The 55,675-nt window shown below is 58.4% G+C and carries 59 protein-coding genes (1 of these 59 cut by a window edge); 6 read left to right on the top strand and 53 right to left on the bottom strand.

All coding sequences use genetic code 11. The features are described 5' to 3' along the window. From AC6I6H_RS13250 to AC6I6H_RS13185, 14 genes are all read right to left on the bottom strand, one after another. Positions 1 to 327, bottom strand: partial view of an NAD(P)H-dependent oxidoreductase gene (locus AC6I6H_RS13250; protein WP_497954330.1) — the 5' portion only. Its footprint begins 282 nt before the window's first position; only the first 327 of its 609 coding nucleotides appear in the window; the start codon lies at positions 325 to 327; its stop codon lies off the left edge, out of view. 88 nt (positions 328 to 415) lie between these two features. After that, positions 416 to 625 carry a 4-oxalocrotonate tautomerase DmpI gene (dmpI, locus tag AC6I6H_RS13245; RefSeq protein WP_497954329.1) on the bottom strand — a complete coding sequence of 70 codons (210 nt, stop codon included), beginning with the start codon at positions 623 to 625 and terminating at the stop codon, positions 416 to 418. A gap of 245 nt (positions 626 to 870) precedes the next feature. Next, on the bottom strand, positions 871 to 3,528 hold the full coding sequence (locus AC6I6H_RS13240) for a calcium-translocating P-type ATPase, SERCA-type (protein ID WP_497954328.1): 2,658 nt from the start codon (positions 3,526 to 3,528) through the stop codon (positions 871 to 873). Between the two features lie 178 nt (positions 3,529 to 3,706). Then, the gene (locus AC6I6H_RS13235; RefSeq protein WP_497954327.1) at positions 3,707 to 4,258 is read right to left on the bottom strand and encodes a hypothetical protein; all 552 of its coding nucleotides are present in this window, start codon (positions 4,256 to 4,258) and stop codon (positions 3,707 to 3,709) included. Further along, complete coding sequence (locus AC6I6H_RS13230) at positions 4,255 to 4,743, bottom strand: hypothetical protein (RefSeq protein ID WP_497954326.1); 489 nt, start codon at positions 4,741 to 4,743, stop codon at positions 4,255 to 4,257. Before AC6I6H_RS13230 ends, AC6I6H_RS13235 begins: the two co-directional genes overlap by 4 nt. Before the next feature lie 11 nt (positions 4,744 to 4,754). Beyond that, the gene (locus tag AC6I6H_RS13225) at positions 4,755 to 4,910 is read right to left on the bottom strand and encodes a hypothetical protein (protein WP_497954325.1); all 156 of its coding nucleotides are present in this window, start codon (positions 4,908 to 4,910) and stop codon (positions 4,755 to 4,757) included. A 2-nt stretch (positions 4,911 to 4,912) separates the two neighbouring features. Further along, the gene (locus tag AC6I6H_RS13220) at positions 4,913 to 5,089 is read right to left on the bottom strand and encodes a hypothetical protein (protein ID WP_497954324.1); all 177 of its coding nucleotides are present in this window, start codon (positions 5,087 to 5,089) and stop codon (positions 4,913 to 4,915) included. A gap of 85 nt (positions 5,090 to 5,174) precedes the next feature. Then, positions 5,175 to 5,315 (bottom strand): hypothetical protein, encoded by a 141-nt coding sequence (locus AC6I6H_RS13215; RefSeq protein WP_497954323.1) that lies wholly within the window; start codon positions 5,313 to 5,315, stop codon positions 5,175 to 5,177. 51 nt (positions 5,316 to 5,366) lie between these two features. Further along, positions 5,367 to 6,290: a hypothetical protein gene (locus AC6I6H_RS13210; RefSeq protein ID WP_497954322.1), complete on the bottom strand. Its 924-nt coding sequence runs from the start codon at positions 6,288 to 6,290 to the stop codon at positions 5,367 to 5,369. A 15-nt stretch (positions 6,291 to 6,305) separates the two neighbouring features. Then, complete coding sequence (locus AC6I6H_RS13205; protein ID WP_497954321.1) at positions 6,306 to 7,094, bottom strand: type II secretion system F family protein; 789 nt, start codon at positions 7,092 to 7,094, stop codon at positions 6,306 to 6,308. 178 nt (positions 7,095 to 7,272) lie between these two features. Continuing rightward, complete coding sequence (locus AC6I6H_RS13200; RefSeq protein ID WP_497954320.1) at positions 7,273 to 8,715, bottom strand: ATPase, T2SS/T4P/T4SS family; 1,443 nt, start codon at positions 8,713 to 8,715, stop codon at positions 7,273 to 7,275. 15 nt (positions 8,716 to 8,730) lie between these two features. Next, complete coding sequence (locus AC6I6H_RS13195) at positions 8,731 to 9,957, bottom strand: CpaE/TadZ family protein (RefSeq protein ID WP_497954319.1); 1,227 nt, start codon at positions 9,955 to 9,957, stop codon at positions 8,731 to 8,733. Next, positions 9,954 to 10,853 carry a CpaB family protein gene (locus AC6I6H_RS13190; protein ID WP_497954318.1) on the bottom strand — a complete coding sequence of 300 codons (900 nt, stop codon included), beginning with the start codon at positions 10,851 to 10,853 and terminating at the stop codon, positions 9,954 to 9,956. Before AC6I6H_RS13190 ends, AC6I6H_RS13195 begins: the two co-directional genes overlap by 4 nt. Positions 10,854 to 11,022: 169 nt before the next feature. Continuing rightward, positions 11,023 to 11,556: a GNAT family N-acetyltransferase gene (locus AC6I6H_RS13185; RefSeq protein WP_497954317.1), complete on the bottom strand. Its 534-nt coding sequence runs from the start codon at positions 11,554 to 11,556 to the stop codon at positions 11,023 to 11,025. A 120-nt stretch (positions 11,557 to 11,676) separates the two neighbouring features. Between AC6I6H_RS13185 and AC6I6H_RS13180 the strand changes: the two genes are divergently transcribed. Next, positions 11,677 to 12,300 (top strand): acetate uptake transporter, encoded by a 624-nt coding sequence (locus AC6I6H_RS13180; protein WP_497954362.1) that lies wholly within the window; start codon positions 11,677 to 11,679, stop codon positions 12,298 to 12,300. Between the two features lie 81 nt (positions 12,301 to 12,381). Here the strand turns inward: AC6I6H_RS13180 and AC6I6H_RS13175 are convergent, their stop codons facing one another. After that, positions 12,382 to 12,891, bottom strand: a complete 510-nt coding sequence (locus tag AC6I6H_RS13175) for a hypothetical protein (RefSeq protein WP_497954316.1) — start codon at positions 12,889 to 12,891, stop codon at positions 12,382 to 12,384. 168 nt (positions 12,892 to 13,059) lie between these two features. Continuing rightward, positions 13,060 to 13,344: a hypothetical protein gene (locus tag AC6I6H_RS13170; RefSeq protein ID WP_497954315.1), complete on the bottom strand. Its 285-nt coding sequence runs from the start codon at positions 13,342 to 13,344 to the stop codon at positions 13,060 to 13,062. A gap of 51 nt (positions 13,345 to 13,395) precedes the next feature. On the opposite strand from AC6I6H_RS13170, the gene AC6I6H_RS13165 reads away from it, so the two are divergent. After that, positions 13,396 to 13,641 (top strand): hypothetical protein, encoded by a 246-nt coding sequence (locus AC6I6H_RS13165; RefSeq protein WP_497954314.1) that lies wholly within the window; start codon positions 13,396 to 13,398, stop codon positions 13,639 to 13,641. 104 nt (positions 13,642 to 13,745) lie between these two features. Here AC6I6H_RS13165 and AC6I6H_RS13160 read toward each other — a convergent pair whose 3' ends face one another. The 4 genes from AC6I6H_RS13160 to AC6I6H_RS13145 form a co-directional block, all read right to left on the bottom strand. After that, positions 13,746 to 14,546 carry a dihydrodipicolinate synthase family protein gene (locus tag AC6I6H_RS13160; protein ID WP_497954313.1) on the bottom strand — a complete coding sequence of 267 codons (801 nt, stop codon included), beginning with the start codon at positions 14,544 to 14,546 and terminating at the stop codon, positions 13,746 to 13,748. A gap of 81 nt (positions 14,547 to 14,627) precedes the next feature. Next, a complete protein-coding gene (locus tag AC6I6H_RS13155; RefSeq protein WP_497954312.1) occupies positions 14,628 to 15,200 on the bottom strand; it encodes a DUF1694 domain-containing protein in 573 nt (190 codons plus the stop codon). A 103-nt stretch (positions 15,201 to 15,303) separates the two neighbouring features. After that, on the bottom strand, positions 15,304 to 17,784 hold the full coding sequence (gene hrpB / locus AC6I6H_RS13150) for an ATP-dependent helicase HrpB (protein WP_497954311.1): 2,481 nt from the start codon (positions 17,782 to 17,784) through the stop codon (positions 15,304 to 15,306). Between the two features lie 45 nt (positions 17,785 to 17,829). After that, complete coding sequence (locus AC6I6H_RS13145; protein ID WP_497954310.1) at positions 17,830 to 19,122, bottom strand: DUF2087 domain-containing protein; 1,293 nt, start codon at positions 19,120 to 19,122, stop codon at positions 17,830 to 17,832. Positions 19,123 to 19,370: 248 nt separating this feature from the next. On the opposite strand from AC6I6H_RS13145, the gene AC6I6H_RS13140 reads away from it, so the two are divergent. Continuing rightward, positions 19,371 to 19,628: a GlsB/YeaQ/YmgE family stress response membrane protein gene (locus tag AC6I6H_RS13140; RefSeq protein WP_497954309.1), complete on the top strand. Its 258-nt coding sequence runs from the start codon at positions 19,371 to 19,373 to the stop codon at positions 19,626 to 19,628. A gap of 96 nt (positions 19,629 to 19,724) precedes the next feature. Here AC6I6H_RS13140 and AC6I6H_RS13135 read toward each other — a convergent pair whose 3' ends face one another. Beyond that, positions 19,725 to 20,996: a CapA family protein gene (locus AC6I6H_RS13135; protein ID WP_497954308.1), complete on the bottom strand. Its 1,272-nt coding sequence runs from the start codon at positions 20,994 to 20,996 to the stop codon at positions 19,725 to 19,727. Between the two features lie 199 nt (positions 20,997 to 21,195). On the opposite strand from AC6I6H_RS13135, the gene xerS reads away from it, so the two are divergent. The 3 genes from xerS (at position 21,196) to AC6I6H_RS13120 (ending at position 24,959) form a co-directional block, all read left to right on the top strand. Continuing rightward, positions 21,196 to 22,275, top strand: coding sequence for a tyrosine recombinase XerS (xerS, locus tag AC6I6H_RS13130; protein WP_497954307.1), 1,080 nt, complete (start codon positions 21,196 to 21,198; stop codon positions 22,273 to 22,275). A gap of 128 nt (positions 22,276 to 22,403) precedes the next feature. Further along, on the top strand, positions 22,404 to 23,693 hold the full coding sequence (locus AC6I6H_RS13125; protein ID WP_497954306.1) for an MFS transporter: 1,290 nt from the start codon (positions 22,404 to 22,406) through the stop codon (positions 23,691 to 23,693). A gap of 318 nt (positions 23,694 to 24,011) precedes the next feature. Continuing rightward, complete coding sequence (locus tag AC6I6H_RS13120) at positions 24,012 to 24,959, top strand: DMT family transporter (RefSeq protein ID WP_497954305.1); 948 nt, start codon at positions 24,012 to 24,014, stop codon at positions 24,957 to 24,959. Here the strand turns inward: AC6I6H_RS13120 and AC6I6H_RS13115 are convergent. The 32 genes from AC6I6H_RS13115 to AC6I6H_RS12960 all read right to left on the bottom strand — a co-directional run bounded on the left by AC6I6H_RS13115 (position 24,956) and on the right by AC6I6H_RS12960 (position 55,439). Continuing rightward, positions 24,956 to 25,726 (bottom strand): FG-GAP repeat domain-containing protein, encoded by a 771-nt coding sequence (locus AC6I6H_RS13115; RefSeq protein ID WP_497954304.1) that lies wholly within the window; start codon positions 25,724 to 25,726, stop codon positions 24,956 to 24,958. The two genes, AC6I6H_RS13120 and AC6I6H_RS13115, sit on opposite strands and share 4 nt — an antisense overlap. A 172-nt stretch (positions 25,727 to 25,898) precedes the next feature. Continuing rightward, the gene (locus AC6I6H_RS13110; RefSeq protein ID WP_497954303.1) at positions 25,899 to 26,681 is read right to left on the bottom strand and encodes an ABC transporter permease; all 783 of its coding nucleotides are present in this window, start codon (positions 26,679 to 26,681) and stop codon (positions 25,899 to 25,901) included. Then, the gene (locus AC6I6H_RS13105; protein ID WP_497954302.1) at positions 26,678 to 27,604 is read right to left on the bottom strand and encodes an ABC transporter ATP-binding protein; all 927 of its coding nucleotides are present in this window, start codon (positions 27,602 to 27,604) and stop codon (positions 26,678 to 26,680) included. Before AC6I6H_RS13105 ends, AC6I6H_RS13110 begins: the two co-directional genes overlap by 4 nt. Beyond that, positions 27,604 to 27,819, bottom strand: coding sequence for a PLD nuclease N-terminal domain-containing protein (locus AC6I6H_RS13100; protein ID WP_497954301.1), 216 nt, complete (start codon positions 27,817 to 27,819; stop codon positions 27,604 to 27,606). Before AC6I6H_RS13100 ends, AC6I6H_RS13105 begins: the two co-directional genes overlap by 1 nt. A 1-nt stretch (position 27,820) precedes the next feature. Then, positions 27,821 to 28,063, bottom strand: coding sequence for a sigmaY antisigma factor component (locus AC6I6H_RS13095; RefSeq protein ID WP_497954300.1), 243 nt, complete (start codon positions 28,061 to 28,063; stop codon positions 27,821 to 27,823). Next, a complete protein-coding gene (locus tag AC6I6H_RS13090; RefSeq protein WP_497954299.1) occupies positions 28,060 to 28,440 on the bottom strand; it encodes a DUF5345 family protein in 381 nt (126 codons plus the stop codon). The genes AC6I6H_RS13095 and AC6I6H_RS13090 overlap by 4 nt, the downstream gene beginning before the upstream one ends. Then, positions 28,385 to 28,969 carry an RNA polymerase sigma factor SigY gene (gene sigY / locus AC6I6H_RS13085; protein ID WP_497954298.1) on the bottom strand — a complete coding sequence of 195 codons (585 nt, stop codon included), beginning with the start codon at positions 28,967 to 28,969 and terminating at the stop codon, positions 28,385 to 28,387. The genes AC6I6H_RS13090 and sigY overlap by 56 nt, the downstream gene beginning before the upstream one ends. Before the next feature lie 76 nt (positions 28,970 to 29,045). Then, entirely contained in the window at positions 29,046 to 29,837 is a 792-nt protein-coding gene (locus AC6I6H_RS13080; RefSeq protein WP_497954297.1) for a hypothetical protein, read from the bottom strand. 252 nt (positions 29,838 to 30,089) lie between these two features. After that, positions 30,090 to 30,467, bottom strand: a complete 378-nt coding sequence (locus AC6I6H_RS13075; protein WP_497954296.1) for a YlbF/YmcA family competence regulator — start codon at positions 30,465 to 30,467, stop codon at positions 30,090 to 30,092. Further along, on the bottom strand, positions 30,460 to 32,076 hold the full coding sequence (miaB, locus tag AC6I6H_RS13070) for a tRNA (N6-isopentenyl adenosine(37)-C2)-methylthiotransferase MiaB (protein ID WP_497954295.1): 1,617 nt from the start codon (positions 32,074 to 32,076) through the stop codon (positions 30,460 to 30,462). Before miaB ends, AC6I6H_RS13075 begins: the two co-directional genes overlap by 8 nt. A 165-nt stretch (positions 32,077 to 32,241) precedes the next feature. Continuing rightward, positions 32,242 to 32,814: a phosphate propanoyltransferase gene (gene pduL / locus AC6I6H_RS13065; protein WP_497954361.1), complete on the bottom strand. Its 573-nt coding sequence runs from the start codon at positions 32,812 to 32,814 to the stop codon at positions 32,242 to 32,244. Between the two features lie 148 nt (positions 32,815 to 32,962). Beyond that, a complete protein-coding gene (locus AC6I6H_RS13060; RefSeq protein ID WP_497954294.1) occupies positions 32,963 to 33,919 on the bottom strand; it encodes a dipeptidase in 957 nt (318 codons plus the stop codon). Positions 33,920 to 34,010: 91 nt separating this feature from the next. Then, positions 34,011 to 34,271, bottom strand: a complete 261-nt coding sequence (locus AC6I6H_RS13055; protein ID WP_006286829.1) for a stage V sporulation protein S — start codon at positions 34,269 to 34,271, stop codon at positions 34,011 to 34,013. A 140-nt stretch (positions 34,272 to 34,411) separates the two neighbouring features. Further along, positions 34,412 to 35,206, bottom strand: coding sequence for a TIGR00282 family metallophosphoesterase (locus AC6I6H_RS13050; protein WP_497954293.1), 795 nt, complete (start codon positions 35,204 to 35,206; stop codon positions 34,412 to 34,414). A 74-nt stretch (positions 35,207 to 35,280) separates the two neighbouring features. Beyond that, on the bottom strand, positions 35,281 to 36,831 hold the full coding sequence (gene rny / locus AC6I6H_RS13045; RefSeq protein WP_497954292.1) for a ribonuclease Y: 1,551 nt from the start codon (positions 36,829 to 36,831) through the stop codon (positions 35,281 to 35,283). Positions 36,832 to 37,147: 316 nt separating this feature from the next. Then, on the bottom strand, positions 37,148 to 37,849 hold the full coding sequence (locus tag AC6I6H_RS13040) for a RecX family transcriptional regulator (protein ID WP_497954291.1): 702 nt from the start codon (positions 37,847 to 37,849) through the stop codon (positions 37,148 to 37,150). Between the two features lie 87 nt (positions 37,850 to 37,936). Then, positions 37,937 to 38,980: a recombinase RecA gene (gene recA, locus AC6I6H_RS13035; RefSeq protein ID WP_497954290.1), complete on the bottom strand. Its 1,044-nt coding sequence runs from the start codon at positions 38,978 to 38,980 to the stop codon at positions 37,937 to 37,939. A 399-nt stretch (positions 38,981 to 39,379) separates the two neighbouring features. Next, entirely contained in the window at positions 39,380 to 40,657 is a 1,278-nt protein-coding gene (locus tag AC6I6H_RS13030) for a competence/damage-inducible protein A (RefSeq protein ID WP_497954288.1), read from the bottom strand. Between the two features lie 144 nt (positions 40,658 to 40,801). Further along, positions 40,802 to 41,383, bottom strand: coding sequence for a CDP-diacylglycerol--glycerol-3-phosphate 3-phosphatidyltransferase (pgsA, locus tag AC6I6H_RS13025; RefSeq protein WP_497954287.1), 582 nt, complete (start codon positions 41,381 to 41,383; stop codon positions 40,802 to 40,804). Beyond that, the gene (gene rimO, locus AC6I6H_RS13020) at positions 41,380 to 42,708 is read right to left on the bottom strand and encodes a 30S ribosomal protein S12 methylthiotransferase RimO (RefSeq protein ID WP_497954285.1); all 1,329 of its coding nucleotides are present in this window, start codon (positions 42,706 to 42,708) and stop codon (positions 41,380 to 41,382) included. The genes pgsA and rimO overlap by 4 nt, the downstream gene beginning before the upstream one ends. Positions 42,709 to 42,881: 173 nt before the next feature. Next, positions 42,882 to 43,373 carry a YajQ family cyclic di-GMP-binding protein gene (locus AC6I6H_RS13015; protein WP_497954283.1) on the bottom strand — a complete coding sequence of 164 codons (492 nt, stop codon included), beginning with the start codon at positions 43,371 to 43,373 and terminating at the stop codon, positions 42,882 to 42,884. A gap of 12 nt (positions 43,374 to 43,385) precedes the next feature. After that, complete coding sequence (locus AC6I6H_RS13010) at positions 43,386 to 44,291, bottom strand: helix-turn-helix domain-containing protein (protein ID WP_497954281.1); 906 nt, start codon at positions 44,289 to 44,291, stop codon at positions 43,386 to 43,388. A 14-nt stretch (positions 44,292 to 44,305) separates the two neighbouring features. Next, on the bottom strand, positions 44,306 to 45,070 hold the full coding sequence (locus AC6I6H_RS13005) for a DUF3388 domain-containing protein (protein WP_497954280.1): 765 nt from the start codon (positions 45,068 to 45,070) through the stop codon (positions 44,306 to 44,308). A gap of 119 nt (positions 45,071 to 45,189) precedes the next feature. Beyond that, on the bottom strand, positions 45,190 to 45,435 hold the full coding sequence (locus AC6I6H_RS13000; protein WP_497954279.1) for a DUF3243 domain-containing protein: 246 nt from the start codon (positions 45,433 to 45,435) through the stop codon (positions 45,190 to 45,192). Between the two features lie 92 nt (positions 45,436 to 45,527). Further along, complete coding sequence (gene ymfI, locus AC6I6H_RS12995; RefSeq protein WP_497954277.1) at positions 45,528 to 46,277, bottom strand: elongation factor P 5-aminopentanone reductase; 750 nt, start codon at positions 46,275 to 46,277, stop codon at positions 45,528 to 45,530. Then, on the bottom strand, positions 46,274 to 47,560 hold the full coding sequence (yfmH, locus tag AC6I6H_RS12990) for an EF-P 5-aminopentanol modification-associated protein YfmH (RefSeq protein WP_497954276.1): 1,287 nt from the start codon (positions 47,558 to 47,560) through the stop codon (positions 46,274 to 46,276). The genes ymfI and yfmH overlap by 4 nt, the downstream gene beginning before the upstream one ends. Continuing rightward, on the bottom strand, positions 47,557 to 48,849 hold the full coding sequence (yfmF, locus tag AC6I6H_RS12985) for an EF-P 5-aminopentanol modification-associated protein YfmF (RefSeq protein ID WP_497954275.1): 1,293 nt from the start codon (positions 48,847 to 48,849) through the stop codon (positions 47,557 to 47,559). The genes yfmH and yfmF overlap by 4 nt, the downstream gene beginning before the upstream one ends. A 154-nt stretch (positions 48,850 to 49,003) precedes the next feature. Next, positions 49,004 to 49,759, bottom strand: coding sequence for a spore cortex-lytic enzyme (sleB, locus tag AC6I6H_RS12980; protein ID WP_497954274.1), 756 nt, complete (start codon positions 49,757 to 49,759; stop codon positions 49,004 to 49,006). 153 nt (positions 49,760 to 49,912) lie between these two features. Beyond that, on the bottom strand, positions 49,913 to 52,435 hold the full coding sequence (locus AC6I6H_RS12975) for an FtsK/SpoIIIE family DNA translocase (RefSeq protein ID WP_497954273.1): 2,523 nt from the start codon (positions 52,433 to 52,435) through the stop codon (positions 49,913 to 49,915). A gap of 175 nt (positions 52,436 to 52,610) precedes the next feature. Beyond that, positions 52,611 to 52,835: a YlzJ-like family protein gene (locus tag AC6I6H_RS12970; protein WP_497954272.1), complete on the bottom strand. Its 225-nt coding sequence runs from the start codon at positions 52,833 to 52,835 to the stop codon at positions 52,611 to 52,613. After that, complete coding sequence (locus AC6I6H_RS12965; protein ID WP_497954271.1) at positions 52,832 to 53,569, bottom strand: ClpP family protease; 738 nt, start codon at positions 53,567 to 53,569, stop codon at positions 52,832 to 52,834. Before AC6I6H_RS12965 ends, AC6I6H_RS12970 begins: the two co-directional genes overlap by 4 nt. A 190-nt stretch (positions 53,570 to 53,759) precedes the next feature. Next, the gene (locus tag AC6I6H_RS12960) at positions 53,760 to 55,439 is read right to left on the bottom strand and encodes a ribonuclease J (RefSeq protein ID WP_497954360.1); all 1,680 of its coding nucleotides are present in this window, start codon (positions 55,437 to 55,439) and stop codon (positions 53,760 to 53,762) included. Positions 55,440 to 55,675: the final 236 nt, after the last annotated feature.

Below are 55,675 nucleotides of genomic sequence, written 5' to 3'. Positions count from 1 at the left end.
CGCTTCGAAGCCGTAGGCTACCTGGGGACGAAGCACCCGGTCGACCCAGCCCTTCAGGATCGCCGGAGGCTGGCCCCACCAGTTGGGGTGAATGATCACGATGCCCTCCGCTTCCGCGATTTCCCGGCAATGCTGTTCCACCAGCGGATCGCCGGAAACATCCGTCGCCAGCTCCTGCCCGGTCATTACGGGATCGAAGCCCTCCACATATAGATCGTGCGCCCTCACGTCGTGCCCGCCCCGGATCAATGCGCCAACGACCGTGTCCGCGAGCGCATGATTAAAGCTTTGGGGATAGGGATGGCCCAAAATTACTGAAACAATCATCCTGGTTTCCTCCTTGCTGATTTTCTCTCTATACGCGAACCGGGCTGGCAGGTTTCGGAAGAAAGCCAAGAAGCTGCTGTGCCGCCGCTTAACGCGATGTTTGGTCCATCTTGGCAAAGCGGTCGGAAAGCAATTCCGTCCCGTTGCCGACATTGTCGTACTCGTTCTCCTTGATCAGGGTAACAATGGCCTGCTGGGGCACCTGAAGAATGGCACTTGCCGTCTGCACCAGTTCTTTAACGAGCTGCGCTTTCTGTTCCTTGCTTAGCTTGCCGGCTTCAACTGTAATTACGGGCATTTTTCCCGCTCCCTTCGGTTGGTTTCTCCCATTCTATAAGTACGGGCAGCCCGGCGGCTATTAACTTGCTCACGTTAAAGCCGTTTGTTGAGGCATACAGTCGGAACTCTGCAAACGGCGGCAAAAAAGAGGGTGTTCCGGAAGCCGTCGCAGATGACGGAGGAACACCCTCTCGGGGTTGGGAACGGACGGCCGCAGCGGTTTTCCGCCGACGGCTGCCCCCGGCATTAAGCGGAAAAAGTTCTTCAGCCCGGCTTGCGGGCGGATCCCATTTTCTGCACCAGCTTCACCATTTCCACCAAAATGATGATCAGCAGAGCCGCTCCGATTACGATTCCCCACTGGGCGGAATCGAGCGGAGTCAAGCTGAACACCTCTTGCAGGAACGGGACCAGCAGAACGACAAGAAGCAGAAGAGACGAAGCCAAAGCGGCGAGCAGCAGCATCCGGTTGCTGAACAGTCCGATCGAGAAAATGGAATCGGTTCTCGACCGGACGTTAAACGCGTGCGTAACCTGGATGAAGCCAAGCGTTGCAAAGGCCATGGTGATCGCTTCCGGAGCCGTGTACCGGTCCAGCGCGAAGAAGAAAACGGCGAGCACGATCGCGGCTTCCAAAATGCCCTGGTAGACGATCGACCAGCCGACGCCTTCGGAAAAGACGCTGTTTTTTGCCGGCCGCGGCGGCCGTTTCATAACCCCCTTCTCCGCCTTTTCCACGCCGAGCGCAAGAGCCGGCAGCGTATCGGTAACCAGGTTGACCCACAGGATGTGGATCGGATAAAGAATGGTGGCCCCCATCAGCGTGGCGATAAACAAAGTCAGCACCTCGCCGATATTGGCGGAGAGCAGGTACTGGATCGCTTTGCGGATGTTGCTGTAAACCTTCCGGCCTTCCTCAACGGCCACGACAATGGTTGAGAAATTGTCGTCCGAAAGGACCATCTCGGAGACTCCTTTGGACACGTCGGTGCCGGTAATCCCCATGCCGACGCCGATGTCGGCCGCTTTAAGCGCCGGGGCATCGTTCACGCCGTCGCCCGTCATGGCGACGATCTTGCCCTTTGCTTTCCAAGCTTTGACGATCTTGACCTTGTGCTCCGGGGAGACACGTGCGTAAACCGAGAAATTGCCGACCTTGCGGGCAAACTCCTCTTCGCTCATTTTGTCCAGATCCCTCCCGGTGATCGCCTCGTTCTCATGGCGCAGGATGCCCAGCTCCCGGGCGATTGCCGAAGCGGTTTCTTTGTGGTCGCCGGTAATCATGACCGGGCGGATGCCCGCCTGCCGGCAAACCTCGACCGCGGCCTTCACCTCTTCGCGCGGCGGGTCGATCATGCCGACCAAACCGGCGAATATCAGCTCGCGCTCCCACTCCTCCGGGCTCGGATTTTCGGGCAGCCGGTCGATGTCCCGATAGGCCAGCGCAAGAACGCGCAGCGCCCGTCCGCCCATCTCGCCATTGGCGGCTTGAATGCTCGCCCGCTGCTCCGCGTCCATCGGCACGCTCGTTCCGTTCAACGCCACCCGGGTGCAGCGTTCAATAAGCACATCGGGAGCTCCTTTGGTGAGAATCCGGTATCGGCCGGGCTCCATCTCGTGGATGGTCGTCATCAGCTTGCGGTCGCTGTCAAACGGAATCTCCGACCGGCGCGGGAATTTCGCTTCCCAGTCGGTTTTGGCGACCCCCTGGGCGCCGCCGAAATCCACCAGCGCCGTTTCGGTCGGGTCGCCGATGATTTTTGCCTGGCCGGTCTTCGTCTTGTCGTCGGAAACCCGCGAATCGTTGCACAGCACCATGATTTGCAGGAACAATTCGGACTCGGGCCGGCTTTCCAGCTGCTCCTCCGCTCCGGCCGAGCGGCCGTTCAAAAAAACCTGCTTGACGGTCATCTTGTTCTGGGTCAGCGTGCCGGTCTTGTCGGAGCAAATGATCTCCGTACTGCCCAACGTTTCCACGGCGGGCAGCTTCCGGATGATCGCGTTTTGCCGGGCCATTTTTTGCACGCCCAAAGCAAGGACAATCGTCACGATAGCCGGGAGTCCTTCGGGAATTGCGGCGACAGCCAGACTGACGGCCGTGAGGAACATTTCCAGCATGTTCCGTCCTTGCAGGAGCCCGACGACGAAGATAATCGCCGCGATGATCAGAACGCCGACCGTCAGAAATTTGCCCAGCTCCGTAAGCTTCCGCTGCAGCGGCGTGACCTCCTGGCCGCTGTCCGTCAAATAGCCGGCAATTTTGCCAACCTCGGTTTCCATTCCGGTGGCCGTCACCACACCTGTGCCGCGTCCATAGGTCACGCTGCTGCCAAGGTAAGCCATATTGACCCGGTCTCCGATCACCAGATCTTCCTTGTCCAGCACGCCGTCGTTTTTATCGGCCGGAACCGATTCGCCGGTGAGCGCGGCTTCCTCGATTTTCAGACTTGCCGTCTCCAGAAGCCGCATATCCGCCGGAACAAAATCGCCGGCCTCCACCAAAACGATATCGCCTGGGACGAGCTCGTCGGAATGGATTTTTTCCACCTGGCCGTTCCGCCTGACCTTTGAATAAGGCGACGACATCTGCTTCAAGGCGTCCAGCGCTTTCTCGGCTTTGGCTTCCTGAATCACACCCAGGACGGCGTTCAGGATGACGACCAAAAAGATGATGACCGCGTCGGCCACCTCGCCAAGCACCCCGGAAACGATCGCCGCCGCCAGCAGCACCAGCACCATGAAGTCCTTGAACTGCTCCAGAAGCTTTTGCGCCAGGTTTTTCTTTTTGCCTTCCTTCAGTTCGTTTTTACCGAACTTCGCCAGCCGCTCCTGCGCGTCTCCCGAATCGAGACCCGTTTCGCGGCTGTCCAAGCTTTGAAGAACCGCATCCTTCTTCTGTGTATGGTAACTGACTTTGCTCATATTCGACCTCCCGGTTCAGCGGCGGAAGCCGCCTGCAATGGACCCGTTCATTATGTACGCCAACCGGCAGCAGGGCAGCAACCCGCCGCGCGGCCGTGAACGGACGCTTCCGTTATTATTAACCAAAACCGGGCGGCGGTAATAAGGCAATTCGGCAAAAGCCGGTTGACCCGGAGCATCAGCGAAACCGGATGGTTGCGACGCTGCTTAAAACGACCGGCTCGCGGCGGCCGGAACCGATGCCGCCCAAGCGAAGCTCCACAACAGCAAGCACGGAAGGGCCATAGATCGTGGCTTCCACCGTTCGCACGATATCGCCGCGCGAATTTCCCGCAGGTACGGTTACGCTTCTGCGAAGCGTGGCCGGGTAAGCGGAAGCGCGGACAGGTTCAAACAGATGCACGACGGGCTTGTTGGCCAAAAGACTGCCTTTTCCGGGCGTACCGTCTTCTTCAAGACGGAAATTCAGCTTCAGGTAACGGTCGAAATCCGCGCGGCCCTCGGCCTCCATCCAAACGAGCCGGCCGTACGCCGCCTCCGCCGGGTCGATGTTCAGAGACGCGGCCCGCGCCGCTTCATCAAGCAGCGGCTTGGCTTTGTTGATCCCCAGAGTATAAAGCCCCCAATTCACCGACGCCAATCCGACCGCCGTCAAAAGCATAATAGCCAGAAGAGCGAGCAGCAGAACCTGTACACCGCCCCTTTCGTTGCGCCGCAAGCCGCCTGTCATTCGTACGCCTCGCTTTTTCCGTACAAGGTTACCTGATAAAACCCTACTGTTTCCGCGTCTCCCGCCGTTCCGCCAACCGCCGGCAGCATCCGCAAAAGGGCGGGAGCCGGGTAGCGCAGCCGCACGGTAATCACGGGATCGGCCGAATCGCGAAACACCTTCTCGTCCGTGCTCCCGTCAAAGCTGGGGTAGCGATTTCCTTTGACCAGAACCTCTCCCAGGCCGAGTTTGTCCATACGGGCGGCGGCTGCGGCCATGATGGCCGGACTCACATATCCGACCGCCTCGGCTTCTTTCAGCGTATGATTGGCGATTGTATTCAAATGATCCAGTTTCATGGTGTATACGAAAAAAGGCACGATGATCATGCTCAAAAAAAGCAGAACCGGCATTACCAGGAGCGTGACCAGCAAATTGGACATGCCTCTTTCATCGGAAGCAAACCGGCGGCCGTTCCGGAACACGCGGTGCAGGGCGGCTTTCATCCCTCTCCTCCTCAATCCGTTACATAATCAAAGCTTTGTACGGTTTGCGTTATGGTTTCATGTCCGTCCCGGACGGTTTTCTCCAGTCCGTCCGGGCGTCCGAACACATAAGCCGCTACGCCGAAAATCAACACCGTCAGCAGCAGCGTGGTGACGAGTTTGCTCATGATCAGGGAGCCGTCATGGTCACATCGCCGTTTGCCGTGTTGACCGTTGTTGTAGTAAGCGTCGTGTTGAGCTTGGTTGCTTTGGCTGTAAGGCCGGGAGCGACTTGCTTTCCTCCCACCACAAGGGCGGCTCCTGCCAGAAGCACGGCGAGGCAAACGGTAACGATTAATTTGGTCATAGCGCATCTCCTTTAAGAAAATTTGATTGATTTTATTAATGTCTTTAAATATAAAGCGTATTAAATTCAAACCGGCGGCATGACCTTAGCGAAAGGCTTGCTCGATTTGCGATTCCGTGCTGCGGCCAGCCGTCCGGGCTGCGGGGACCAGCCCATTCCCGACCACGGCCAGCACCGCGCCGGCCAACAGGACCGTTAACAGGACACTGACAACCAGTTTGCTCATCATGCACACCCCCTTTCATGCGCCGCTTCCCCAGGTTGGCAGGCCGCTTCTTCAAGAAACGGAGAAGCTGGTCAACAATTGGCTCTGAATCGTCACAAGCCAGGGATAAAGAAAGAGCAAAACCACGCAGCTAAAAGGAAGCATGATGTAAAAGCTGATCCACACCGGAGCGTTTTCGATTTTCCGGTTGATGTCCGACTCCAGTGTGGCGTCAATGCTTTTGGTCTGTTCGTGCAGCACTTTGACGACATCCTTCGCTTCCGCCTGGCTGATGGCATACAGCGCGTTCACAAGGGGAAAGACCTCGGAAATCCCTACCGCTTCCTTGAACCGCCAGATCGCTTCCTGCTGGTTTTTGCCCCACATGGCCGCAAGCTCCCGGATATGCGGCTTCAAGAGAACGAGCGTCCGGCTGGCCCGGAGAAGAATGTCGCGGGTGTCCGCCTTGTCCGTAACGCAGAGAGCAAGCCGTTCGGACAGCTTGGCGATCTCAAGCAGGAAACGCGAGCGCATATGCGCGGCCTGCGCGGCGAGCAGCCAGACGGGAAGCCACCACCCCAGGAGTCCGGCGAGCGACCATTGGGCAGCGCCTGCGGCCCAGGCACGCGCATTGAGACGGCTGAAGGGCAGCCCGCTCCCCGATTCCCAAACAAGAAAACCGAACACCGCTAAAACCAAGCATACTGTAAGCCGGATTAACCGAAAGCGCCGGAAGGTCCACTCCTCGCCCACGCCGGCAAGGCGCGCCCGCTCCAGATAGCGCCGCTCCTTGACGCCCGGCGTTGCAGCCGCTTCCCTTCCGGAAGCGGCGCCCGCCGCCAGCGTTTGCCGGTATTTTCCGGCCAGAAGAGCGGCCCGGCTCATCCGGCTGAACCGAATGCGTGACGCAAGCGGGAGCCAGAACAAAGCGCTTCCGGCCGCAAACAGAGCGATCAGCCCGTAGGAAAGCGCGAATCGGCTGAAGACGACAAGCATTGCTTCCCCGCCTTTCTAGAAAGGTTTTTTCCCAGACCGGACCACCATCAGGAGCGAAGCGAACATAACTCCGATAGACACGGACAATAGCGTTTTGCCCCCGGACTCGAGGAAATAATGACGGTAATTCGCCCCGTCCGCGTAAATATTGAACAGAACCACAAAAAACGCGAACCCGATCATGACAAGCGTTCCGATCCGGTAGACGGTCACCATCGCCATCCGCTTCTCTTCGTTGCGTTTGGCCGTCTGCATGCCGGAAACGAGCTTGTGCAGCGCTTCCGTTATGTCGATGCCGTACTGGGAGCCCATGACAAGGATGTCGGAAAGGTCTTCCGCCCAGCGGTTGTCGATCCGGCGGGCAAATTCCTGCAGTGATGCCTCGAGCGTCTGCATATGCAGGCTGAGCACCAGCCGCCGCCATTCGCTGTGCACATCCTCCGGCATGGTGGCCGACGCCTTGGCCAGCACCTCTGTCATGGTAAGCGCCGGATTGTAGTGGCCGATCAGGTTTTGTACCAGCACGATCATCTTGAGCGCAATCCGGTGCCGCTTCGCCTGTACCCGGAATTTGGCAACAAATACGGGCAGCCCGGCCAAGAGTATGCCGACAAACAAGCTCAAAAGCAGCGGATTGGCGCTGATGAGCCGGTCGCTGCCGGCGGCGAACTGCCTGTGGAGCACCTGCACCGCTGCGTTTGCGCCAAAAACGCCGACAAGGAAAAGCATCACCATAAAAGAAAGCAGCACTTCTACCGCCAGTCGGCTTTCGGCAATATCAAGCTCCTGCTGCAAGGCTTTCACGGAACGGATACGCCTCAGCCCCCGCCCGTTCCGGTCCCGGACCGGCTCGAAAAACCGGCGGATTCGGCTTCTCCGCCGAAAAGCGCGGCTTATTCCCCGCAGAATATAGAAGACAGGTACGGCCGATCCAATCACCCAAAGCGAAAAGAGCAAGCCTTTTGCCGCGCCGGCCAACACCTCAGCAGGCATCCAACCTGTGACCCCCATCCGGCCATACCCCCATCCCGGCAAAATCGCGCGGATCGGCACCGTTTGCAATCAGGTGGTTCATCAAAGGACGGCTCAGCGTCTCTCCAGTCATCCTCCATCTGCTCTCCTCAAAAGACCATTCCATGAGGGGGTGAATCCGCGCCTGCTCCTTGTCGTCGACGTATAGCTCCGTAATTTCCGTAACGACACGCCTCATTCTGCCCTTCTCGCCGATAAGCCGCAGGAATACGACAATATTAAAGGCGCGGGCAATCCGTTTGACCGTATCCTCATGGTGGTGAATCCGGCCATCCTGCTTGAGCATGTCCTCCACGTCGGACAGAAACGATTCCCGGTATTTCGTATGCATGGTCGCCATCACATCATGACCCCGCAGCGCACCCTGAACCGCTTGCGCCACCTCGGCCCCTTTCGCTTCCCCCAAAATCACCCAGTGGGGCGACATGACTAGCAGCGGCTTGTAGGCTTCTTCCATCGGGAGATGGACCTCTTCCGCCTCCCGGGCGGCGAGGATGTTCCGGTTCCCCTTCAGGCGTTCGCGCAGCGCGATTTCAAAATCCTTTTCCAGCGTCCGCAGCCGTTCGTGTTCGCCGGTTTCCTGGGCGAGAGCAAACAGAAGCGTCGTCTTGCCCGTATTGGTGGAGCCGCCGATCAAAAAGCTGGCGTGATGCCGCACTAGCAGCTTTAACAGGCGCGCGGATGTATGGTCGAGCGTTCCCAGCCCGACCAGCTTGTCCAGCGTTACGTCACGGACTATAAAATTCCGGATATGAATGCTGGGCACATCCGTATACGGCTCGCGGGTCATCACAAGACGCGAGCGGTTCCACAGATACGTTTGCAGAAACGGCTGCCGTTCGTGAATGGGCTTCTTGCCGCACAAGGCGAGGCGTTCCTGCAGCAGCCGCACCTCGGACAGCGAGGCAAACTTCCGGTGATGCATGCTCTGTTCCCCTCCCCGGATTAAAAAGATGTCGCAGCCGATCACTTGAATTTCCTCCACGTCGGGCAGCTCCAGCAAATCGTCGATCAGACCGGCACCGCAGGTTTCCGCATAAACGCATTCGGTCGGCGTGCGCCCGTCAATCAGCGTCGCCGGGTCGATGTCAATCCGATATTCCATCAGCAGCGTGTCGATCACCGCTTTCATCCGGTCGCGGGCAAAAGGTTCGCCAAGCCCCGCCTGCAAAATATCTCGGTGCAGACCGGCGTCCTTGCCGGCCCGCCGGGTTACGTGCTCGTGCACCAGACGGGCGGCGTCGGTCAGCGCCATCCGTCTCCACTGCTTGTTCGACGCCGCCGAAGGCAAGCGTTCGCTTCTGCTGCGCGCATCCGCCTGTTTAACATCTTCCAGATAACGGTGCGGCTCAAACCGGCAGCGCGGCTTCATCCGCAAAGGCTTCGATTCCATCCGAGACCTCCTTTCCTATGAAAAGACGGAGGCAATCCGCCCCCAAAACGGGCTCTTATGCCGAATCGGCAAGCTGAGCTCAACCCCGACTTCACCCGCAAGCCCCGCCGCCAGGACGTCTATGCTCTCCGCATACTGCGCGGCGGCCGATTGCAGGTAGAGCGGAATACCTTCGTCTGCCGCCTTACGTCCCAGGCCGTCAGGAGCTTCGGGCAGCTCGGCCGCAAGCGGCATGTCCAAATAAGCTGCCGCCAAAGCCGCTTCTTTCTTTCCGCTCGACCGGTTCATCACCAGCCGGATCGCTTTCGGCTCAATCCCGCAGTATTTCCAGTAGCAGTCGTACCATTCGCTCCAGCCTGTCCGGTACGAATCAAAACGCGGCCGCGCGACCAGATACCTCATGTCGGCTCCGCGCACCCCGCAAATCGTCGCCGCGTTATCGGGGTAGCTGTTCAGGTCCAGCAGCGTCAAGTCAAAGGTTTGGCGGGCGACACGCAGCAAATGGTCGATCATCTCCGGAGTCATATCCGAAGCGGTTTCCCGCCGGGGCGTTCCCGGAAGCACATAAAGCCTCTTCTGCTTGCGAAACGCCAGGCAGGCCTGAAGCAGCTCCGAGGAGGTCAGGGAGTGGGTTTGCAGGCGCGGCCGGATGCGCACATTCGACAGCTCACGGACGTGCAGATTGAGATTGGAGCGAAGCGACGGACTTTTCAGGTTGAGATCCAGCAGTCCGATGCGCATTCCGCTGTGCGCGGCGAGGGCAAGCGCCGTATTCGCCGAAACCGAGGAAGCGCCGTCCCGGCTTCCGGCGGACCAAAAAGCCGCCACCTTGCCTTCGCGTCCCGCTTCAGGCTCCCGTCCGATGCCAAGCAGCCGGAACAGGCTTTCCTCCAGTCTGGCCGCACCATCCTCCTCTCCACACGACAGGGGAGCGACAAGAAAGCCCCATTCTCCGGCCAGGCGAATCATAAGCTCCAGCAGCAGGGAATCGTATACCGTTTCATCGGGAATGAGCAGGATTTTCTCATTTCCTCTCACGCGGGCCTTCAAATCCCGGATCATATCCCATGGATAAACGTCGGCGAAAAGCGACGTATCCACCGCCACCGCCTGAAACCCTTCCTCCATCCGCAGCAGAAGCTGCTCCCGCGTCTGCACCGTTTGAACCGACAGCGGCTCGGAGCGGAGCTCGTTCAGCCGGCTGTACGCTTCCGCGTTCCGGGCGCCGATCAACAGCCTCATCCGTTATTTCCCTCCTTCTGATATGAACCGGCTGCCGGGTCCGGCTCCCCGCCGGCCGGCGCAAAAACCGGAATGGTCCGTTCCGGACTCGCTTCTGAACCCCCGCCGGCTCCCGTCTCTCCGCCTCCCCCGGCCGACTTTCCGTTTGCCCGCAGCCAAGCTGCAAAGGCTTCGGTCACACCTGCTTCGGCGTCCGAAGCTTCCGCCAGATTGGGAAGCGCGAGACGGATCGCGCCAAAGCCGCTTGCAGCCGCATAAGCTTCATAAATCTCGTCCGTCATAATGTAAGTGTTCCGCTCCGGGGCCGCGCCCGGACGCCCGCGCTGGCTGCCCAGCCGCTCCGCGTCGCCCTCAAGGGCGTTTTCGATGCCCGCGCGGTCCGTCACCTCGACGCCTTCGGCGGATTTAACGCCTGCCACCTGAAGCCCCTCGATCACTTTGACCGAAACGGCGGGAAGCTTGCGGCCGTCCGGCGCGGAGCCCTCCTTGACTTCCAGCCAAACATCGACGCGGTCGCCTTTGCGCACCATGTTGTTGACATTGGCCGCCGTATCGGTTTTAAAGCTGTAATACCGCTCATTCGGGCGCGGCACAATCCGCTTGTCGCTGAGCTTCCAAAGCGCGATTTCCTCCTCCGCTCCGACCGGAACGACAACCGTCTTCCCGAGCAGGGCTTCGGCCCGCACCGGCGCTCCGGGCTCGTGCGCGGCTTCCGCGATTACGACGCTCCGAAGCATGGACAAGTCGATCACTTCGCCGCTCAGCAGCGTCCGGACCGGCTTCAAGGTGGTGATGGTGTTCCGGTCCGCCTCGACCCGGCTCATAAAACGCAGGTAACCGTAGACCGAGGCGGACATCAAAAGCAACCCGATCAGGGCAACAATCGTTTTCCGCATGGCAAACCTCCTTCAGACAAAATAAAAAAGCACCCGAACGTCCGGATTCAAATCCGGCTCTGTTCAGGTGCTTCCTGAGTAAAAGCGCAATGGATGGCGTTTTGTCAACCGCCGATGTCGTTATTATAGCGAAACGGGTCCCTACTGTAAACAAAATATTTTACAAGTATTACCTGACCCCCGAAGCCAGTACCTTTTCGAAACAGTAAAACGGGTAATCACGGCCGGGAAACCGAAGCTCGCCCGTCTTCCGCTCATATCCGAGCCGGTTGTAAAGGGCGATGGCTCTCGCGTTCAGCGCGTAGGTGTCGAGGCGGATACTGGTGCAGCCGTTCGCGCGGGCATATTCCTCGGCCCATCCGACCAGGCGGGCGGCGGCTCCTTTCCCCTGCATAATCGGCGAGATTGCCAGCCGGTGCATCAAAAGCGGCGTGCCGCCCGCATCGGACCAGTCCATGCTTTCGTAACCTTCGTTCTGCTCGCCGTCCAGCGTAATCGCTCCCGCCAGCGCTCCGTTTTCGAACAATCCGAAAAGCGTGCCGGCCTCGAAATCCCGCACCGCGTGGCTCTCGTTCGGATAGTCCTCGTTCCATTGGTCGCTGCCGCCTTCCCGCATGGCAAGCATGCAGGCCCGGTACAGAGCCCCAACATGCGGGACCTCTTTTTTTGTTACCTTTCGCATGATAATTTGACCTGCTTCCATTCACGCTTCTCCCCTTGTCGAAATAAAAAAATAGCTGTTCTTTCCTTATCGAATTTTGTAATATAAAGACGGTTCTTATTCAATCATAGAGGGGCAAAAAACGTGAATCAAGCAAAACCGATTCCGCCAAGCGCGGAACCCACCGTGAGCGTCAAAACGGCCGACCCGTCGGCACTCGGGCTGTTCGGGCTGGCCATCGTTACTCTGGTCGCGTCCAGCCAGAAACTGGAATGGACCTCCGGCACGCCCGGCGTCATTCCGTGGGCTATTTTTCTCGGAGCCTTCGCCCAGCTCTTCGCCTGTCTCGGAGACGCCAAGCGGAACAACACGTTCGGAACGACGGCGTTCGGCGCATTCGCCTTTTTCTGGTTGGGCGTCGCGATGAGCTGGATGGTCAAGCTCGGCGTGTTCGGAGCCGCCATGGCGGAGCAGTTCGATCCGAAGCAGCTCGGCTTCGCTTTCCTCGGCTATTTGATTTTTTCGGTATTTATGACCGTAGGGGCCATGGAAGCAAGCAAAATCCTGTTCGTGATTTTCCTGTTCATCGACTTCCTGTTCCTGGGGCTCACGCTGAACGCTTTCGACATTTGGGCGGAAGGCGCACACAAGCTGGCGGCGGTGGCCGAATTACTGATTGCCATAGCCTCCTTCTACGGGTCCGCCGCGGCGGTCCTGAACACGCATTTCGGGCGGGTTTTTCTCCCTGCGGGCAAACCGTTCGGCATTTTCAAAAAGCAAGGTTGACAAGCATGGCAGGCCCGGCGGACGCCGGGCTTTTTCTATTGCGGAACAAGTGAGCTTGAAAAACACGCCAGTTTGTCCTGCTCATAGGCGCCGCAGCATAAGCACGCCATGGTACCCAGGGCCGTAACAGTCCGGATAAAGGCCATGCGGCGTGAAGCCTTGTCCAACCAGCCAATCAAATTCCGGCCGATCGACGGATTGAAGGGACGCAAGCGATTCGGCCGGAACCCTAATCGGACAGAGATGCAAATTGAGCCCTCTTGAGCCCATCACAAAAGCAACGTTCGCGAACCCGTTTTCTACGCCGTACTCTGTGCATACGTTCAGCAGCCTGTTCAGTTCGTCGTTCAGATCCAGTTCTCCGCCGCGTTCGACGCCCATCGTTTCGATAAGCAGCAGCCTGTATTCCGGTTGTTCCTTGACCAGAAGCCATGCCACCGGACGGCCGCTCTTCCTGCGCACTCCATACCAGCCGGTGCCGCCGGACAACTGCTGCACAGCGCCTTCCCTGCTCCAAAATTCGGGCTTGATCGCGTGCATCAATTCCGCAACGTCTCTCTCAATCTCTTTATTAATGGGATATATCTCCATATTCACTCCTCCTCAATTAAAACAGCACAATCCAGGTCGGCAGGATAGGATACCGCGGGACTAAAAGAAGAAAACGCCTGATCGCCATTTTCTGCAGTTTACAGCATGCCTACAAAAAAAGGGCACAGGAACCCAGCGGTCCCTGCACCCGTTTCCATTTGTAATCTGTCAGCTGGCCGTGCCTGCGGAATGAAGCAGCTTTCCCGAGATAATCGACCAGGCTTCCCGTCCGTAGGCCTGCGATTCGCTTCCCAGCGTTTGCAGCCGGATGTATTCTTCTTCGGTTATTTCCAAGCAGGATGATTGGGGCAAGGTAACGGAGGTGCCTCGGGCTTCCTGGAACAGTTCCATCTCGGTTTCGGTCGTCCGGTTCGGCTGGCCGGCAACACCGCGCACATATAATTGTTGATAATCTTCATCATACATATCCGCGTTAATATAATACTGTCTCATGATTTTTCCCTCCCTGTTTTATATTGTATGGCTTTATGGGAGGCGGCGTAAATGAACCATGTCACGAAGCGCCGAAAATCCGCTTTTTGGAAAAAGCCGCATGGGAAGCGTCTTTTTTGTAATCGCTATCAATTCTATTTTTATGTCGGGACGGGAACGATTCGATTTTGTGAAAACGGTCACAATGTTGTGGATAGGCCAATGTTGCGGTTTCTCCGGGATCAGCCGGTTGTTGAACCGAATGAATCTCTTTTGAAGTCAGCCGCAGCAGAGAAAAACAGGGCAAAGAGACGATAAACCTCCAACTGTTTCACACTGTACTACTACTTTTCCCAACCTGTTTCATTTTTTATATCCAAAAACAGGAAAACAGGCAGCACGGCCGCCCGTTTTCCTCCGGTTCACAAACCGAGCGGAGAGCGGCATATCCCCGCATCGATTCCCATTCGCCTGTAATGCCTTTTGATCGTTGCGATGGCCTGGCCTTCTGTCGCCTGCATAATGAGCCGGTTTACTTCCGCTTCGCCCACTGGCCGTTTTTGCAGGAGGTCTTCAACCGCCTTTTGGATTTCTTGGGGATAAACGTTTGCGGCCATGCTGGAAAGTCCGTTGCTTGCGCCGCTCAAAAATTTGGAAACAAAATTCGCATCCCCTGCCGCAAACCGGATAAACGTGTCCGGAAAGACGAACGACCGGTGGCGGCCCGCATCGCCCGCTTCTTTGAAGCCGACAATAGCGGCCTGTCTGGAAAGCAGCTCCTGCAGCGTTTCCGGGAGGAGATCGAACCCCGTCCGGGCCGGATTGTTGTAAAGCGCAATTTCCTTGCCGGTATGCTGAAGCAGCTCCTCCACATAGGCGGCAGCCTGCTTCTGGGACGGCCGTATGTAAGGCGGGAAGCCGATCATAACCCCATTAAAAACGGATTGCTCCACCGCCTGAATCAGCCGCACCGCATCCTTTGTCCGGGTGGCGGAAACACCGAAGATCAATTCGATATTTTGGAAGGACTGTTCATTAAAGTATTCAATAATCCGCAGCCTCTCATCAATGCTCATGGAATGCTGTTCGCCGGTTGAACCGGACACGAGGAGCGATTCGATTCCATTCGCTGCAAGATAGCGAACGATGGGGGCAAAGCCCTCTTCATTCAAGCTCTCGTCTTCAAAAAAAGGAGTCGGGATTGCGACGTTCAGCTTTTTCATAACGGCTTCCTTTCCTCCGGCCTCATGCGTGCCGAACCGAGTGGTGCAGCGCCTTCGCAGAACTTGCCGTCGCCGTCCCCGCTACTTCCCGGTGTGTCCGGGGCAGCGCGCGCCCATCAGTTTATCCCAGCGGGTAAACGGATGATACCGGTCCTTTTCCTCCGGCGCTTTCTCCAGAATCAGATTGTAGCAGGCCCGACACACCTTGCGGCCGGCGGCGTGAATCAGGGCTTCCGGGATTCCTTTGGTCCGGAGCAGCTCTTCCCGGCTTTTGACCTCGATGTCTTCGTCGCTGAAGTCCACCGCCCGGTCGCTGGCCACCACCAGCCCGATGTCCCCCTTAAAGTCCGCCTCCCGCCGGGTTGTGCTTGGCTTGCCAAGGCTTGCCGCCAGCTTTTCATACTTGTCGTTATGCCGGTCCGGCACCGTTCCGTTGATCACCAGTAGCGCCGACCGAGGGTCCTGAAGCGCCTCGATAATCGGCTGGGCGATTTCGGTTTCCATCATCTGTTTTTTGGTCAGCACCTTCATGACACGCTCGCGGAATTCACCGAGGTAGTAAGCTTTTTCTTCCTTGCGAAGCTCCGGCGCGCCGTGGATGCCGACGGCCAGCGTCATCTCCAGGGCGCTTTTGCTTTGTTCCTGTTCGTTCATTGCCTTTCCTCCCTGCCGCTTCTCTTTCCGCTCTATTCTCTTCTATACGGAAGTCCGGGCAAAAGGTCCCAGCCGGCCCGCGCCAGCGAACGGAGGCTTTCGGTCAGGACTTCGGCCGAACCCGGTTCGTCGGAACCGCCTCCAGCGGATTGTCGGGCCAGTAATGCTTCGGGTAACGTCCCTTCAAGTCTTTCCGCACTTCAAAATAGCCTTCCCGCCAAAAGCTGGCCAAATCCCGCGTGACCTGCACGGGGCGCTGGGCCGGCGACAAGAGGCGCAGCGTCAGAGGCACGCGGCCGCCGGCAATCCGCGGGGTGTCGGTCAGGCCGAACATTTCCTGCAAGCGGACGGCCAAGGACGGGTTTCCGGGGTCGGAATAATCGACCGGAATCCGCGATCCGCTGGGCACGGCGATGTGGGTCGGCGCCCATTCCTTTACTTTCTCCCGCTCCGTCCAGGAAAGCGACGCCTCCAGAATCGCCGCCAGGTGCAGCTTCTCCACATCGGCCAGGCTCCGGCTGCCGTACAGATGCGGTCCCAGCCATTCGGACAGCCCGGCGATGAGGCCGTCTCCGGACCAATCGGGCCAGGACGGATCGAACCGGCGCAGGAAGACCACGCGCTCCTGCAGCTGCCGGGCGGCTTTGGTCCAGGGCAGGGCGTCCAGCCCTTCGGCGGCCAAGCCCGCAAGAAGCGCCTCCCGGACCGCCTCCGGGTCCGGGGCCGGCAGCGGCGACTCCTGCAGCAGCAGGGCGCCGAGCCGCTTGCGACGCCGAGCCCGCACCGCCTTGGCGGCCGGGTCCCACTCGACGGCCGTCTCCTCGCGGATCAGCGCGGGCGCGTGCCGCTCGACGTCGGCCGGATCGACCGGCGCGGCGAGCAAAATGCGGCTGTCCGCGCCGCGGTCGTCGAGCTCCGCCGCGACGAGGTAGTGCGCGGCGGACAGTGCCTGCGCGCTGCCCAGCGCGGCTCCGCGGCCGCCGGCCAGCAGGAAGCGGCCGTCCTCGCGCCGCTCGGCGATGCGGTCCGGGTAGGCGAAGGCGAGCAGCAGGCCGCTCGCCTCCTCCCCGGCCGCTTCCGCCCCGCCGGCCGGCACGCCGAGCGCGCGCTTCCAGCGGGCGGCCTCGGCCGCGATGCGGCCAAGCGGCCCGCCGCCGCCGTGCGCGTAGGCCCGGCGGAGCGCCGCCACCCGGACGCGCAGGTCGGCGTCCGGGGCCGCGCCGCCGACGCGCAGCGGGTCGCGCTCGCCGAGCAGCGCCGCGAGCTCGCAGGCGAGGCCGCCGAGGCCGATGCGGCGCGCCTCGAGCAGCATCCGCGCAAGCCGCGGATGCAGGCCGAGCGCGGCCATGCGCCGGCCGTCCGGCGTGATGCCGCCGGCGGCATCGAGCGCGCCGAGCCGGGCGAGCAGCTCGCGCGCCTGGGCGAGCGCCGCGGCGGGCGGCGCGTCGAGCCACGCCAGCTCGGCGGCGTCGCGGACGCCCCAGGCGGCGAGCTCCAGCGCGAGCGGCGCGAGGTCCGCCTCGAGCAGCTCGGGCGTGCCGCGCGGAGCAAGCCGGGCGTCGTCGTGCTCCGCCCAGAGGCGGTAGCAGACGCCCGGCGCCTCCCGGCCGGCGCGGCCCCTCCGCTGGTCGGCGGACGGCCGCGAGACGGCGGTCGTCTCCAGCCGGGTCATGCCGGTCCGCGGCGAAAAACGCGGCACCCGCATCAACCCGCCGTCCACCACGATGCGGACGCCGCGCACCGTCAGGCTCGACTCGGCGATGGAGGTCGCGAGCACGACCTTGCGCTCTCCGTCGGCCGACGGCAGAATCGCCCGGTCCTGCTCCTCCGCCGACAAATCGCCGTACAAAGGGGCGATCCGGACAGGACGGCCCCGCAGCGCCTCGGCGAGCAGCATCTCCGCCCGGCGGATTTCGCCCGCTCCCGGAAGAAAGGCGAGCACATCGCCTTCCTCTTGTTCAAGCGCAGCCAGCACCGTCCGGGCGACCGCCTCCTCCACCCGGCCCTCCGGCCGGCGGGCCGTATACCGGGTTTCCACCGGATAAGCCCGGCCTTCGCTGGCGAGAATCCGCGCTCCGCCCAAAAGGGCGGCTACCGGCTCCGCATCCAGCGTCGCCGACATAACGACCAGCCGAAGGTCGTCGCGCAGAAGCTCCTGCGCTTGCAGCGCCAGAGCCAGGCCCAGGTCGGCCTGGAGGCTGCGCTCATGAAATTCGTCAAACAGGATAACGCCCACGCCGCCGAGGCCCGGGTCTTCCTGCAGCATGCGGGTCAGCACGCCTTCGGTCACCACTTCGATGCGGGTCGCCGGCCCGGCTTGCGTGTCCGAACGGACGCGATAGCCGACCGTTTGCCCGACCCGTTCCCCCAAGGAAGAGGCCATATAGCGGGCCGCCGTCCGGGCGGCCAGCCTTCTCGGCTCCAGCATGACGATTTTGCGGCCGCCGAGCCACGGCTCATCCAGAAGCGCGAGCGGCACGCGCGTCGTCTTCCCGGCGCCCGGCGGCGCGGTGAGAACCAGATTCCGTTCGGTTTGCAGCGTTTCCTTCAGCGGTCCCAGTATTTCTTCAACAGGCAGTCCCATGCTCGATCCTCTCGACCAGGCCGCCGAGCGTTCAAGCGGCCGTTTCTATCTTTCGTTTCTGCTTCGCATTTTTTTATTGTACCCTTTCTCCCCGTAGGGCTCCAGTCTTTCCAGCCAAAGGCGTTCCAGAACCTCCAGCTCTTCCTTGTATTTGACCAGATCCGCCGGGTCGCCCGTCGCTTCCTCCTCGGGCTTGATCCGGTCCAGCACTTCAAACGCAAAGCCCTCTTCGCCGTACCGGTTCCAATCCGCCTGAAGCTCCTTGTTGGTATGCGTGCCAAGACCAAGCGTAAACCGGTCCTTATTAAAGGTTCCGTCCAGGTTCAGGCTGCTGCCGACCAAAAGCTTGCCGTTTGCCGTGTTGCGGATTTGATAAATCCCCATCGGGCGGTGGCTGTGCACATAGGAATATGCCAGCTCCTTGCGTTTTTCTTTTTCGTTCATCTTCTCCCCGTCCTCCTTTAAGTTCCCGTTCTGCTTATTCGCCCTCGCCGCCGCTTTTTTCATTTCCTTCGGGGGCTGTTCCTTTGATTCTCCGCTCGGGTCTTTTGCGGCACCGCCGCCGGCCGGCCCAGCCGCCCAATAACGGCTTCCGTCGGGCTCGCGCAGCAGAAAACGGGAATCGACCAGCGCCCGCCGCAGCGTCACAAAGTCGGGATGCCGCAGGCTCAAAATCGCGTTGACCTCTTTCTCGCTGTACGCCCGGCCCGGCTCGAAATCGTCCGCCAGGTGATCGAGCACAATCAGCCGGCGCTTCTCTTTGGCCGGGAGCTCCGCAAGCGGGCCGTTTTTTCCGTCGGGAAAATACCGGCCGAGAACCTCCAGCCGTTCCATGCGCAGTTTGGCGGGAGAAGGCGGAGCAGAGGCCGTGCCGGTACGGGGCCCGGTTCCTTTGCGCGGCGCGCGCTTCCGCTCCTCCCGCTCCATCAGCTCCATGGCCGCAAGGAAAAGCTTCGCCTGCTTCATTCGCTCGCGCAGCGCAAAACGGTGATTGCGGATGGTCGAGGCGCTGCCTGCGCCCAGCTCGGCCACGATTTCCCCGTCGGATTTCCCTTCCGCCGCTAGCCGGATGAGCCGCTTTTGCAGATCGGTCAGGCCGCTGCGCTTTTTATCCAGGGAAAGCAGAACCTCGAGCATGGAGCCGTGGGCTTCCGCCATGTGGCGTTTGGCATATGCGGAAGCGTCGTAGAAGCGGTCCTCCGCCGGATATATACGGCCTTGCTCGAAGGCTTCGCCGCAAACTAGACAGCGGTATGCTTGCTCTTCGGAATGAAAAACTATCCCTTCTTTCAAGTGTTCCAAGGATACGCCGGACAAAACTTCCTCATCCAGAATCATTTTGTATAATCACCCATTATGTCTATGAATTTGTTAGACACTTTATCATATCGTTTGGTTTTTGTAAATCACCCGGTTTTAAATCCGGTTTGCTTCTCCTCTTATTAAATGGCTTTTCATGGAACGGATTGGGATATAAATCCTTTTGAAAGGGGGCTGTTTCTACTCCAAACAAAGCGTTTAAGTAGTGTCATAGCAACAAGCAACACACACTAAACCAAAAGGCAACAAGAGAGGAGATGTCGAAAATGGGGATCATCTGGACGCTGATTGTTGGAGGTATTATCGGATGGTTGGCAGGCCTTATCATGGGTAGGGATATCCCGGGCGGCATCATCGGGAACATCATCGCCGGCTTTATCGGTTCCTGGCTGGGTACCGCCATTCTTGGCGAATTCGGTCCGGAAACAGGCGGTTTCTACTTCATCCCTGCGCTTATCGGTGCTGTCGTGCTTGTCTTTATCGTCAGCCTGATCCTGCGCTCCATCGGACGCAACCGGGCTTAATATCGGGCCAGACAGATAAAAACCGGCCTGATGCAAAAACCCTCTTCTTCCCGACCAACCGGGACGAAGAGGGTTTTTCATTTTTTCGCGGACGGATCAGGAATTCGAGGCGAGCATTTGCAGTTCGGGGTTATCCCTTTTCAGCAAAGCGGCCGTTTTCTCCCGGTACGCGGCGACGTCGGGAAGAACGGCATCCGTAATCCGGTCAAAAGGGCGGACCGCGTAATTCCGCCAATTGCGGAATTGAATGTAAGTCGGCAAAAAGCCGGGGCTGGCGATTTCGACCCGGGTTCCGTCCGGTCCTTCATGCTTAACAATGTCGACCCGCGCAATCCCGCCGATCTGACGCCATGGGTCGGATTGTTCCTGGGCAGCTATAAAATTGCCAAGCGAATAAAACACTAGCGTCCGTCCTCCGTCCGGCCTTGTCAGCCATTCGGACGTTTGCAGAACATGCGGGTGGTGCCCGAGAATCAGGTCCGCACCCGCGTCCGCAGCCAGCTTCACCCAGTTTCGCTGCTCGTCGTTCGGTTCCTGCATGTATTCCACGCCAAAATGCATGCTGACGACGACCGCATCGGCATGCGCCTTGGCGTCCGCGATGTCGGCCTTGAGCCGGGTTTCGTCCAGCAGATTCACCAGATACGGCTTATCCGCCGGAACCGGAATGCCGTTTGTTCCATAGGTATAGGCCAAAAAGGCGACTTTGATGCCGTTCTTGTCCAGAATGCGCAAGCTTTGCCGCTTCTCCTCGCTATCGTTGGCCCCCACGGACACAATCCCGAGACTGTCCCACTTGCGGATGGCCGAATAGATGCCTTCCGCCCGCGCGTCCATGGAGTGGTTGTTGGCCATGGAAACGACGTCTACCCCGCAGTCATGCAGCGCATCCGCCACTTCGTGCGGACTGTTGAATACGGGATAGTCGCTTAACCCGAGCTCTTCTCCCCCCACCATGCTCTCCGAGTTGGCAAACGTGATATCCGCCGAACGGAGGTCCTCCCGGACTTCCTTGAACATCGGGCGAAAATCGTAGCCGCCTCCTTCCAGCGCGGCATCCTTCCAAACCGAACGGTGGATCAGCACATCCCCGATGGCCGCAAGCGACAGCTTGCTGGTTTTTGCCGGCGCGCTGTCCGAAGCGGACGGCGCCGGGGTTGCGGTCGCTTCCCCGCCGGTCTGCGCCGGACGCTCCGTTTCTTTGACGCCGCCGGGGGTTGGCTTCTCCGTCTCCTGCCGGGCTTCATGCCGAAACGGCTCCAGCGACCATCCCGTCAGCCATCCCCCGATCAAAAACACCGTAATGACGGCCAAAAGCAGTAAAATGGCATTTCCACGTCTGATCCCCAATTTTTTTCTCTGTTTCAAGCTGATCCTCTCCTGGCTCCCTTTTTGTTTACATAACATATGTTCTGTAAACTCTAGGAAATATCTTACTGTTAAATACTTGGCGTCGCCGATCCGGCCCTTCTTTGAATGGACGGATTCAGGTACAATAAGGTTGCAGATTACCGAACGCATGTCCGGTCCCCGCGGATTGGAAGATTCGGCAAGTGGAGTGAAATTCATGAATATAATCAAAGCCAAAGACCGGGAAGAGCTGGAGAAAAGGCTGCCTCTCATGCCCTGGTACGTCGAAAAATTCATCAACTACAAGCTGCCCGACCTGTCGCCTTCGTCCCTATTGGAATACGTAAGAGATTACGAGACGTTTCTTTCCTGGCTGCTGGCGGAGGGAATCGCCCCGGGCGAGAAAATCGCGGACGTGCCGATCGAAACGCTGGAGCGGCTTCACATGGACAGCATCGACGCCTTCCGGATGCACCTCGCCTCCAAAAAAGACGGCGCCAACACCAAAACGACGATTTCCCGCAAGCTCTCCTCCCTTCGCTCCTTGTTTCATTACCTGAGCCAGATTGCGGAGGACGACAATTTCTATCCGCTGCTGAAGCGAAATATTATGGCGAAGGTAGAGATCAAGCGGACGCACAAGCCCAAGGATACGGCCGCCAAGCTGGAGGGCAAGCTGCTCCAGGAGGCCGAGATCGCCGAATTCGTCCACTATGTTCAGGAAGGGTACCGCGCGGATGTGGCTTCCAACAAACAGGCTCTATACGCCTATGAGAACAACCGGCTGCGGGATACTTGCATTGTCAGCCTGATTCTGAACTCCGGGCTGCGGGTCTCCGAGGTGGTCAACCTTAATCTCGACGACCTGGATCTGAAAAAGAAACTCGCGCACGTCTACCGGAAGGGCAAAAACGACGACACCTTCAAAACGCCGGTCTATTTCCGCCAGGACGCCATCGAGGCGCTTCAGGACTATCTGGACCGCCGGCAGACGGACTACCGTCCGCCCAAAAAGGAAAAGGCGCTGTTTCTGGCAATCCCGAACGGGCAAAAAGAAGGAAAGCGGATGACGCGGCGGGCCATTCAGGAAATGGTGATCAAATACGCCAAGCGCTTCGGCAAACCCTATCTGACGGTGCACAAGCTGCGCCATTCTTTTGCGACCGACTATTACCTGCAAAACGACCTGTACCGGACGCAGGATCAGCTGGGACACGCGTCGCCGGACACCACCCAAATTTACGCCCATCTGACCGACAAAACGATGTCCGAGGCCATTGACCGAAGGAAGGAGTAAGCGGACGGCCCGGCGCTCCCGGGCATAGCGAATTGGCAGCGAACTTCTTCTGGCAAGCGGGCCGGAATTGCTATACAATGAGTTGTCGTCGTTTTCTTCCTCCAAATTTACAGCAGAGAGGCTGAATCATGGATCCCGCATACCGGCATCTCCGAAAAAACGTGCGCAGCAACCTGGCGATGGGCATCGCTTCGGCGGTGGGCGTTAACTGTACCACCCCGTTTTTTGCCGTGGTGGCCGCCAAATACGGCGCCACCAATACCGACTACGCCCTGTTAAACTCCGTTCCGGCGCTGATGACCATCATCGCAACGCTTCCCGTCTCGGCCATCATCGACCGGTTTCCGAACCAGAAGAAGATTGCGGTCGGCATCATGCTCGTGAGCCGGATTACCTTTTTCCTGATGGCGCTGCTGCCGTTTCTGCCGTTCGGCCAGGTGAAGACACTGATTTTTCTCGTCGGCCTGTACACCGCCGCAAGCTCGATCGCCGGCGTAAGCTGGCAGGCTATTCTTGGGGAAATCGTGCCGATTCAGTACCGGAACAAAGTCATGGCGCAGCGTAACGTCTGGTCGAGCCTGACCGGCATCATTGTCGTGCTGGTGGCCGGCTGGTACATCGACCGGCTGGCCTTTCCGTACGGCTACCAGACGGCCTTCCTTCTGGGCACGGCGGGAGCGCTTCTGGAATGCTGGTATTTTCTTAAATTCAAAGTGCCGAGCGAAGAAGCCAAGCGCAATATTCGCAAAAAGGTTGGGGAAATCGTCCGTCACGTATCGATCGGGGAGCGGGTCAAGGAATTCGCGGGCCGCTTCCGCTTTCAGGCCGGACCGGAATTTTACCTGTTTTGCGGCGCGGCGCTTGTGTTCATCTTTGCCTGGATGGCGGCCTGGCCGGTGTTTACCAAGCTCAAGGTGGATGTTCTGCACGCCACCAATATGCAGATCAGCATCGACACAGTCGCCGGCGCCATCGGCTCCCTGCTCGGCTTCCGCTTCTGGCTCCGGGTCGCCGACCGAAAGGGAAACGGCATGACGCTTTTTTACGCCACCATGGGCGTCGCCTTTAATCCGATCATGTGGCTGTTCGCCCATTCGATGACCACGGTGTACATCGTGGACCTCGTCGGCGCTTTCATGACCGCGGGCTATACGCAGGCGCTTTTCAACCGCCAGCTGGAAATCGTGCCGCCCGCTTCCCGGCAAAAAGCAATCGCCTTCTACACCAGCCTTTCGCAGATCTCCGCCGTGCTTGCCCCTATGGCGGGCATGCGCATTTACGAGCTGCTTTCCTTCAACGGCACCATGTGGCTGTCAACTGCCGGACGCGTAATCGGTTCGGTTTGCTTTCTGGCCATTTTGTCGCCGTGGGTTCGCCGCAGGCTGCTTCCTCCCCGCTCCCGGAATACGGGCGTATAGGGAAAGCTCCCTTCAAAGTGTCAAAAGCGCATGCCGGCCCAGCCGGCATGCGCTTTTTTTAAACCCCCGAACCGGCGGCGCCAATCCTCACCCATTTTGCCGTTCGGTTTGCCTTTTTGTCGGAACGGGCGGTTTGGCCGGCGGAAAGCTCCGTCGAGCCGATGCCGAATTCCCCGAAACCTGCGGTTCCCCGGGAAATACAAAGCGGGAAATCGCGGCGTCCGCTGCCGCCGGAACGGTGGACATGCCGGCCCGGAGGAGTATAATGAAACAGTTGCGCCTGCTCCAAGCCAGGTCCGAAAGGAGTTTGTTTTCCTTATGTCCGCTTCATCGCTTGCCCCGCAAACCGAAACACGTGCGGCTGCTTACCCGCTTCTGCTTCTGCTGGGGGTTGTCGCCGTTTCCTTCTCTTCGATTTTTATCCGCTGGTCCGCCGCTCCCGCCCCTGTCGTGGGCATGCAGCGTCTTCTGCTGACCTGTCTGCTTCTGCTGCCCGTACTCCTGCTCCGGTACCGCGGCGAGATCGCCCGGCTGAAGCCGCGCAATTGGCTGCTGCTGGCCGCATCCGGCTTCGCGCTCGGTCTTCACTTTTTGTTCTGGATGAGCTCGCTGCATTATACGTCGGTAGCCAGCTCAACGGCCATCCTGGCCCTGGAGCCGATTGCCGTTACCATCGGATCGGTGCTTTTGTTCCGCCAGAAGTATCCTCCGCTCGCCCTCGCGGGCATGCTCCTGTCGATAGTCGGGGCCATCTGTATCGGCTGGGGCGACTTTGGCTTGTCGGCAGCGAACCTGTACGGCGATTTCCTCTCCTTTGCCGGCACTCTGACCGGTGCGGTTCATCTGCTGCTCGGACAGCGGATGCGGGCTGAGGTTTCCTCCGTTGTCTACAGCTTTTTCGTCTTTCTGTTCGGCGCTCTCCTGCTGGGTGTTTACAATCTGCTGGCCGGAAACGAAATGTGGGGGTACCCGCCCCGGGAATGGGGCATTTTCCTGCTGCTCGCCCTTGTCCCGACGCTGATCGGCCACTATCTGTTCAATTGGCTGCTGAAGCATATGAAGGCCTCCACGATTGCCGTTTCGATTCTGGGAGAGCCGCTGATTTCCACTCTGCTCGCCTATTTCTTTCTCCGAGAGTCCGTAAGCGCCCTGCAAGGGTTCGCGGGCCTTCTTCTCCTGGCCGGCGTTTGGCTGTTTATGCGCGAAGGCCGCCGCGAGCGGAACGCCGAAGCACAACAAACGGCGGAACGCGCGTCCGGCCTTTAGCGGGCGGACGGCTCCCAGGCGGCAAGATCCGCCGCAACGGGCGGGCCCGTTTCAAACCGGCCCCCGTTCCAGCGGTGTTCCGTCTGCCGGTACTCCCCTTTTTCCATGTCGTAATAAACATTGCGGAACGAGTCCGTTCCCGTTTTCGGATAACGCAGCCACTCCTCCGTACTTGCCGTATAAAGGTTTCGGGCCAATACCTCCACCTTCTCCGGTTTCAGGCTGAGGATGGCATAAACGCCTCCGTTTGAGCCGGTTTTTTGACCCGCCGCCAAATCAGGCAAACCGTCGCCATTGTAATCATCGAACCGAAGCGTTCCCGGCGCGCCTTTGTCACGGAAGAGCAGGGCGGCTTCCCCGAAGGCGTCGTTTAACCGGTATCGCATGATTTCTTTGCCTGACTCGTCGGCAATTACAAGATCGAACTTCCCCGTCCAGTACGTCCCTTCATAAGCGCCGGGCTCTTCATCGGTTTCTTTCCGGCCTTCCGCAAGCCGGACCGTGATCTCTTCGGGCGTTCCGTCGGAGTCGATATCCGCACTTCCTTCCGCCACAATACCCGGTTGGCCGGCCTCTTCATACGGGGAGGAAACCGGGACCGCCGATCCTACTGTCACTGGCGGCTGAACTGCTTTCGCCGGCTTTTCCGGGGGGCTGGAAAAGCCGGCATTCAGGCCGCTTTCGGCGTTTTCGGCACATCCCGCCGCCAGCAGGGCCGCGCCCAGCAGCAGCGTGATCGTTCGGATCGGGTATGCTTTTTCGCTCATTTCAACTGCTCCCTTGGCATACGATTTGATATGAAATAGGACGATGCGGCCCGATGCCGGGTTGCATACCAAAAGCCGGTCCCTCTCCCTATCACAAGAGGAACCGGCTTTCCGCGGATCGGCTTCTGCGATCCGTTAAGCACGCTGCTGCGATATGATGAGCAAACCGCTCTTAATCCGCTTTAACCGGTTTTCGGGCAAAGACCGCAACGGCCGCCGCCAGGGCCGCCGCTGTCAGCAAGAGCGCCGCCGCCAGCGCAAGCCCCCAATAATCGGGCGCTTGACCGCCCACCAGCCATTCCCCGGCCTGGCTGGTAAGCCGTGCCGGGTTGATTTTCATTCCCGCGCCCGGCAGGCCGCCAAGCAGGGACAGCACAATCGCGGCGGTCAGAGACACGGCGGCGGCGCCGCCTCCGCTGTTCAGCCAAGCGCTCATCAGAAGCGTGACGGTCAAAATCAGCGAAAACCAGGCGCCGTAAAGCAGGAACGCCGAAAGGGCGGGACCTGCCTGGACGGGTCCGATCAGCAGCTCGGTGTAGTACCAGGCGCCGGCATAGCCGAGGAGGAGCGAACCCCAGCAGAGGACCAGCGACACCGCCCACTTGGAGGACAAATAAGCAAACCGGGGAACCGGCTTGGCCAAAAGCATTCCCGTGATGCCCCGCTGTCTTTCGGCCGAGATGCTTCCCATAAAGGCGAGCACCAGGACGAGCAAGCCAAGGGTTCCGAAATTACTGAGCGTCCCCGCCATCGTTTCGCCCGGCTTGGGAAGGGGGATCTGCAAAACCGCGCCTTCCGGCAGGTTGCCGGCCGATTCCAGAAGCTCCGGCATCAAATAATACGTCACCGGCTGGGAAATGCCCGTGAGCAGAAAGATCAGCGGCACCCACAGCCATTTGTAGCTTCGTTTCAGCTCCAGCCATTCCTTTGCAACCAATACCCGCCATGCGTTCATGCCCCCACCGCCTCCATAAACAAGTTCTCCAGCGAGGTGTACGCCGCTTCAAAGCGAATAACCGGCACCGCTCGGGCGGCAAGATCGGACAGCAAGCGGCTCCGGGCCGCTTCCATGTCGCTCACCTTCAGACGGGCTGTCGTTCCCTCAACGGAAGCCTCCAGCACAAACGGTTCCTGCCGGACATGGGCCGCCCATTCCTCCAGCCTCGTTTCCGCCTCCACGACGATGACCGGCTTCCGGTGCGCCCGCCTCAAGTCTTCCAGCCGGCCGGCCAAGGCAATCTTTCCTTTGTTCATCATGATAATATCGTCGCATAAATCTTCCGCGTCATGCAGCACATGCGTCGAAAACAAGATCGTGGTCTGGTTTTTCATTCCGCGAAGCAGCTCCAGCAGCTCCCTCCGCCCCGCCGGATCAAGCGCCGACACCGGTTCGTCGAGGATCAAAAGCTCCGGCCGGTGCACCATCGCCTGCGCGAACCCGAGGCGCTGCTTCATCCCGCCCGAATACCCGCCGATCCGCCGCTTGGCGGCATCCTTGAGTCCCATGCGCTCCAGCAGCTCTTTTCCCCTTCGGTCCGCTTCCCGTCCGTCGACGCCGCACAGCTTGGCGGCAAACCGGAGGTATTCCAATCCGGTCATCCAGTTAAAAAAGGCCGGAAACTGCGGCAGATAGCCGATCCGTTTGCGGATATCCCCGTTCTCCGCTCCCTGAAAGCGAATGCTTCCGGAGGTCGGTTCGACGAGCCCGCAGAGCATGTTCAGCGTCGTGGTTTTGCCGGCGCCGTTCGGTCCGAGAAGGGCCGTGCAGCGGCCCCGGCCGATGGCAAAATCGAGCCCGTTTACGGCCGTCACGCTGCCGAATGTCTTGACCAATTCCTTTCCTTCAAGCAAAATGGCGTCCGCGGTCCCGGCGCTCATCAATCATTCCTCCTGCCGAGCACGAAATACGCGACCGGCCCGATCATTTGCCCCAGTACAATGACGGCCGCCCAGACCGCTTTCCGGCCCCGGACGCGATCCTTTTCCTGCCGGATCAGGTCCGTCAGCGCAACAATCATCAGAATCACCTGCAGCGCAACCACAGGCAAAAGCAGCTTCCAGTCAAATCCGAGCTGTTCGGTCCATTCGTTCATCTTAACGCCCCCGTTTTCTCCGCAGCGATTCCCGCAATACGCTCCATCCCCCGCGAACGACCAGCAGATAGACGACCAAAACCGACGGCACATTGATGCAGCCGATAATCCCCCAAAACCATGGATTCACGTCGCGCTTGCGCGCGTCCAGAAAGAGCCAGGTGCCTTGCGCCAGCAGCAGGCCGACAATCAGCATCCAGGCCCATACCGGAAGATCCTCCGGGTTCATCTGATGGCTTTTCATGGCTCCACCCGCCTTTTTTCGCGCGGCCGCCTGAACGCCCCCGCCGCAGCCGCAACGAGAGCGGCTGCCGTTCCCGCTTGCAGCAGCAGATAAGCGAACGGCGCTTTCAGGACCAGCACAAGCGAAACGGTCAGGACGGAGAGCGCCGCGGCCAGAAAACCGGCCAGCTCGCGTCTCCGCTTGCGGCGGAGGGCGAGGCGCCCCGCGGCGAGCGCCGCTTCCAAACGGCCAAGATCGGGCGGTTCCACCGGGTAGGCGTCGTCCAGCTGCCCGAGCGCCTGCCGGAGCAACTCCGCGGCTTTTGCCTCGCCGTCTCCTTCCTCAACCATTGGTTGGAACGGCAGCTTCGGCAGGTTCTCGCCGGTGTTCCGTTTCATGGTCCGTCAGCTCCTTTCTGAGTGCTTGCAGGGCTCCGTGAATGCGCGATTTAACCGTACCTTCCGGCACCCCGGTCATGCGGGCGATTTCTTTTTGGCTGTAGCCGTAATAATGCTTGAGCACAACGGCGATCCGGGCTTCCTCCGTCAAACCGCCGAGCGCTTCCAGAACGTCCGGCCAGTCCGTGCCGGAAGCCTCCAGCTTCCAGCGCAGCGCCCGGCCGTTTTGTCCGCGGGCTTCGGCCTCCAGCAGCCGCCGTTCTTTCTCTCTTCGCCGCCGGCTGTCGATAAAAAGCCGGGTGGCGATGGAGATCAGCCAGGTGGAGAAGCGGGACCGCCCGTCAAAAAGGGCGATCTTCTCCAGCACGCGGACCATTGTCTCTTGTGCGAGGTCTTCCGCTTGTTGGGGATGCAGCGTAATTTTGAGCAGGTACTTGACCAGGAAGGCGTAATTGTCACGCAAAAGTTCGGCGAGGGCGGACAAATCTCCGCTGCGTGCGCGCTCCGCAAGCTCTTTTTCGTTGTCCATCCGGCTCCCCCTTTCTTCCTGTCAAACGTTTGACGAACGGGGCCTCCATTTCGTTCACGGGCGTCAAAAAAACTTTTCACCGGATAATTTCGATCATCTGCCGGACCTTTCGGCTGTCGCCCGCCAGCTCCGCCTCCTTTACCTTCAGTTGGGAGGACCCGTCGCCGTCCAAAAAGATGCCGTCCACAAGCCGGTCTCCTCCCGTTTCCTTGACGGCCGTGCGGAACTGTTCGCCGGTGCATAAATCCTGGGTCACGTACAGGCGCAGACGGTTGTCCCGGTCGTAGGCCGCCGCGGTGCGCATATGCGGTGCATCCAGCCCCGGCATATGCTCCGCTTCCGCCAGCTTGTGCCATTCCGCCTCGCGCCCCAAGTTCAGGCTGATTCCGCCTTGAGCCCAATACCGGCCGCGGTCGGTCACCTGAAGGTCGGCGGCGGCCAACGCTTTTTGGACCGAAAAGCGCCCCGCCGCCTCGTCCCATACCAGCGTGCCCCGCGCATACTTCGCGTTATACCAGCCCGAGCCGTAGCCGTTCGGCTTTCCGGCCGTCGGCTTGTCATTCATGACGGCCATGCTGAGCAGGCTGTCTTCATAAAAAAAGCCCCCGTTTACGCCATATGCTCCAGTTTCAGCTACACTGGCTGTAATGGCGGTGAGCCGGATGTTGTCCGGGCTTGTTTCCAGTTCATGCACCGTAATCCCGTTCGATGCCGTAACCGAACGATACCCGTATTCCTTCGGGTGGTGCTGTTCTTCTTTTCGGGCCCCGTCCTGGTAGAGCGCAGCGCCAATACCCAGCACCGCCGCCAGGATCGCGAGCAGCAGCCCCGAGCGGGGAATTATTCTTTTGGGGTGATAGGAATTCATCGGACCCTCCTGCTTCTGCGGTTTTTCCGCATTGCCTCATAATGGGTTTCTCACCTGCTCGATGGCGGTGGAGCTACCTATATTCGACACAGCCTCCGGGTTTCCTTCCTTCTGCCAACGGCAAAGGAAGAGACTTCGGGAGCCTCTTCCCTTCGCACCTAATGCCCATAAGCGCCGAAACGCAAAAAACCGCATGGCCCCGATCGGCCATGCGGTCTCAAAGAAGTGCTTCCGCCCGAAAGCGGCGGCTGCTCAGCTCTTGTCCAGCTCGATTTTCTCGGCGACGCGGTCGCGCACCACCTCGACGGCCGTCTGGAGAATCGCATTCATTTCGCTTTGGGATTGCTGGTATTCGCGCACAATCGGAATGTTATCCAGCTCCTCCTGCAGCGCTGCGATCTCGGCTTCGATTTTGGCGGTCATGCTCCGGTTGCCGAGCGATTCGAAGGCGACAATTTCCTTCTGCTTTTTCTTGATCTCGGCGATCAGCTTCTGGATGTGCTTGTTGCGGTCGACTTTGCTTTCGGCGCGGCGGAAGAAATCCGCTTCTCCGGATTCGGCGATAAGCGCTGCAAGCTCGCGCGCCTTCGCCATGATGTCCTCGCGGCTCACCGGCTTGCCGTTAGTCATGAACGCTCACCGCCGCCGCAATTTCCGCTCCGGCGTCCGCCAAATCCCCGACGAGCTCGCCGCGCAGAAGCCAGGTTTTCGGTTCGGTGACGCGGACCAACACCCGCTTGCCGATCAGTTCGCGGGAGCCGGCGAAATGCACCAGCTTGTTCGTGCGCGTGCGGGCCGATAGAATGTCGGGGTTGGTTTTGCTCTCTCCCTCGACAAGCACTTCCAGGACCTGCCCGTTCAAACGGTCGTTGCTCTCCTTGCTGAGCTCGTTCATCAGCGCGTTCAAGCGGGCGAGCCGTTCTTTCTTCACTTCCTCGGGCACGTCGTCCTGCATGGAGGCAGCCGGCGTGCCCACGCGCGGCGAGTAGATGAACGTAAAGGCGGCGTCAAAGCCGACCTCGCGCACCAACGACAGCGTATCCGCAAACTGCTCCTCCGTCTCGCCAGGGAAGCCGACAATGATGTCGGTCGTCAGGGAGGCGTCGGGCAGAGCGGCACGGATTTTGCGCACGAGCTCCAGGTAGCTTTCCCGCGTGTACTTCCGGCTCATCCGCTTCAGCATCTCTGTGCTGCCCGATTGCACCGGCAGGTGGATATGCTCCATCAGGTTGCCGCGCTTCGCCAGCACCTCGATCAGGTGATCGTCAAAATCGCGCGGGTGCGAGGTCGTGAACCGGACGCGGGGAATCCCGATCTTGCGCACATCGTCCATCAAATCCCCGAACCGGTAATCCAGGTCTTCAAAATCTTTGCCGTAGGCGTTTACGTTCTGCCCGAGCAGCGTGATCTCCTGGAAGCCCTGGCGGGCCAGCTCGCGGACTTCAGCGAGCACATCCTCCGGACGGCGGCTCCGCTCCTTGCCCCGGGTGTAAGGGACGATGCAGTAGGTACAGAACTTGTCGCAGCCGTACATGATGTTGACCCAAGCCTTGACGCCTTCCCGCTTCTTCGGCAGGTTTTCGACGATATCGCCTTCCTTGGACCACACCTCAATAACCATCTCCTTGCCGAAGGCGGCATCGCGCAGCAGCTCCGGCAGCCGGTGGATGTTGTGCGTTCCAAAAATCATATCGACAAACGGATGCTTTTGCAGAATGCGGTTCACGACCGCCTCCTCCTGGGACATGCAGCCGCAAACCCCGAGCATCAGCGACGGTTTTTCGGTTTTCAAGGTTTTCAGGTGGCCCAGCTCGCCGAATACTTTGTCTTCGGCGTTTTCGCGGACGGCGCAGGTGTTCAGCAGAATCACATCCGCCTCTTTGCGGTCGTCCGTAGCGGTATACCCCATGGCTTCGAAAAGCCCCTTCAGGGTTTCGGTGTCATGCTCGTTCATCTGACAGCCGTAAGTGGTAATGGAATAAAATTTGCCGGCGCCAAAGTCGCGCATGTCCTCGGGGATGCCGAAATCGTAATGCACCTCGATGCCTTCTTTGCCGCGGCGCTTGCCTTCTTTATAGCTCGGTTCGGATTTGATGTTGATCTCCCGCTTGCCGATCCGAATCCGCTTGCCGTCCTCGTCTTCGCTCAATACCTTTACATTCGAGAAATCAAAGTATTTGGAGTAGTCTTTGCCCGCGACGGATTTTAAGTCCGTTGAGCTTTGCTTCTCCTGGGTCATTTCAGATTCACGTCCTTTGTGCAGAGTAGGGAACATAGTACATCATTATACCACACCGTCCGCGGGGCGATCTACGAGAAACCTGGCGTTTCGTCGGCTGGCCGCAAAAAAGCCGTCCTCCCCCCGAATCGGGAAAGAAGACGGCTTGTCCGAAGCCTGCGGCGATCAGCCGATAATTTCGGCGGTGTCGCCGGTTTTTGCGCCGGCGGCGTTAGCTTCGTCGGTGTCGATGTGGAAATCAAGCGCAAAGCTGTCGGAAACGCGGGCGATGACGTCTTCAAATACCAGCGGGCGCTCCGTGTTCACGCGGACGCTCAGCATCTGCTTGTCCTGAATGCCCCATTTTTCGGCATCGCTCGTATGGAAGTGAATGTGGCGGGCGGCGACAATAACGCCTTTGTCCAGTTCCACTTCCCCCGCCGGACCGACGATCTTGATGCCGGGCGTGCCTTCGATGCTGCCGGATTCGCGAACCGGCGCTTTGACGCCGATCGCAAACGAATCGGTGCGGGAAATTTCCAGCTGGGTCGCCTTGCGCACCGGTCCAAGAATCCGCACCTTGTCAAATTTGCCTTTCGGGCCGACAACGGCAACCGTTTCTTCGGCGGCAAATTGGTCCGGCTGGGACAGCTCTTTCATGACATGCAGCTCGGCGCCTTGGCCGAACAAAATTTCAAGATGCTCCTGGGTAACATGGATGTGACGCGCGGATACGCCGACAGGGACTTGTTTCACGATCATTCCACTCCTTTTGTTATAAGCACAGCCGATCCGCAAACGGATGCGGCCGCTTGCTGAAGATCACACTTGTACTATTTTACTCTTTTTTACCCAAAAGAAAAGGCAGAAGCATCACATGCGCGACTTTTTTATCCATTCCAGGTCTTTAGCTGTCTGAAGGAGTGCCTGCCGAAGGAAGGTTTTTTTCCAGAAAACGCCGCCAATTGCCGGCCATGATGTCCCGGACCAGGTCCTCGCTGAAATGCAGCAGGAGCAGCTCCGCGAGAGCGGGAAAATCCTCGGGGGAAGCAAGCCCGGCAAGCTTGCCGGCAAATCCGTCGAAATCGGAGCCGAAGCCGATGTTCCGCGCCGCCCCAAGCGAACAAAAATGGTCGATGTGGCGCAGCAGGTCAAGCGCGGAGGAAGGCCGTACGGCAAGAAAAGGCGGATAGAAGTTCAGCCCGATGCAGCCGCCCCGGGCGGCGATCGCCTGAATATGCACATCCGTCAAATTGCGCGGATGCGGACAAATCCGCCGGGCGTTGGAATGCGAAGCGATGAAAGGCCGCTCCGACAACGTCAGAAGCTCCTCCACACCGCGGTCGGCCAAATGCGAGACATCGATAATCAGGCCGAGCCGTTCGCATTCCCGGATAAGCTCGATGCCCTTTGCCGTAAATCCGGCCCCGCGGGGTTCCATAATGCCGTCCGCCGCCCAGTTGGCCCGGTTCCAGGTCAGTCCGATCAACCGGACGCCCAAGGTATGCAGAAGCCGAAGGTGGCTCAGCTTTCCTTTCAAGGCGTCGGCGCCTTCCAGGGCAAGGATCGCGGCCAGCTTTCCTTCCTTGCGCGCCCGCCTCAAGTCTTCCGGACTGCGCGCCAGCGCAACCGCCCCGCCGGCCAGAACCCTTTGATAAAAGGCGTCGATCATTTCCAGAACGGGCGAGATGCCTTCGTCCGCCCGGCTTTCGGTCACATAGAGGGCAAATACTTGCGCCTCCGCCCCGCCCTTCCGCAGCCGCGGCAAACAGACATCCGCTTCCGGCTGTTCTTTTTCGAAGCGGATGCCCGGCTCCGCGAGCATGCGGCTCAACAGATCGCAATGAGCGTCAATCACGTTCATCCCGCTGCCTCCCGAAAAGAAAATGCAAGGCAAAAAACCCGTTTACGGGTTCGTAAACAGGCTTGATTTTTCCAACATTCCGGATACCTTTTCACCGGGGCTCCACGATCAGCTTGATTGCCGTCCGGTCTTCCCCGTCGATCACGATATCGGTAAAGGCGGGGATGCATATCAGATCGACGCCGCTCGGCGCCACAAATCCGCGGGCAATGGCTACCGCTTTGATCGCCTGGTTCAGCGCGCCCGCCCCGATTGCTTGCAGCTCGGCCGCACCCCGTTCACGCAAGACTCCGGCCAGCGCTCCGGCCACGGAGTTCGGATTGGATTTTGCTGATACTTTCAATACTTCCATGAAAGGTACCTCCTCAGGAATGATGGATTGACTCCAGTACCCATCCTATTCGGGAGCCTGAGGAATAATACCAGGGTGCCCGCTCCGCTGGTTTAGGTCCACTTACGAAACAGCGGGCAATCTGCCGGATCAGCCACAAGCTACTCCAGCAGCGCCTTCTCTTCATCCAGCCGGATCAGGGAAACGCTCTTGGCGCGGGATGTGGCATCGTCAATCTCGACAAATACGCCGTTCAGGTGCCACTTGCCTTCGTCCACGATAAACCGCACCGGCAGCGCCGTCTTGAATTTGCGCAGCACCGCATCCTTCTCCATCCCAAGCACACCGTTGATAGGGCCTGTCATCCCGGCATCCGTGACGTATGCCGTTCCTTCCGGCAAAATGCGTTCGTCATGGCTTTGCACATGGGTATGCGTGCCCACAACGGCGGACACGCGTCCGTCGAGATGCCAGCCCATGGCAATCTTCTCCGAGGTCGCCTCGGCGTGAAAGTCAACAAAAACCGGCCGGCGTTTGCTTCCGTACGCGTCCAGAATGCTGTCCGCCTTCGCGAACGGGCAATCAATCGGCGGAAGAAACGTCCGGCCCTGCAGGTTGACCACAAGCAGCTCTTTGCTTCCGCTTTTCAGCAAACAAGAGCCGTTCCCCGGCGTTCCCTCCGGAAAGTTTGCGGGACGGATCAATCGCGGTTCATCCTCGATAAAATCGAAAATCTCCTTCTGGTCCCACGTGTGGTTGCCCATCGTAATGCAGTGAACGCCCAGCTCGAAAAAGCCGGCTGCGATCGGACGGGTTATGCCTCTGCCATGCGCCGCGTTTTCACCGTTTACGATAATGAAATCGGGCCGGTATTTCGTTTTGAGGCCCGGCAGCTGGCGCTTCAGCGCGTCGCGGCCCACCGAACCGACCACATCTCCAATAAACAATACCCTCACAGGGGCTCCTCCCTTCGTTTCGCCGCAGAAAGGGGAAAAGTGGCCTGTCGGCCACTTTTCGTCTCGCGGGTTTCCTATTTGGCATATTCGACCGCGCGTGTTTCGCGAATTACCGTCACCTTGATATGACCCGGGTAGTCCAGTTCATTCTCAATCTTCTTGGTAATGTCGCGCGCCAGGCGGAACGCTTCCGTGTCGTCCACTTTTTCCGGCTGCACCATAACCCGGATTTCGCGTCCGGCTTGAATGGCGTACGATTTCTCGACGCCGTCAAAGGACTCGGAAATCTCTTCAAGCCGCTCGAGACGTTTGATATACGTCTCGAGCGTCTCGCGGCGGGCTCCCGGACGGGCGGCCGACAAGGCGTCGGCAGCGCCGACCAGCATGGCGATAACCGATGTCGGTTCGACGTCGCCGTGGTGGGAAGCAATGCTGTTCACCACGACGGGATGCTCTTTGTACTTCCTCGCTATTTCGACCCCAATCTCAACATGGGACCCTTCCACTTCATGATCAAGCGCCTTGCCGATGTCGTGAAGAAGCCCGGAACGTTTCGCCAAAGTAACGTCTTCCCCGAGCTCTCCAGCCATAAGTCCTGCCAGATAAGCAACTTCCATGGAGTGCTTCAGCACGTTCTGACCGTAGCTGGTACGGAAACGGAGTCTGCCCAAAATTTTGATCAGATCCGGATGCAGGCCGTGAACGCCGACCTCGAAGGTCGCCTGCTCGCCGTATTCGCGAATGCGTTCGTCCACTTCCTTGCGGGACTTTTCCACCATTTCTTCGATGCGGGCCGGGTGAATCCGTCCGTCCGCAACGAGTTTCTCCAGCGCATTCCGCGCGATTTCGCGGCGGATCGGGTCGAACCCGGAAAGGATGACCGCTTCCGGCGTATCGTCGATAATCAAATCGATGCCGGTCAAGGTTTCGAGAGCACGGATGTTCCGCCCCTCGCGTCCGATAATGCGCCCTTTCATCTCTTCGTTCGGCAGGGTGACCACGGATACCGTCGTCTCTGCCACGTGGTCGGCGGCGCAACGCTGAATCGCCAAGGAAATGATTTCTCTGGCTTTCTTGTCGGCTTCCTCCCGCGCTTGCAGTTCAATCTCTTTGATCAGTTGAGCCGTCTCGTGACGTACTTCCTGCTCCACGTTGGTGAGGATGATGTTCTTGGCCTCTTCCATCGTTAACCCGGAAACACGTTCGAGCTCGGTCACTTGTGCTTTCAGCAGTTGATCGATTTGCGCTTGGGTTTCATCGATCCGCTTCTCTTTGTTGGCCATTTGCTCTTCTTTGCGTTCCAGGGATTCGTGTTTTTTATCCAGCGATTCCTCTTTCTGCAATAACCGTCGCTCTTGTCGCGCTGTTTCATTCCGACGTTCGCGAATGTCTTTATCAGCTTCGGCCCGAAGTTTGTGAATTTCGTCCTTTGCTTCAAGCACCGATTCTTTCTTGAGTGCGTCGGCTTCCTTTTTCGCACTTTCGATTATTTGTTCAGCCGCGCGCTCGGCGCTTGAAATTTTCGCTTCAGCAAGAGACTTCCGGATAAAATATCCAATCCCAGCGCCAATGAGAAGACCAACAACGAGTGCGATGATGGCCCAAACGATTGCCTCGTTAGGCATCCATTTTCACCTCCTCGCCGTTCCCTGAAGACTAGCTTGGGATTTGTTCAGTTGTAAACCCTTTTTACCGTTTCACATAGATGCTTCCATAACGGGATAATAAATCATCGGCTTTCCGCCGATTCGGTGCTGGATTCGCAGGAAAAAAGACAAGTAAAAATTGGCGATTTTACTTATTTGCGAATCATCACTTTAAGTGAAAGAGATATCAATATTTTAGCTGTAGCGTAAGAATCTTGTCAAGTTATCCTCACACGGGCGGCCCCTTGGGGAAGGAATTGGCGCACCGTGAAAATTAACACCCTTAATAAGATGATTAATCTGCTAAATCATCTTCGGAAAAGCCGCCGTCCCATTCATCCTCCCCCAAGCCGGGACCGCTAACTTCTTTCACAACGCCCGAGACAAGAGAGGGCGAAAAACCTCGTCGAGCCAGAAACCCGTAAAGCTTGCGTTTCCGGTCCACCGTCTCCCCCGAGAGCTGCTTCCACTTTTTGCGGGCGAGAAAAAGCGCTTGCTCGCGCTCCTCTTCTTCGCTTATTTTGCCCACCGCATCGCGAATCAGCCCTTGGTCGATGCCTTTCTGCTTGAGCTCCAGCTCTACCCATTTCCGGCCTTTTTTCTGCAGGGTGACCCGTTCCCGGGTCCACAGCTCCGCAAAGTGGCGGTCGTCGATGTACCCCCGTTCCTGTAGGAATCGCACGGTCGATTCGATCAACGGCGATTCGTACCCGCGCGTTTCCAGCTTTTTGCGGACTTCCTGAACGGAACGGGCCCGCACGCTGAGAAACCGGATCGCATCCTGGTAAGCTTTATTCTGTTCTTCCTCATGCAAAATCCGTTCCAGCTGCTCGGACTCCACGGGTTCGTCTTTCAGCAGCCTGTATTTGATCAGTACGTCTTCATGAACGGAAAACGCGTACTCCCCGTCCAGGTAAATGTTATAACGGGAGCGGTTTTTCTTCTGCCGTTCCACGGAAGTGATCATCTTTGCACGGTTGGTATTGTCCGTCTCCACGGGCGTCGCTCCTTTGTCCAGAGGCCGGCGCTGCGCGCTGCGGCCAAACATAAAAACGCCGCACCTTGCGAGGTGCGGCGGGAGGTATTATTCCAATGCCAGAATCGGATCTTCGTCTTCGTCATCTTCCTGTTCGGTTACGACAGTCACCAGGTTGCTGTTCGCCCGGATCCTCTTCTCGATGGTATCCGCCACTTTCGGATTATCCTTCAGGAACTGCTTGGCGTTCTCGCGTCCCTGGCCAAGCCGGTCGCCGTCAAAGGAATACCATGCGCCGCTCTTGTCGACGATGTCCATCTCGGTGCCGATGTCGACCAGGCTGCCTTCCTTCGAAATGCCTTCCCCGTACATCATGTCCACTTCCGCCTGCTTGAACGGAGGGGCCACCTTGTTCTTGACGACTTTGATCCGGGTCCGGTTGCCGATCATGTCGTTGCCCTGCTTCAGCGTCTCAATCCGGCGCACATCCAGCCGGATGGTCGAGTAAAACTTCAGCGCCCGGCCGCCCGGCGTGACTTCCGGGTTCCCGAACATGACGCCGACTTTCTCGCGGAGCTGGTTGATAAAGATCGCGATGACCTTGGATTTGTTGATCGCGCCGGAAAGCTTCCGAAGCGCCTGCGACATCAGCCGGGCCTGCAAGCCGACGTGGGAATCGCCCATCTCGCCTTCAATTTCCGCTTTGGGCACAAGAGCCGCCACGGAGTCCACGACGATGATGTCCACCGCGCCGCTGCGCACCAGAGCCTCGGCGATCTCAAGAGCCTGCTCGCCGGTATCGGGCTGGGACAGCAGCAGCTCGTCAATGTTGATGCCGAGCTTGCTGGCGTAAAGCGGATCGAGCGCGTGCTCCGCGTCGATGAAGGCGGCTTGTCCGCCGGCCTTCTGGACTTCCGCGATCGCATGCAGGGCGATCGTGGTTTTACCGGACGATTCCGGTCCGTAAATTTCAATGATTCTTCCTCTGGGGAAGCCGCCCACTCCGAGGGCTATATCAAGTGCAAGAGAACCGCTCGGGACAGTTTCCACCTGCATGTGGGTGGATTCTCCAAGCTTCATGATCGAACCCTTGCCGAATTGCTTCTCAATGTTGCGCAATGCCATTTCCAATGCTGCGCGCCGATCTGACAAACGACTCACATCCTTCTCGCGTTTATATATCTATTTTACTCTTTTTTGATGCATTTGCCAAGCATTTTTCGAACATACATTCGTATTTTTTTCTTCTGCGGCCGAACGGTCATTCCTTCATCCGCTCCCGGAAGCTTGCGCCGCATCCGGCCCTTAATGTGCATTCCCCCGCCTTTCGGAACAGTCCGCTTTCTCCCTCGCGGCATTAAAAAACCGCAGCGAACCGGTTCGCTGCGGTGCTTCCGCCGTTAACTTGTCTTTAGTATAAAGCCCGGTGGCGGAATGCGCAAGCCGGACGGCGCACAGAGCCGGCTTCCGCGAGGCGGACGGAAATCCGGGAGCCTGAGCCCGTATCTCCCTCTCCAAGCCTATACGCCTGTATGGGCTTCGGAATAAACTTTAGGGCGTTCCCGACGGCTCTGGAGCATCCTCCGTCTTCAATGAGGCCCAGAGATGGTAGAGCGCGGTTTTGGCCGCCTTCAGCTTCACGGTCTCCCGGTTCCCGTTGAAGCGGGATTCGTAAACGGCCGTCGGCCGCCCGCCGCGCGCGATTCCGAAGTACACCAATCCGGCCGGCTTGCCCTCGGAAGGCCCCGGTCCGGCCACGCCGGTAACGGACACGGCATAATCCGTTCCGGTGGCCTTCCGCAGGCCATCCGCCATGGCTTCGGCCGTTTCCGGGCTTACGGCGCCCGGCGCGCCGTCTCCTTCCAGCAGCGAGCCGGGGACGCCGAGCAGCGAACGCTTCAATTCGTTCGAGTAGGAAACAACGCCGCCCCGAAACGCTTCGGAGCTGCCGGGGATGGTGGTGATCAGGTCGGAGACAAGCCCGCCCGTGCAGCTTTCCGCCGCCGACAAAGTCAGGCCCTTTTCCTTGAGCAGCCGATAAACCGCTGTTTCAATCGACACGTCCTCCTCCGCATACAGATGCCGGCCCACCCGGCTCCGGATTTCGGCTTCGGTCTCTGCCATCTTGCCGAGCGCTTCTTCCCGCGTGCCGGCGCGCGTGGTGAGCCGGATCGTGACTTCCCCCTCCTTGGCGTAGGGCGCGATCGTGGGGTCTGTCTGGGCCTGAATCAAATCAAGCAGCGCATGCTCCAGGTTCGATTCCCCGATCCCGGCGAATTTCAGCATTTTCGAAAAAAGCGGCGTTTCGCCGTTCATTCCACCGCGCAGCCAGGGAATGGCGTAATCGAGAAACATCGGCTTCATTTCCCGCGGCGGTCCAGGCAGCAGAATATAACGTTTGCCGCCCCGCTCGATAGCGGCGCCCACCGCCAGCCCCGTGTCGTTGGGCAGCGGTTCGCTTCCTTCCGGCAGCAGAGCCTGGCGGGCGTTGCTCTCCACCATAACCGTTTTCCGGTCGCGGAAGAACTTCTTCATCTTCTCCAAAGAAGGTTCGTCGCTGATCAGCCCCACGCCAAGCATATCCGCCAGCACGTCCTTGGTCAGGTCGTCCTGCGTGGGACCCAAACCGCCGGTGCAGATCACAAGGTCGGCGCGTGCCGCGGCCAGTTCCAGCGCCTGGCGCAAACGAACGGGATTGTCCCCGACAACGGTCTGAAAATAAACATCGACCCCGATAGCCGCGCAGTGCTGGGCCAGAAACTGAGCGTTGGTGTTTACGATCTGGCCCAAAAGAAGCTCGGTGCCTACGGCGATTAGTTCGGCTTTCATGAGGTACCCCTTTCTTTCTCTCAGGATGTCCGGCGGCAAAAAAAGAACCGCGCTGTTCCCCGCCGCCGGCATGCCGGTAAGCGGCCATCCGATCAAACGGAAACGAACAACGCGGAGCGCACCGTCAAACCGGCCGGCTGCCTGCTAGGCATCCGACAGATTAAGCAGTTCCTTGTTCTTTAAGAAATAATCGACCCCGGAATAAATGGTGACGACCGTGGCGATCCAGAGGGCAATCTGATCAAAGGGAATGCCGATAAAATGAAAAGGGAAGTTGTTGAGCAATAGCGCGATAATCGCCGTAATCTGGGACGCCGTCTTCCACTTGCCCCACTTGCTGGCCGCCATGGCGTGCCCCTGCAGCGCCGCAATTTGCCGAAGCATCGTGACGGCCCATTCGCGGCTGATGATGATGATGGTGATCCAGGCCGGGCATTTGCCCATTTCAACAAGCGAGATCAGTACGGCGGTGACCAGCAGCTTGTCCGCGAGCGGGTCGAGCAGCTTGCCCAGGTTGGTCACGAGCTTGTTCTTGCGGGCAATATAGCCGTCCAGGCTGTCCGTACTCGCGGCGATGATAAAAATCACCGTCCCGATGATCTGGTTGTATGTAATCTCAAAGCCTCCGAAATGGATCACGGGAAACTTCATTTGGACCAGAAGAAAGAAGACGATGATCGGGACCAGGAAAATCCTGGCCACCGTAATCCGATTGGCCAGGTTCATGCGATTTCCTCCCCGGAAAGGTCAAATTCTAGCGAATGGGTGATCCGCACCTTGGCGATGCGTCCGATTTGCGTCTTGCAGCCCGAAACAAACACTTCTCCGTCAATTTCGGGTGCGTCGTGCTGGGACCTTCCAATATACACGTCGCCGCGCCCATCATAGCGCTCGATCAGCACATCCATCAGCCGCCCGACCTTGAGATCGTTTTTCTGCTTGGAGATTTCCCGCTGGATTTCCATCAGCTGGTTGGCCCGGGCTTCCTTTACGTCCTCGTCGATCTGGTCGGGAAGCCGGGAGGCCGGGGTGTCTTCTTCCTGGGAATACGTAAAGACGCCGAGCCGGTCAAACCGGATCTCCTTCACAAATTCGATCAGGCGGGCAAAATCCTCCTCCGACTCGCCCGGAAATCCCACGATGATCGAGGTCCGAAGGGAAACGTCGGGGATACGGGCCCGGATTTTCGCCACAAGCTCGCGCACGTCCCTTTGCCGGCCCGGTCTGCGCATCCGGCGAAGAATAGTGTCCTCGCTGTGCTGAAGCGGAAGGTCGATGTATTTACATATTTTGGGATTTGACGCAATCGTTTCGATCAGCTCATCCGTAAAAAAGCCCGGGTACGCGTAATGAAGCCGCACCCACTCGATGCCTGGCACTTCGCTGATCCGGTTCAAAAGCTCGGGCAGCTTGTGTTCTCCGTAAAGATCCGTTCCGTAATTGGTCGAGTCCTGTGCAATGACGCTGATTTCCCGTACGCCTTGCTCCGCCAGGCTCTGCGCTTCCGCAAGAATCGATTCGATGGAACGGCTCCGGAACGCTCCGCGCATAATCGGAATGCTGCAAAAGGTGCAGGCGTTGTCGCAGCCTTCGGCAATTTTGATATAGGCCGTGTGGGTGTCCGTCGTCAGACGGCGGGGCAGCCGTCTCTCGTAATCGAAAATCGCGCTTCCGACGAATACCGGCTTCTTGCCTACGAGGGCTTGATCGACGATATCCGCGATTTTATCGAAATCTCCGGTGCCTACAATTCCGTCGATTTCCGGCATTTCCTGCATCAATTGTTCTTTGTACCGCTGGGTCAGGCAGCCGGAGACGATTAAAGCCTTCAGCTTTCCGGTTTCCTTCAGCTCGGCGAGATCCAGAATCGTATTCACGGATTCTTCCTTCGCCGCATCGATGAATCCGCATGTATTAACGATGATTACGGTTGCTTCCTCGCGGTCGTCCGTGAGGCCGTAGCCGCGCTCGTGAACGAGTCCGGTCATGATCTCGGAGTCGACGAGATTCTTCTCGCAGCCGAGCGTAACCACCTTGATTTTCTCCGTCATAACCACTGCCTCCATTGCTGTCTGTTGCTGCTAACAAGTATAATATACCGCCATTTTAGTGTCAAAAGAACCCGGATGAGTCCCGGATCAGCCGCCCGCAAGAGCTTTGCCCCAAAAAGAAACCCCTCCGCCCAAAGGCAAAAGGGGTCTTTCCGCCGCATCCGGCCGGATGCTTAACGATAGTTGGTAAATTGAAGATCAAGCGGAAGCTCCGCCTGCTTCAACAATTGAATAATCTTCTGAAGATCGTCCCGGTTTTTGCCGGAAACGCGGATTTGATCGCCCTGAATCTGGCTCTGCACCTTCAGCTTGGAATCCTTGATCAAGGTGTTGATCTTCTTTGCGATGTCCTGTTCGATTCCCTGCTTGAGCTTGATCCGCTGCCGGACGGTGCTGCCGCCCGCCGGTTCCACCTTGCCGTATTCCAGATTCTTGATCGACAAGCCGCGTTTGGCCATTTTGCCGGTCAGGATGTCCATGACGTTTTGAAGCTTGAAATCGTCGTCGGAGACAACCACCAGCTCTTCCTTCTCCAGCGTAATGGAGCTTTTGCTCCCCTTGAAGTCGAAGCGCGTTTCAATTTCGCGCCGCGCCTGGTTCAGCGCGTTGTCCAGCTCCTGCATGTCGAACTTCGAAACAATATCAAACGAGTTATCGCTTGCCACTTCCGCTTCCTCCTATTCCCCGGCCGGGCTTCCCGAAGGGCTGACGCTCGTCCCCGGGCTTGCCTGAGCCGCAAAGTCGATTTGAAAATTCTTTGTGCTGGGATTGGGACCTACGGGAATGTCGGTCCCGTTGACCGTCACCTTCGCCGCATTGGCGCGGCCCAGCCGCAGATAGACCGGCTTCGTGGCATCCCAGCTCCTCTTCTCGCCCTGGTTAAGCGTTCCCTGCTCCACCTGCTTGCGGCTGCCGTTCTCGATGGTCGACAGCATAAACCAGCAAGCGTCGCCCACGATTTCAAGGTCTACGGTCATGGTGTCCGTTCCGCTGATTTCGTAATAGTCGAGCGAGCCTTCGCTGTCCACCAGTTTGACCGCCACCTGCGGGGTCGGCGTAGGCGTGGGAGTCGGCGCAGGCGTCGGCGAGGGGCTTACCGAAGCGCTCGGCAGCGGCGCGGTACCCGACGTAGACGGCGTACGGTCCGTCATTCGCGGCTGGTCGGCGTCCGTTTGCCCGCCTTCATCGGCCATATTGTGGCTGATCACGTAATACAAGATGCCCAGGATCAAAATAAGGAACGCCCAAAGCATAATGCCGGTCACCCAGCGGCTTCCCTTGAACGACATTTTCGCCGGCTTCTGCCGGGGTCGTCTCAGAGGCTCGTTGGAGGTTTCCTGCGTCGGCAAGGGCGGAATCACATTCTTGTAGAGGCCCAGCACTTCGTTCGGGTCAAGCCCGACCGCTTCCGCATAGCTTTTGATAAACGCGCGGACATAGAAATTCCCCGGAAGCACCTTGAAGTTTCCTTCTTCAATGGCTTCGAGGTAACGTTTGCGGATCTTGGTCATTTCCTGCAAGTCTTCGATGGAAAGACCGCGGTCCGTTCTTGCGTTTTTCAGCATTTGTCCCAGTTCGAACACAGTGTCGCCTCCCGCTAAAAGCCTTCGTACTGATCCGCAAAGGCATCGTAGGATATTACTTCGTCAACCGTATTTCGCAGCTCGATGATGTAATTGAAATCGTTGTAATCGTAGTCCGATTCGCGGATAAATATATCCGGGTGCTCGATCACTTTCGTGGAAGGAGCCTTCATGATGGTTTGCAGAAGTTCGAAATGCTTCTCGTTGGAGCGGATCGTGGAGACGATGCCGTCGATAATAAAGACGTTGTTCGGGTTCATTTCGTCTTCGGAAAGCTGGCTCCGCACCGTTTGCCGCAGCAATGTCGACGAGACGAACGTCCACCGTTTGTTCGAGCACACGCTCCCGGCGATGATCGACTCCGTTTTGCCCACTCGCGGCATCCCCCGGAGGCCGATGATCTGATTGCCTTCGGATTTAAAGATTTCTCCCAGAAAATCGACCAAAAGCCCCAGCTCGCCGCGTGTAAAGCGGAAGGTTTTCCGGTCTTCGGAGGCGCGTGAAATATATCGGCCATGGCGAACCGCCAGCACATCGACCAGGCTGGTCGGATGCAAAGCGCTCACCGCTATATTCTCCATCTTGCTGAGCAGCTTCTTCAGCAGCTCGATCTTCTCGTCGTCGTTTACCTGCAGCAGCATGCCGCGCGTGCTGTCCTCAACGCCGTTGATGGTGTTGATGTTTATGTCGAGCATTCCCATCAGGGATGCGATGTCCCCAAGCAAACCGGGGCGATTCTTCTGGATTTTGTATTCCATGTACCAATTGTTCGTTTCCAACGTCCGCCCACCCCAAGTTTTCATGGATTCCTTTTTTCAATTCTACAGGATAAGACAAGAAGCTTCAATAGCGGCGCCCGAAAAGAAAAACCTCCCGCGGATCGGGGAGGTTTCGGGGCTTAGTTGACCAATTTAAACATAAGGCGAGCGAGGGTTTTCCGCTCTTGTTCGTCTCCGACATCCCACAATTCCTTCAGCACGCGTTCCTCCGGATTTTCCGGATCAATCTTGTCCGACAGGTAGTCGCCGATTTGTTTGGCCATCTTCACGATCGTTTCGTCGCTGATGCCCAGGCGCTCCGCTTCGCTGACCCGGTCCGAAAGGAACGTTTTCCACTTGTCAAACGATTTGAGTACCGTCGCCATTATCAGAGCCTCCTCTCGATGATTAAAGCGAATGCAGTTGTTACTATTCGCGTTCGAGGGAAAGTTTATGCGTGCGGCCGGCAGCCGCTTCGTCAGGTGATCCAGCCGCCGTTCGCGCTCACGATTTGGCCGGTGATGTATCCGGATTCGGGCAGCGAAAGGTAATACACGAGGGAGGCGATTTCGTCGGGACGGGCGAACCGGCCGGCGGGAATTTCCTGTTCAAGGGCGCTTTTCTCTTCCCTGCTGAAGCCGGCCATCATATCCGTTTCCACCGGGCCCGGGGCAACGGCGTTCACCGTCACCCCGGAGGGCGCCAGTTCCTTGGCCAGCGCCTTGGTGAACGCATTGAGCCCGCCTTTGGCGGCGGAATACGCCACTTCGCACGAGGCGCCAGAAATGCCCCAAATGGAGGACACGTTGACGATACGCCCGTATTTCTGGCGGACCATCGCTTCCATAAACAGCTGGCTGGCGAGAAACGAGCCCTTCAGATTGATATCCAGCACCCGGTTCCAATCCTCTTCGGCCAGCTCTGACAAAAGGCCGTAATGGGAAACCCCCGCGTTGTTCACCAGAATATCGGGAACGAACCCGCGCGCTTCCATTTTTTCGCGCATGCGTTCCAGCTGCTCGCGGGAACGGATATCCGCCGAAACGGTCATCACCCGGGAACCGAGGGCCGTACAGCGGCGCGCCGTCTCATTGGCGGCTTCATGGGACCGGGCGTAATGGATCACAATGTTCATGCCTACCGAGGCAAACCGCTCGGCGACCGCGGCTCCGATTCCGCGGCTTGCGCCGGTGATCAATACAGTTTGCTCGCGAATCGGTTTGCTCATGCCTCCGCGCTCTTCACGATGGATACGGCAAGACGGTCCCAGTCAAAGTGTGTCCGCAGCAGGTCGTTGATCTCTTGAAGGGTCAGCGCTTCGTACACCGGTATGATTTCAAACAGGTCGCCGCCGTTGAACCGGAGCGCGGTGAACTGGTTGGCAATGGCTTCAGGCGAGTTCAGCATCCGCAAATAGCCGCCGATGCGTTTGCGCCTCGTGCGCTCGAAGGTTTCCTCCGCCACGCCTTCGGCCAGCAAGGGCTCCAGCAGCTCGCGGAAACGCGCGAGCAGGCGGTCCGGATCGGGGGTATCCCCGCCGAATGCCGAAAAAGCGTATCCCGGGGAAACGTTGTACTCGTAGCTGAACGAATCGGAAATCAGCTCTTCCTCGTACAAGGTTTGGTACAAATCCGAGCTGGGTCCGGCGATCGCATCCAGCAGCACTTTAAAAGCGAAATCTCGGCGGACCAGCTCCTGTCCTTCCGGCCTTCCCCCCGCTTCCTTAAAGCCGAAATAGCATTTCGGAAGGGAAACGGGAAGACTGGCTACAAGCTGCCGGGAGGCCACGTCTGCCGGTTCATCCGGCTGAAGGCGGTGGATGGCGCCGAGCTTTTCGAAGCTCTTGGCGGCCTGGTTGGCGCGCACCAGCTCAAAAACTTTATCGGGCTCTACTCCTCCGACGACAAACAGCACCATGTTCCCGGGATGATAAAAGGTGCGATAGCACTGGTAAAGCGTTTCTTTCGTTATTTCGGAAATGGATTCAACGGTTCCGGCGATGTCGATCCGGACCGGATGGCGATGATACATGGCTTCGATCAAGCCGTAGTAAGCTCTCCACTCCGGGTTGTCGTCGTACATTCTGATTTCCTGACCGATGATCCCCTTTTCCTTCTCCACGTTTTCGTCCGTAAAGTAGGGATGCTGCACAAAATCAATTAACGTGGTCAAGTTTTCGTACACCTTATCCGTCGCGGAGAACAGATAGGAGGTTCGCTCAAAGCTTGTAAAGGCATTGGCCGACGCTCCGTTGGAGGAGAAAACGGAAAAGACGTCCCCTTCGGGCTCTTCAAACATTTTGTGCTCCAGGAAATGGGCGATTCCGTCGGGCACCCGGATTTCCTCCCCGCCTTCCACTTGAAAGTGGTTGTCGATGGAGCCGTATTTGGTTGTAAAAGTGGCGTAGGTTTTGCTGAACCCCGGTTTGGGAAGGACAAAAACGTCCAGTCCGTTGTCCAGCTTCTCGTAATACAAGGTTTCCCGCAAACGGTCGTATGCGATCGTCTTCATTGTCCCTCCCCCTTCCGGTCGGTCAGGAAATAGACCGTGTCCAGCTGCACCTGCTCTGCGATCGCTTTGATTTCCTCCGGCCCCGCCGCTTCCACCTGCTTCAGCAGCTCTTCTTCGTCGCGCGGCTTTCCGGCAAAGTGTCCGCTGAAATCAAAGCTGATCATTTGAAACGCCGAGTCGGGAATTTCCCGCAAATGGTTGGCGATCATGGCTTTGGTTTGGCCCAGCTCGGTTTCGCTGTAGCTTCCGGCTTCCATATCCGCCAGCTGCTTTTTGATAATCGCTGTCGCCTTGTCATAGTTGTTCGTTTCGATGCCGGACTGGATGGTCAAAATTCCTTTATGGCCATCGAACCGGGAAGCGGCGTAATAGGCAAGGCTTTCTTTTTCGCGCACGTTGGTGAACAGCTTCGAGTGGGGATAAGCGCCCAATATACCGTTATACAGAAGCGCGGCGGAATACTGATCGTCGGCGTATGTAACCGGCAGCCTCAAGCCCATGTTGAGCTTGCCCTGCTTTACGTCCAGCTTCTCGATAATCGTATTGATATCGCCATCCCGCTGGACCGGAACCGCCTGTCGGTAGCCGGCTTCCACGGCATTTTCCGGCAGATCGAAAGCGGAAGCAACCAGTTGCCGCGCTTCTTCCGGCGTTGTGTTCCCGACAATGTAGAGGTCCATTGCCGCCCCGGCCAGCCAATCCCGGTAGTGCCGGTACAGCGGCTCGGGCGCAATGCTTCCCAAGTCCTCCGTCCGTCCAAGCGAATTGAGGCGGTATGGCTCGTTCTTGCACATTTCCTCGATACAGCGCTGGGCGGCGTATCGGGCTTTGTCGTTAATGACGGCTTCCAGGTTCTTGCGGACGGTTTGCTTCTCTCCCTCGACATAGCGGGTTACGAAACGGCCCTCTTCCAAAGCCGGCCGGGTGAGCGTTTCCCCCAGGAAACGCAGGCCGTCGCCCAGCAGGGAGCCTTTACCGCCTCCGATAAACTTGTCATCGACAATGTCCAGACGGAACAGGACCATTTGGTAATCGCCCATTTTGTAGACGTCGAAGCCGAAGCCGGCGCCGTACATCTCTTCCTGACGCTGCCGAAAAGCTTTTGTGGTCGGATACGTCACAGTCCCGCGGCGCAGAACAAACGGCGTCAGGGCGGTGGGCGTTACACTTTCTTCCCGCAAGGGAGAACCGATATAAAGCGAAATCGCAAAAGTTTTAAACCGGTCGGTCGGCAAAACGTGCAGCCTGATTTTTCCGACCGTGCTGCGTTCGAAACGTTGTCTTTGCAAATCCGGCACGCTCCTTTGCCCCGCATCAGGGTAGGTTTTCCAATTCGCCGGCGGCACCGGCAAATTCGCCCTTGCCGCCGTCTATCCATTATATTCCTAACGAAAGAAAAGAAGCAACCGCACGGTTACTTCCTTTCTGACGGCCTGCGGTCCCTTATTTGCAAAAGATGTGCTGGCCGATTTTCATAATTTGCGGACGGCTCCAAATCCATTTGGAGGTGGCGGTTACCGGATTGAAATAGTAGGTGCAGCCGTTGGTCGGGTCAACGCCGTTCATGGCGTCCAGCACCGCACGGCGGGAGGTTTCATTCGGCGTCAGCCAGATTTGTCCGTCGGCGACGGCGGTGAAGGCCCCCGGCTGGAAAATGACGCCGGACACGCTATTGGGGAAGTTGGCGTCCCCCACCCGGTTCAGAATAACGGCGGCGACGGCGACCTGGCCCCGGTAGGGCTCCCCGCGCGCTTCTCCGTGCACGGCGTTCGCCATGATGCGGATGTCGTTTTCCGTCCATTGGTGGCGGGCTTTAACCGGCGCCTGCTCCGGCCGGGAGACGGCCGTTTCTTTATAGGTTCCGCCTGGCCGCCACGCTTTGGTCGCTTCCCACAGCTTCAGCTTGGTTTTGGGACCGACGAGCCCGTCGACCCGCAGCCCGAATTCGCTTTGAAACCATTTTACCGAACGGAGCGTTCGCCACCCGTATCGGCCATCCACTTTCTTGGTAAAAAACCCGAGGTACTTTAATCGGCCCTGCAGTTCATAAACATCCTGCCCGGAGGCTCCGTACCGGATGACCTGGTTGCTGAAGGCCTGCTCCGCCTTCTCGCCCGCCGGGGAACCGTCCTTCCATTCAAGGGAGACCAAGAGAGCCAGGATAAGGCATACGGATAGGAGCAAGTAACGTTTTTTCATCGGTTTCCAGTCCTTCCTTCCCGTGCGTAATCCGCACTCCAGCTGTTTTTCCTGTAGTATTCGGTATTGGGAAGGTTTCTATGCGAACACAGCAAAAACCGCACCGGCAGCCAGCGCCAGTGCGGTTTATCGGCGTTCCGTAGAACCGGAAGCTCAGGAGCTCATTCGTCCTTGATGAAATTGTTCGATGGACATCAGCACCTCGCGGGGCTTGCTCCCTTCGTACGGGCCGACCACTCCCTTGGCTTCCATAGAGTCGATCAGGCGGGCAGCCCGTGTATAGCCGACGCGCATGCGCCGCTGGAGCAGGGAAACGCTCGCCTGCTTCGCTTCCACGACGATCTGGACCGCCTGATCGTACAGCTCGTCCTCGAAAACATCCTCCTGCTCCGCCATATCGTCCACCTGCGGAACAAGATCCTCCTGGTAATTGGCTTTCTCCTGCGTGCTGACAAACTTGACAACCGCCTCCACTTCCTGGTCGGAAAGAAACGCGCCCTGCACCCGTACGGGCTTGGAGGCTCCTACGGGAAGATACAGCATATCGCCCCGGCCAAGCAGCTTTTCGGCGCCTGCCATGTCCAGAATGGTCCGCGAATCGACCTGCGAGGAAACGCCGAAGGCGATCCGCGAAGGAATGTTGGCCTTGATGACACCGGTGATGACGTCCACGGACGGACGCTGCGTGGCGATAATCAGGTGAATGCCGGCCGCGCGCGCCATTTGGGCAAGGCGGGTAATCGCATCCTCCACGTCGCCGGCGGCGACCATCATCAAATCCGCCAGCTCGTCCACGATAACAACGATGAGAGGAAGCGGAGGCTGCGGCGCCGGGTTGTTCGGGTCCGTGACGTGGGCGTTGTAGCCTTCGATGTTGCGGGTGCCGCTCTTGGAGAACAGCTCATACCGTTTTTCCATCTCCACGACAATCTTCTTGAGCGCCAGCGAGGCGCGGCGCGGGTCGGTCACGACCGGCGCCAGAAGATGCGGGATGCCGTTGTATACGTTCAGCTCGACCATTTTGGGGTCGATCATCAAAAATTTAACTTCATCCGGCTTCGCCTTGTACAGGACGCTGGTGATGATGCCGTTGATGCAGACCGATTTGCCGGAGCCCGTTGCACCCGCCACCAGGACGTGCGGCATTTTGGCGAGGTTGCCGATAATCGGTTGTCCGGAGATGTCCCGGCCAAGCACGACCGTCAGCTTGGCCTGGGAATCCTGAAACAGCGACGATTCCATGACTTCCCGCAGCGTGACCAGAGACACCTCGGAGTTCGGAACCTCGATGCCGATGGCCGATTTGCCGGGTATGGGCGCTTCCATGCGAATGTCTTTCGCCGCCAGGGCCAGTGCGATATCATCCGTCAGGCCGACGATCCGGCTGACCTTCACGCCAACATCGGGCTGGACTTCGTACCGGGTTACGGCCGGCCCGCGCACCACCTCCAGCACCTTCGCCCGGACGCCGAAGCTTTCCAGCGTCGCTTCGAGCTTGCGCGCATTCGCCTTGTAATCGCTCAGCTCGGAGCCTTTGCCCGGTCCCGCCGGGCGGGTCAGCAGCTTCAGGCTGGGCATCCGGTACGGCTTCGGAGGCGGCGTCTCCTTGGGCATGGCGAGGATTACGTCGCCCGGTTCGCCTTCCGCCTGCGGAACCGGCTCCGTTCCGGCCGTCTCCGCCGGTTGGGACATCGCCGGAGTTTGGACCGGTTCCTGAAACGCCGCCGGTTCAGGCTGGAAAGGAGTCTCCGGCAAAGGCTCAACATGGTCGAGAAAATCCCGGATAAACGGCGTTTCCTCGGTTTCCGCATACGGCGGCTCTTCCTCCGGCAGCGGCTCCGGCGTCACGTCCACGATCTTCCGGTCGGCTTCCTTGCGACCCGCCTTGCCCTTGCCCACCGAGAAGAAATCTTTCATGCGGGTTGAGGGAGCTGTCTCCTTCATTCCCTCTTCCGTATCGTCCTCCTGGGCGGCCGGTTCGCCAAGGTAGGCTGCCGGACGCACCTTCGCGGATTTCTCTTTTTCTTTGCCCGTCTTGCCGCCGGCCGCTTCCGTCCGGTTCTCCAGCCCTTTGCGGAACGAGATGAACAGGCTCTTAAGCTTGCGTCCCACCTGAACAAAGGTAACGCCCGTGATCATGCTGAGCGCCACGGCAAACATCGCGATAATGACAATGACCGTTCCCTTGTGGCTGAGCAGGAACATCAGCACCGAGTACATCAGCGCCCCGATCAGGCCACCGCCCACCTGCCCGGGAACAATCGTACCCGATTGCAGGTATTGGTCCCATTCCAGCGAAAGCTGGCTCCAGGTTTTGCTCCAGATAAAGCCGGGCGTCACGAGCGAAGGGTCCCCGGCCTGGGCGCGCACCATGGAAATTTCCTCGATCAGGAAAAACGCGAGCAGCAGAAGCAGCACACCCGCCTTTTTGGTTGTCCACTTTTTGGGCCAGCCCATGTTGATCATGACATAAAAGGCTATGTAGATAATGATCAGCGGGATTACCCAATCCAGAACGCCGATCAACGCCCGGAAAATAATCCGGAGCCCGCTTCCCACCGGACCGGCGCTTTCGCTGAGCAGGGCGACGAGGGCCACAATCAGCATGCCGACGCCGTAAAGCTCGTATTTTAACACCGCTTTGGCTTTTTTCTTTTTCTTTCTGCCCCTTGCCAAACGTTCCACCTCCGAAAACTGTGCCGCGGAGCGCATGCTCGTTTGGATCGCCGAAGGGCGACTGCTTCCAAATCTTGCTCCTTGTTCGCATCGTTCTCATTATAGCACAGGTTGACGGGCCGGAGCATACAAAAGGAACGGCCGGAAGCCCGAATTTACGGGCCTCCGGCCGCTTTTAGCGCCGAGAGGGTCGGTACTGAATCACGGTTCCGGGCGCATACGAAGGGTCGAGATAAACATACGGTTCGGGGCTGTACAGCCGGACGATCCGGGCCTGGTTGCCTCCCATAGGCTCAACCTGCATGGCGATTCCGTCGATGACCACGTCTTCAAACGAATAGGAGGCGTCCTCCTGGCCAGCATATACCAAATCGACGGGGAGTATCGTATGCAGCGTCATTGGATCGGCACCTCCGCCGGCCGGACCGCTCTGCGCTCCTCGATCCGCCGGTTCAGCTCGGCGATCGCGTCGCCGATGCCTCCCACCTGATTGATCAACCCGTAGCGGACGGCATCCGGCCCTCCGACGGTTGCGCCGATGTCACGCGGCACTTCGCCGGTTTTAAACAGCAGTTCTTTGAGCTTTTCTTCCGAGATGCGGGAATGCGTGACGATAAACCGGTTGACCCGTTCCTGCATTTTATCCAGGTATTCGAACGTTTGCGGAACGCTGATCACTAGGCCGGTCATGCGGATGGGGTGGATGGTCATAGTCGCCGATTCGGCAATAATGGAGTAATCCGCCGATACCGCGATGGGCACTCCGATGCTGTGCCCTCCGCCCAGCACCAGGGTGACCGTCGGTTTGGACAGGGAGGCGATCATTTCTGCAATGGCCAGTCCCGCCTCCACGTCACCGCCGACTGTGTTTAAAATAATCATGACCCCTTCGATTCGCGGATTTTGTTCCGCTGCGACCAGTTGGGGAATCAGGTGCTCGTATTTGGTCGTTTTGTTCTGCGGCGGAAGAATCATATGCCCTTCCACTTGCCCGATCACCGACATACAAAAAATATTGCTTTCCATTCCGGGAATGCCCGTCTGCCCAAGCTGCTGGATGTTCTCCAGCATCGGGTTCCGCCGCGGTTCCTCCGGTGCTTGCGGCGGCATTTGTTCGCTGCGGTACTGTTCCATGCTGTTCGCCTCCTGTGCCAGTCGCGGTCCGGGAAAACCCCGGCAGTTCTCCGTTAGTATGCGGACGGGCAGGCCGAATATGCGGGCAAACGCCGGAAAATGAAAATCCTCCGGGCGCGTTTTCGCTCGCTCCCGGAGGATGGTTATCGTTTGGTACGTTCTCGTCAAGTGACTGACTGAGGATGTGATCCTACACTTCCATGATGATGGGCAGAATCATCGGTCTTCTTCTGGTTTGTTCATATAAGAATCGTCCGAGCGCTTCCTTGACGTGCGTTTTCAGGGAAGCCCATTCGTTTACATTCTCGCTCATTAGCTTGCTAAGGGTATTGGTAACGATCCGGTTGGCTTCGTCCAGAAGCCCTTCGGATTCCCGCACGTATACAAATCCGCGGGAAATGATGTCGGGACCGGACAGAATCGTGCCGTCCTGTTTGCTCAGCGTGACCACGACGACCAAAATACCGTCCTGGGAAAGCAGTTTGCGGTCGCGAAGGACGATGTTTCCGACGTCCCCGATGCCAAGCCCGTCGATCAGGATATTGCCGGCCTGTACTTTTCCGCTCTTGCGGGCGGTTCCGTTCTGGATTTCCAGAATTTCGCCGTTGTCCGTCAGGAAAATGTCCTGCGGGTCAATGCCGACCGATTCCGCCAGCTTGCCATGCTGCCGCAGCATGCGGTATTCGCCGTGAATCGGCATGAAATACCGCGGACGCATCAGATTCAGCATAAGCTTGAGCTCTTCCTGGCTGCCATGTCCGGATACGTGAACGCCCGAAACCGAACCCGGGCCGTAAATGACGTTAGCCCCGAGCCGGAACAGTTCATCCACCGTCCGTCCGACGTACTTCTCGTTGCCGGGAATCGGCGTCGCCGAAATGACAACCGTGTCGCCGGGGAGGATGTCCACTTTGCGGTGGGTGTTGCGCGCCATGCGCGTCAGCGCGGACATAGGCTCGCCCTGGCTGCCGGTGGACAAAATAACCACCCGGTCGGCCGCCATCTTGCCGACTTCCTCCGGTTCGATCAGAATGCCGTCCGGCACCCGCAGATACCCGAGCTCCGAAGCGATGCTGACGACGTTGACCATGCTTCGGCCCACAACCGTCACCTTCCGGCGGTTTATTTCAGCCGCGTCAATAACCTGCTGAATCCGGTGCACGTTGGAGGCAAACGTCGCCACGACAACGCGCTGCTTCGCTTTGCGGAATACTTCCACCAGCTCGGCTCCCACGACCTTCTCCGAACCGGTATAGCCGGGACGCTCGGCGTTGGTGCTGTCGGACAGGAGCAGCAGAACGCCCTTCTGGCCAAGCTCGGCCATCCGGTGAATGTCCGCATACTGATCGTTTACCGGCGTCTGGTCAAACTTGAAGTCGCCGGTATGAACGACTACGCCTTCAGGCGTTTCCAGGGAAATGCCGACCGAATCTGGAATGCTGTGATTGGTTCGGAAGAAGCTCGCTTTAATGGTTCCGAGCTCGATTTCCGAATCCGCATCAATCAAGATCCGCTTGGTTTCCCCGAGCAGACCGGCTTCCTTCAGCTTTCCTTCGACCAGGCCGAGCGTCAGCCGGGTGCCGTATACCGGCACATTTAACTGCCGAAGAACGTAAGGCAGACCTCCGATGTGATCTTCATGTCCGTGCGTAAGCAAAATCCCGCGTACCTTGTCGCGGTTTTCGATCAGGTAGGAAATGTCCGGAATAACAATGTCTACGCCGAGCATGTCTTCTTCCGGAAATTTCAGGCCCGAGTCCACGACTACGATATCGTTTGCATACTGCACCACATACATATTTTTACCGATCTCGCCCACGCCGCCAAGGGCAAAGACCAATAGCTTGTCATTATTCTTTTTTGCCAAAATTGTTCCTCCTCATGGATATTAGACGACGATTTTATATGCCAAACCGAATTGAACCGCACCAGTCACTTGCCACCATTATACATGATGCAAATCGGGAATATCAAGCTGACCGCCGCGCCGACCTCCCGGATGGAGGTTCATCCGGTTTCCGCTGCCCGCATCCGGAGTGCTTATAGTGTTGCCAAAACAATAAAGAGGGTGTCCCAAAAGTCATCATAGATGACGGAGGGGCGACC

This window comes from Gorillibacterium sp. sgz306347 (assembly GCF_059735245.1).
The sequence above is the reverse complement of the archived record's forward strand: the minus strand, read 5'-3'. Positions and strand labels throughout refer to the sequence as shown.

Bases quoted from the DNA above. Each gene is read 5' to 3' on its own strand.
- AC6I6H_RS13115 (WP_497954304.1), bottom strand. From the start codon at position 25,726: ATGAGCGAAAAAGCATACCCGATCCGAACGATCACGCTGCTGCTGGGC.
- rimO (WP_497954285.1), bottom strand. From the start codon at position 42,708: ATGACGGAGAAAATCAAGGTGGTTACGCTCGGCTGCGAGAAGAATCTC.
- yfmH (WP_497954276.1), bottom strand. From the start codon at position 47,560: ATGAAGACGATCGCATACGACCGTTTGCGGGAAACCTTGTATTACGAG.
- AC6I6H_RS12970 (WP_497954272.1), bottom strand. From the start codon at position 52,835: ATGACGCTGCATACGATACTCCCCGTCGATTTGGTATATGCTGGCCAG.
- AC6I6H_RS13145 (WP_497954310.1), bottom strand. From the start codon at position 19,122: ATGATTCTGGATGAGGAAGTTTTGTCCGGCGTATCCTTGGAACACTTG.
- AC6I6H_RS13165 (WP_497954314.1), top strand. From the start codon at position 13,396: ATGAACCATGTCACGAAGCGCCGAAAATCCGCTTTTTGGAAAAAGCCG.
- AC6I6H_RS13175 (WP_497954316.1), bottom strand. From the start codon at position 12,891: ATGGAGATATATCCCATTAATAAAGAGATTGAGAGAGACGTTGCGGAA.
- AC6I6H_RS13170 (WP_497954315.1), bottom strand. From the start codon at position 13,344: ATGAGACAGTATTATATTAACGCGGATATGTATGATGAAGATTATCAA.
- AC6I6H_RS13060 (WP_497954294.1), bottom strand. From the start codon at position 33,919: ATGAACGTGATTGACGCTCATTGCGATCTGTTGAGCCGCATGCTCGCG.
- ymfI (WP_497954277.1), bottom strand. From the start codon at position 46,277: ATGAGCAAACCGATTCGCGAGCAAACTGTATTGATCACCGGCGCAAGC.
- AC6I6H_RS12965 (WP_497954271.1), bottom strand. From the start codon at position 53,569: ATGGAACAGTACCGCAGCGAACAAATGCCGCCGCAAGCACCGGAGGAA.
- AC6I6H_RS13210 (WP_497954322.1), bottom strand. From the start codon at position 6,290: ATGCTTGTCGTCTTCAGCCGATTCGCGCTTTCCTACGGGCTGATCGCT.
- hrpB (WP_497954311.1), bottom strand. From the start codon at position 17,784: ATGGGACTGCCTGTTGAAGAAATACTGGGACCGCTGAAGGAAACGCTG.
- AC6I6H_RS13190 (WP_497954318.1), bottom strand. From the start codon at position 10,853: ATGCGGAAAACGATTGTTGCCCTGATCGGGTTGCTTTTGATGTCCGCC.
- AC6I6H_RS13240 (WP_497954328.1), bottom strand. From the start codon at position 3,528: ATGAGCAAAGTCAGTTACCATACACAGAAGAAGGATGCGGTTCTTCAA.
- AC6I6H_RS13215 (WP_497954323.1), bottom strand. From the start codon at position 5,315: ATGAGCAAACTGGTTGTCAGTGTCCTGTTAACGGTCCTGTTGGCCGGC.
- AC6I6H_RS13185 (WP_497954317.1), bottom strand. From the start codon at position 11,556: ATGGAAGCAGGTCAAATTATCATGCGAAAGGTAACAAAAAAAGAGGTC.
- sleB (WP_497954274.1), bottom strand. From the start codon at position 49,759: ATGAAAAAACGTTACTTGCTCCTATCCGTATGCCTTATCCTGGCTCTC.
- AC6I6H_RS13230 (WP_497954326.1), bottom strand. From the start codon at position 4,743: ATGAAAGCCGCCCTGCACCGCGTGTTCCGGAACGGCCGCCGGTTTGCT.
- AC6I6H_RS13095 (WP_497954300.1), bottom strand. From the start codon at position 28,063: ATGAAAAGCCATCAGATGAACCCGGAGGATCTTCCGGTATGGGCCTGG.
- AC6I6H_RS13195 (WP_497954319.1), bottom strand. From the start codon at position 9,957: ATGAGGCTGTTGATCGGCGCCCGGAACGCGGAAGCGTACAGCCGGCTG.
- AC6I6H_RS13140 (WP_497954309.1), top strand. From the start codon at position 19,371: ATGGGGATCATCTGGACGCTGATTGTTGGAGGTATTATCGGATGGTTG.
- AC6I6H_RS13030 (WP_497954288.1), bottom strand. From the start codon at position 40,657: ATGAAAGCCGAACTAATCGCCGTAGGCACCGAGCTTCTTTTGGGCCAG.
- AC6I6H_RS13160 (WP_497954313.1), bottom strand. From the start codon at position 14,546: ATGAAAAAGCTGAACGTCGCAATCCCGACTCCTTTTTTTGAAGACGAG.
- AC6I6H_RS13155 (WP_497954312.1), bottom strand. From the start codon at position 15,200: ATGAACGAACAGGAACAAAGCAAAAGCGCCCTGGAGATGACGCTGGCC.
- miaB (WP_497954295.1), bottom strand. From the start codon at position 32,076: ATGACCCAGGAGAAGCAAAGCTCAACGGACTTAAAATCCGTCGCGGGC.
- AC6I6H_RS13055 (WP_006286829.1), bottom strand. From the start codon at position 34,271: ATGGAAGTATTGAAAGTATCAGCAAAATCCAATCCGAACTCCGTGGCC.
- AC6I6H_RS13125 (WP_497954306.1), top strand. From the start codon at position 22,404: ATGGATCCCGCATACCGGCATCTCCGAAAAAACGTGCGCAGCAACCTG.
- sigY (WP_497954298.1), bottom strand. From the start codon at position 28,969: ATGGACAACGAAAAAGAGCTTGCGGAGCGCGCACGCAGCGGAGATTTG.
- AC6I6H_RS13080 (WP_497954297.1), bottom strand. From the start codon at position 29,837: ATGAATTCCTATCACCCCAAAAGAATAATTCCCCGCTCGGGGCTGCTG.
- AC6I6H_RS13200 (WP_497954320.1), bottom strand. From the start codon at position 8,715: ATGGAATCGAAGCCTTTGCGGATGAAGCCGCGCTGCCGGTTTGAGCCG.
- AC6I6H_RS13100 (WP_497954301.1), bottom strand. From the start codon at position 27,819: ATGAACGAATGGACCGAACAGCTCGGATTTGACTGGAAGCTGCTTTTG.
- xerS (WP_497954307.1), top strand. From the start codon at position 21,196: ATGAATATAATCAAAGCCAAAGACCGGGAAGAGCTGGAGAAAAGGCTG.
- AC6I6H_RS13105 (WP_497954302.1), bottom strand. From the start codon at position 27,604: ATGAGCGCCGGGACCGCGGACGCCATTTTGCTTGAAGGAAAGGAATTG.
- AC6I6H_RS13235 (WP_497954327.1), bottom strand. From the start codon at position 4,258: ATGACAGGCGGCTTGCGGCGCAACGAAAGGGGCGGTGTACAGGTTCTG.
- AC6I6H_RS13120 (WP_497954305.1), top strand. From the start codon at position 24,012: ATGTCCGCTTCATCGCTTGCCCCGCAAACCGAAACACGTGCGGCTGCT.
- AC6I6H_RS13225 (WP_497954325.1), bottom strand. From the start codon at position 4,910: ATGAGCAAACTCGTCACCACGCTGCTGCTGACGGTGTTGATTTTCGGC.
- AC6I6H_RS13000 (WP_497954279.1), bottom strand. From the start codon at position 45,435: ATGGCGACGGTACTCAAATCGTTTGACAAGTGGAAAACGTTCCTTTCG.
- dmpI (WP_497954329.1), bottom strand. From the start codon at position 625: ATGCCCGTAATTACAGTTGAAGCCGGCAAGCTAAGCAAGGAACAGAAA.
- rny (WP_497954292.1), bottom strand. From the start codon at position 36,831: ATGCCTAACGAGGCAATCGTTTGGGCCATCATCGCACTCGTTGTTGGT.
- AC6I6H_RS13220 (WP_497954324.1), bottom strand. From the start codon at position 5,089: ATGACCAAATTAATCGTTACCGTTTGCCTCGCCGTGCTTCTGGCAGGA.
- pgsA (WP_497954287.1), bottom strand. From the start codon at position 41,383: ATGAACCTGGCCAATCGGATTACGGTGGCCAGGATTTTCCTGGTCCCG.
- AC6I6H_RS13110 (WP_497954303.1), bottom strand. From the start codon at position 26,681: ATGAACGCATGGCGGGTATTGGTTGCAAAGGAATGGCTGGAGCTGAAA.
- AC6I6H_RS13075 (WP_497954296.1), bottom strand. From the start codon at position 30,467: ATGACTAACGGCAAGCCGGTGAGCCGCGAGGACATCATGGCGAAGGCG.
- AC6I6H_RS13090 (WP_497954299.1), bottom strand. From the start codon at position 28,440: ATGAAACGGAACACCGGCGAGAACCTGCCGAAGCTGCCGTTCCAACCA.